The 54,683-nt window shown below is 56.4% G+C and carries 62 protein-coding genes, 2 tRNA genes and 1 pseudogene (2 of these 65 running past the window's edge); 32 read left to right on the forward strand and 33 right to left on the reverse strand.

Features of this window, described 5'->3' with window-relative positions; translation table 11 throughout:
- Window positions 1-312, reverse strand: the 5' end (the start) of a protein-coding gene (locus E3E51_RS02695) for a TldD/PmbA family protein (RefSeq protein ID WP_167911546.1). 1,050 nt of this gene lie to the left of the window's left edge; 312 of the gene's 1,362 nt are visible here — the first part of the coding sequence; the start codon lies at window positions 310-312; its stop codon lies off the left edge, out of view.
- 82 nt (window positions 313-394) lie between these two features.
- Between E3E51_RS02695 and E3E51_RS02700 the strand changes: the two genes are divergently transcribed.
- Window positions 395-904 carry a metalloregulator ArsR/SmtB family transcription factor gene (locus E3E51_RS02700; RefSeq protein WP_167911547.1) on the forward strand — a complete coding sequence of 170 codons (510 nt, stop codon included), beginning with the start codon at window positions 395-397 and terminating at the stop codon, window positions 902-904.
- Window positions 901-1,155: a hypothetical protein gene (locus tag E3E51_RS02705; protein WP_167911548.1), complete on the forward strand. Its 255-nt coding sequence runs from the start codon at window positions 901-903 to the stop codon at window positions 1,153-1,155. The genes E3E51_RS02700 and E3E51_RS02705 overlap by 4 nt, the downstream gene beginning before the upstream one ends.
- Here E3E51_RS02705 and E3E51_RS02710 read toward each other — a convergent pair.
- The 3 genes from E3E51_RS02710 to E3E51_RS02720 are packed head-to-tail and all read right to left on the reverse strand — an operon-like array spanning window position 1,152 to window position 3,452.
- Window positions 1,152-1,601, reverse strand: a complete 450-nt coding sequence (locus tag E3E51_RS02710; protein ID WP_167911549.1) for a universal stress protein — start codon at window positions 1,599-1,601, stop codon at window positions 1,152-1,154. The genes E3E51_RS02705 and E3E51_RS02710 overlap by 4 nt on opposite strands.
- A 3-nt stretch (window positions 1,602-1,604) precedes the next feature.
- Complete coding sequence (locus E3E51_RS02715; protein WP_167911550.1) at window positions 1,605-2,891, reverse strand: ArsB/NhaD family transporter; 1,287 nt, start codon at window positions 2,889-2,891, stop codon at window positions 1,605-1,607.
- A gap of 9 nt (window positions 2,892-2,900) precedes the next feature.
- Window positions 2,901-3,452 (reverse strand): universal stress protein, encoded by a 552-nt coding sequence (locus E3E51_RS02720; protein ID WP_346765931.1) that lies wholly within the window; start codon window positions 3,450-3,452, stop codon window positions 2,901-2,903.
- Between the two features lie 111 nt (window positions 3,453-3,563).
- On the opposite strand from E3E51_RS02720, the gene E3E51_RS02725 reads away from it, so the two are divergent.
- The gene (locus E3E51_RS02725; RefSeq protein WP_167911551.1) at window positions 3,564-5,492 is read left to right on the forward strand and encodes a S16 family serine protease; all 1,929 of its coding nucleotides are present in this window, start codon (window positions 3,564-3,566) and stop codon (window positions 5,490-5,492) included.
- 150 nt (window positions 5,493-5,642) lie between these two features.
- Here the strand turns inward: E3E51_RS02725 and E3E51_RS02730 are convergent.
- Window positions 5,643-5,720, reverse strand: a tRNA-Ala gene (locus tag E3E51_RS02730).
- 139 nt (window positions 5,721-5,859) lie between these two features.
- Here E3E51_RS02730 and E3E51_RS02735 point away from each other — a divergent pair.
- The gene (locus tag E3E51_RS02735) at window positions 5,860-7,152 is read left to right on the forward strand and encodes an NADP-dependent malic enzyme (RefSeq protein ID WP_167911552.1); all 1,293 of its coding nucleotides are present in this window, start codon (window positions 5,860-5,862) and stop codon (window positions 7,150-7,152) included.
- Window positions 7,139-7,597, forward strand: a complete 459-nt coding sequence (locus E3E51_RS02740) for a cupin domain-containing protein (protein ID WP_167911553.1) — start codon at window positions 7,139-7,141, stop codon at window positions 7,595-7,597. Before E3E51_RS02735 ends, E3E51_RS02740 begins: the two co-directional genes overlap by 14 nt.
- On the opposite strand, the gene E3E51_RS02745 is transcribed toward E3E51_RS02740, so the two are convergent.
- The 6 genes and pseudogenes from E3E51_RS02745 to E3E51_RS02770 all read right to left on the reverse strand — a co-directional run.
- On the reverse strand, window positions 7,581-8,114 hold the full coding sequence (locus E3E51_RS02745; RefSeq protein ID WP_167911554.1) for a FumA C-terminus/TtdB family hydratase beta subunit: 534 nt from the start codon (window positions 8,112-8,114) through the stop codon (window positions 7,581-7,583). The genes E3E51_RS02740 and E3E51_RS02745 overlap by 17 nt on opposite strands.
- A complete protein-coding gene (locus E3E51_RS02750; protein ID WP_167911555.1) occupies window positions 8,105-8,959 on the reverse strand; it encodes a fumarate hydratase in 855 nt (284 codons plus the stop codon). The genes E3E51_RS02745 and E3E51_RS02750 overlap by 10 nt, the downstream gene beginning before the upstream one ends.
- A 15-nt stretch (window positions 8,960-8,974) precedes the next feature.
- Window positions 8,975-10,267: an ATP-binding protein gene (locus E3E51_RS02755; RefSeq protein ID WP_167911556.1), complete on the reverse strand. Its 1,293-nt coding sequence runs from the start codon at window positions 10,265-10,267 to the stop codon at window positions 8,975-8,977.
- A gap of 160 nt (window positions 10,268-10,427) precedes the next feature.
- The gene (locus tag E3E51_RS02760) at window positions 10,428-11,351 is read right to left on the reverse strand and encodes a hydroxyacid dehydrogenase (protein ID WP_206204445.1); all 924 of its coding nucleotides are present in this window, start codon (window positions 11,349-11,351) and stop codon (window positions 10,428-10,430) included.
- Between the two features lie 4 nt (window positions 11,352-11,355).
- Window positions 11,356-12,003, reverse strand: coding sequence for a TIGR00153 family protein (locus E3E51_RS02765; protein ID WP_167911706.1), 648 nt, complete (start codon window positions 12,001-12,003; stop codon window positions 11,356-11,358).
- A gap of 30 nt (window positions 12,004-12,033) precedes the next feature.
- Window positions 12,034-12,936: pseudogene (locus E3E51_RS02770) on the reverse strand (2-dehydropantoate 2-reductase); the annotation flags it as partial.
- Window positions 12,937-12,981: 45 nt separating this feature from the next.
- Here E3E51_RS02770 and E3E51_RS02775 point away from each other — a divergent pair.
- Genes E3E51_RS02775 through E3E51_RS02785 form a run of 3 tightly spaced genes read left to right on the forward strand, consistent with a single transcriptional unit; the run spans window position 12,982 to window position 15,231 of the window.
- Complete coding sequence (locus E3E51_RS02775; RefSeq protein WP_167911557.1) at window positions 12,982-13,707, forward strand: RNA methyltransferase; 726 nt, start codon at window positions 12,982-12,984, stop codon at window positions 13,705-13,707.
- The gene (gene otg / locus E3E51_RS02780) at window positions 13,685-14,221 is read left to right on the forward strand and encodes a methylated-DNA--protein-cysteine methyltransferase (RefSeq protein WP_167911558.1); all 537 of its coding nucleotides are present in this window, start codon (window positions 13,685-13,687) and stop codon (window positions 14,219-14,221) included. Before E3E51_RS02775 ends, otg begins: the two co-directional genes overlap by 23 nt.
- Window positions 14,197-15,231 carry a tetratricopeptide repeat protein gene (locus tag E3E51_RS02785; RefSeq protein ID WP_167911559.1) on the forward strand — a complete coding sequence of 345 codons (1,035 nt, stop codon included), beginning with the start codon at window positions 14,197-14,199 and terminating at the stop codon, window positions 15,229-15,231. Before otg ends, E3E51_RS02785 begins: the two co-directional genes overlap by 25 nt.
- Before the next feature lie 2 nt (window positions 15,232-15,233).
- Here E3E51_RS02785 and E3E51_RS13240 read toward each other — a convergent pair whose 3' ends face one another.
- Window positions 15,234-15,368, reverse strand: a complete 135-nt coding sequence (locus E3E51_RS13240; protein ID WP_167911560.1) for a PIN domain-containing protein — start codon at window positions 15,366-15,368, stop codon at window positions 15,234-15,236.
- Between the two features lie 91 nt (window positions 15,369-15,459).
- Between E3E51_RS13240 and E3E51_RS02795 the strand changes: the two genes are divergently transcribed.
- Entirely contained in the window at window positions 15,460-15,792 is a 333-nt protein-coding gene (locus E3E51_RS02795; protein WP_167911707.1) for a nascent polypeptide-associated complex protein, read from the forward strand.
- Window positions 15,793-15,805: 13 nt separating this feature from the next.
- On the opposite strand, the gene E3E51_RS02800 is transcribed toward E3E51_RS02795, so the two are convergent.
- Window positions 15,806-16,162, reverse strand: coding sequence for a carboxymuconolactone decarboxylase family protein (locus E3E51_RS02800; RefSeq protein ID WP_167911708.1), 357 nt, complete (start codon window positions 16,160-16,162; stop codon window positions 15,806-15,808).
- Between the two features lie 64 nt (window positions 16,163-16,226).
- Window positions 16,227-17,765: a hypothetical protein gene (locus tag E3E51_RS02805; RefSeq protein ID WP_240924219.1), complete on the reverse strand. Its 1,539-nt coding sequence runs from the start codon at window positions 17,763-17,765 to the stop codon at window positions 16,227-16,229.
- Between the two features lie 177 nt (window positions 17,766-17,942).
- Between E3E51_RS02805 and hflX the strand changes: the two genes are divergently transcribed.
- Window positions 17,943-19,229: a GTPase HflX gene (gene hflX, locus E3E51_RS02810; protein WP_167911561.1), complete on the forward strand. Its 1,287-nt coding sequence runs from the start codon at window positions 17,943-17,945 to the stop codon at window positions 19,227-19,229.
- Between the two features lie 42 nt (window positions 19,230-19,271).
- A complete protein-coding gene (locus tag E3E51_RS02815) occupies window positions 19,272-20,081 on the forward strand; it encodes a hypothetical protein (RefSeq protein WP_167911562.1) in 810 nt (269 codons plus the stop codon).
- On the opposite strand, the gene E3E51_RS02820 is transcribed toward E3E51_RS02815, so the two are convergent.
- On the reverse strand, window positions 20,078-21,040 hold the full coding sequence (locus tag E3E51_RS02820) for an inorganic phosphate transporter (protein WP_167911710.1): 963 nt from the start codon (window positions 21,038-21,040) through the stop codon (window positions 20,078-20,080). The two genes, E3E51_RS02815 and E3E51_RS02820, sit on opposite strands and share 4 nt — an antisense overlap.
- Before the next feature lie 226 nt (window positions 21,041-21,266).
- On the opposite strand from E3E51_RS02820, the gene E3E51_RS02825 reads away from it, so the two are divergent.
- The 9 genes from E3E51_RS02825 (at window position 21,267) to E3E51_RS02865 (ending at window position 29,387) form a co-directional block, all read left to right on the forward strand.
- On the forward strand, window positions 21,267-21,824 hold the full coding sequence (locus E3E51_RS02825) for a pyruvate/ketoisovalerate ferredoxin oxidoreductase subunit gamma (protein WP_167911563.1): 558 nt from the start codon (window positions 21,267-21,269) through the stop codon (window positions 21,822-21,824).
- A 39-nt stretch (window positions 21,825-21,863) separates the two neighbouring features.
- On the forward strand, window positions 21,864-22,181 hold the full coding sequence (locus tag E3E51_RS02830; protein ID WP_167911564.1) for a 3-methyl-2-oxobutanoate dehydrogenase subunit delta: 318 nt from the start codon (window positions 21,864-21,866) through the stop codon (window positions 22,179-22,181).
- A gap of 1 nt (window position 22,182) precedes the next feature.
- Window positions 22,183-23,373: a pyruvate ferredoxin oxidoreductase gene (porA, locus tag E3E51_RS02835; protein ID WP_167911565.1), complete on the forward strand. Its 1,191-nt coding sequence runs from the start codon at window positions 22,183-22,185 to the stop codon at window positions 23,371-23,373.
- A 5-nt stretch (window positions 23,374-23,378) separates the two neighbouring features.
- On the forward strand, window positions 23,379-24,314 hold the full coding sequence (locus tag E3E51_RS02840) for a 3-methyl-2-oxobutanoate dehydrogenase subunit beta (protein ID WP_167911566.1): 936 nt from the start codon (window positions 23,379-23,381) through the stop codon (window positions 24,312-24,314).
- Between the two features lie 69 nt (window positions 24,315-24,383).
- Window positions 24,384-24,701, forward strand: a complete 318-nt coding sequence (gene porD, locus E3E51_RS02845; protein WP_167911567.1) for a pyruvate synthase subunit PorD — start codon at window positions 24,384-24,386, stop codon at window positions 24,699-24,701.
- Between the two features lie 11 nt (window positions 24,702-24,712).
- Window positions 24,713-25,897 carry a pyruvate synthase subunit PorA gene (porA, locus tag E3E51_RS02850; RefSeq protein WP_167911568.1) on the forward strand — a complete coding sequence of 395 codons (1,185 nt, stop codon included), beginning with the start codon at window positions 24,713-24,715 and terminating at the stop codon, window positions 25,895-25,897.
- A 10-nt stretch (window positions 25,898-25,907) separates the two neighbouring features.
- Window positions 25,908-26,903 (forward strand): pyruvate synthase subunit PorB, encoded by a 996-nt coding sequence (gene porB / locus E3E51_RS02855; protein WP_167911711.1) that lies wholly within the window; start codon window positions 25,908-25,910, stop codon window positions 26,901-26,903.
- Between the two features lie 128 nt (window positions 26,904-27,031).
- Window positions 27,032-27,937, forward strand: a complete 906-nt coding sequence (locus tag E3E51_RS02860; RefSeq protein WP_167911569.1) for an Mrp/NBP35 family ATP-binding protein — start codon at window positions 27,032-27,034, stop codon at window positions 27,935-27,937.
- Window positions 27,938-28,019: 82 nt separating this feature from the next.
- Window positions 28,020-29,387 (forward strand): hypothetical protein, encoded by a 1,368-nt coding sequence (locus E3E51_RS02865; RefSeq protein WP_167911570.1) that lies wholly within the window; start codon window positions 28,020-28,022, stop codon window positions 29,385-29,387.
- Here the strand turns inward: E3E51_RS02865 and E3E51_RS02870 are convergent.
- From E3E51_RS02870 to E3E51_RS02885, 4 genes are all read right to left on the reverse strand, one after another.
- Window positions 29,371-30,105 carry a DUF2110 family protein gene (locus E3E51_RS02870; protein WP_167911571.1) on the reverse strand — a complete coding sequence of 245 codons (735 nt, stop codon included), beginning with the start codon at window positions 30,103-30,105 and terminating at the stop codon, window positions 29,371-29,373. The genes E3E51_RS02865 and E3E51_RS02870 overlap by 17 nt on opposite strands.
- Before the next feature lie 37 nt (window positions 30,106-30,142).
- A complete protein-coding gene (gene tfe, locus E3E51_RS02875; RefSeq protein ID WP_167911572.1) occupies window positions 30,143-30,682 on the reverse strand; it encodes a transcription factor E in 540 nt (179 codons plus the stop codon).
- A gap of 141 nt (window positions 30,683-30,823) precedes the next feature.
- Window positions 30,824-31,108, reverse strand: coding sequence for a hypothetical protein (locus E3E51_RS02880; RefSeq protein ID WP_088180995.1), 285 nt, complete (start codon window positions 31,106-31,108; stop codon window positions 30,824-30,826).
- 149 nt (window positions 31,109-31,257) lie between these two features.
- Window positions 31,258-32,148 (reverse strand): ADP-dependent ribose-1-phosphate kinase, encoded by an 891-nt coding sequence (locus E3E51_RS02885; RefSeq protein WP_167911712.1) that lies wholly within the window; start codon window positions 32,146-32,148, stop codon window positions 31,258-31,260.
- A 116-nt stretch (window positions 32,149-32,264) separates the two neighbouring features.
- On the opposite strand from E3E51_RS02885, the gene E3E51_RS02890 reads away from it, so the two are divergent.
- On the forward strand, window positions 32,265-32,858 hold the full coding sequence (locus E3E51_RS02890) for a regulator of amino acid metabolism, contains ACT domain protein (protein ID WP_167911573.1): 594 nt from the start codon (window positions 32,265-32,267) through the stop codon (window positions 32,856-32,858).
- Here E3E51_RS02890 and E3E51_RS02895 read toward each other — a convergent pair.
- Window positions 32,848-33,123: an acylphosphatase gene (locus tag E3E51_RS02895; protein ID WP_167911574.1), complete on the reverse strand. Its 276-nt coding sequence runs from the start codon at window positions 33,121-33,123 to the stop codon at window positions 32,848-32,850. The genes E3E51_RS02890 and E3E51_RS02895 overlap by 11 nt on opposite strands.
- Window positions 33,124-33,193: 70 nt before the next feature.
- On the opposite strand from E3E51_RS02895, the gene cutA reads away from it, so the two are divergent.
- Entirely contained in the window at window positions 33,194-33,502 is a 309-nt protein-coding gene (gene cutA / locus E3E51_RS02900) for a divalent-cation tolerance protein CutA (RefSeq protein ID WP_167911713.1), read from the forward strand.
- Between the two features lie 260 nt (window positions 33,503-33,762).
- Window positions 33,763-34,350, forward strand: a complete 588-nt coding sequence (locus tag E3E51_RS02905) for a DUF99 family protein (RefSeq protein ID WP_167911714.1) — start codon at window positions 33,763-33,765, stop codon at window positions 34,348-34,350.
- A gap of 92 nt (window positions 34,351-34,442) precedes the next feature.
- On the opposite strand, the gene E3E51_RS02910 is transcribed toward E3E51_RS02905, so the two are convergent.
- The 13 genes from E3E51_RS02910 to E3E51_RS02970 are packed head-to-tail and all read right to left on the reverse strand — an operon-like array spanning window position 34,443 to window position 45,678.
- Window positions 34,443-35,279 carry a universal stress protein gene (locus E3E51_RS02910; RefSeq protein ID WP_167911575.1) on the reverse strand — a complete coding sequence of 279 codons (837 nt, stop codon included), beginning with the start codon at window positions 35,277-35,279 and terminating at the stop codon, window positions 34,443-34,445.
- Between the two features lie 49 nt (window positions 35,280-35,328).
- Window positions 35,329-35,868 (reverse strand): Lrp/AsnC family transcriptional regulator, encoded by a 540-nt coding sequence (locus tag E3E51_RS02915; protein ID WP_167911576.1) that lies wholly within the window; start codon window positions 35,866-35,868, stop codon window positions 35,329-35,331.
- Window positions 35,869-35,906: 38 nt separating this feature from the next.
- Window positions 35,907-36,209: a DUF6092 family protein gene (locus E3E51_RS02920; protein WP_167911577.1), complete on the reverse strand. Its 303-nt coding sequence runs from the start codon at window positions 36,207-36,209 to the stop codon at window positions 35,907-35,909.
- Entirely contained in the window at window positions 36,181-36,696 is a 516-nt protein-coding gene (locus E3E51_RS02925; protein WP_240924239.1) for a nitroreductase family protein, read from the reverse strand. The genes E3E51_RS02920 and E3E51_RS02925 overlap by 29 nt, the downstream gene beginning before the upstream one ends.
- A gap of 21 nt (window positions 36,697-36,717) precedes the next feature.
- Window positions 36,718-37,758, reverse strand: coding sequence for an aminopeptidase (locus tag E3E51_RS02930; RefSeq protein WP_167911579.1), 1,041 nt, complete (start codon window positions 37,756-37,758; stop codon window positions 36,718-36,720).
- Entirely contained in the window at window positions 37,751-38,413 is a 663-nt protein-coding gene (locus E3E51_RS02935; protein ID WP_167911580.1) for an aspartate/glutamate racemase family protein, read from the reverse strand. Before E3E51_RS02935 ends, E3E51_RS02930 begins: the two co-directional genes overlap by 8 nt.
- A 22-nt stretch (window positions 38,414-38,435) precedes the next feature.
- A complete protein-coding gene (locus E3E51_RS02940) occupies window positions 38,436-39,518 on the reverse strand; it encodes a DUF917 domain-containing protein (RefSeq protein ID WP_167911581.1) in 1,083 nt (360 codons plus the stop codon).
- Window positions 39,519-39,532: 14 nt separating this feature from the next.
- Window positions 39,533-40,219: an aspartate/glutamate racemase family protein gene (locus E3E51_RS02945; protein WP_167911582.1), complete on the reverse strand. Its 687-nt coding sequence runs from the start codon at window positions 40,217-40,219 to the stop codon at window positions 39,533-39,535.
- Window positions 40,219-41,175 (reverse strand): ABC transporter ATP-binding protein, encoded by a 957-nt coding sequence (locus E3E51_RS02950; protein ID WP_167911583.1) that lies wholly within the window; start codon window positions 41,173-41,175, stop codon window positions 40,219-40,221. The genes E3E51_RS02945 and E3E51_RS02950 overlap by 1 nt, the downstream gene beginning before the upstream one ends.
- The gene (locus E3E51_RS02955) at window positions 41,162-42,139 is read right to left on the reverse strand and encodes an ABC transporter ATP-binding protein (RefSeq protein WP_167911584.1); all 978 of its coding nucleotides are present in this window, start codon (window positions 42,137-42,139) and stop codon (window positions 41,162-41,164) included. Before E3E51_RS02955 ends, E3E51_RS02950 begins: the two co-directional genes overlap by 14 nt.
- Entirely contained in the window at window positions 42,136-42,990 is an 855-nt protein-coding gene (gene nikC, locus E3E51_RS02960) for a nickel transporter permease (protein WP_167911585.1), read from the reverse strand. Before nikC ends, E3E51_RS02955 begins: the two co-directional genes overlap by 4 nt.
- A 9-nt stretch (window positions 42,991-42,999) precedes the next feature.
- A complete protein-coding gene (locus E3E51_RS02965; protein WP_167911586.1) occupies window positions 43,000-44,019 on the reverse strand; it encodes an ABC transporter permease in 1,020 nt (339 codons plus the stop codon).
- Between the two features lie 42 nt (window positions 44,020-44,061).
- Entirely contained in the window at window positions 44,062-45,678 is a 1,617-nt protein-coding gene (locus E3E51_RS02970; protein ID WP_346765932.1) for an ABC transporter substrate-binding protein, read from the reverse strand.
- A 247-nt stretch (window positions 45,679-45,925) separates the two neighbouring features.
- Between E3E51_RS02970 and gcvT the strand changes: the two genes are divergently transcribed.
- From gcvT to E3E51_RS03015, 9 genes are all read left to right on the forward strand, one after another.
- A complete protein-coding gene (gcvT, locus tag E3E51_RS02975) occupies window positions 45,926-47,122 on the forward strand; it encodes a glycine cleavage system aminomethyltransferase GcvT (RefSeq protein WP_167911716.1) in 1,197 nt (398 codons plus the stop codon).
- A 67-nt stretch (window positions 47,123-47,189) separates the two neighbouring features.
- Entirely contained in the window at window positions 47,190-48,266 is a 1,077-nt protein-coding gene (locus E3E51_RS02980) for an ATP-binding protein (protein WP_167911587.1), read from the forward strand.
- A gap of 31 nt (window positions 48,267-48,297) precedes the next feature.
- On the forward strand, window positions 48,298-49,137 hold the full coding sequence (locus tag E3E51_RS02985; RefSeq protein ID WP_167911588.1) for a DMT family transporter: 840 nt from the start codon (window positions 48,298-48,300) through the stop codon (window positions 49,135-49,137).
- 27 nt (window positions 49,138-49,164) lie between these two features.
- Window positions 49,165-49,305, forward strand: a tRNA-Trp gene (locus tag E3E51_RS02990).
- 447 nt (window positions 49,306-49,752) lie between these two features.
- Window positions 49,753-49,989 (forward strand): hypothetical protein, encoded by a 237-nt coding sequence (locus E3E51_RS02995; RefSeq protein WP_167911589.1) that lies wholly within the window; start codon window positions 49,753-49,755, stop codon window positions 49,987-49,989.
- A 108-nt stretch (window positions 49,990-50,097) separates the two neighbouring features.
- On the forward strand, window positions 50,098-51,225 hold the full coding sequence (fbp, locus tag E3E51_RS03000; protein ID WP_167911590.1) for a fructose-1,6-bisphosphate aldolase/phosphatase: 1,128 nt from the start codon (window positions 50,098-50,100) through the stop codon (window positions 51,223-51,225).
- Between the two features lie 117 nt (window positions 51,226-51,342).
- Window positions 51,343-52,833, forward strand: coding sequence for a glycerol kinase GlpK (gene glpK / locus E3E51_RS03005; RefSeq protein WP_240924220.1), 1,491 nt, complete (start codon window positions 51,343-51,345; stop codon window positions 52,831-52,833).
- Window positions 52,834-53,098: 265 nt separating this feature from the next.
- Entirely contained in the window at window positions 53,099-54,598 is a 1,500-nt protein-coding gene (locus tag E3E51_RS03010) for an NAD(P)/FAD-dependent oxidoreductase (protein ID WP_167911591.1), read from the forward strand.
- Window positions 54,588-54,683, forward strand: the 5' portion of a protein-coding gene (locus E3E51_RS03015) for an FAD-dependent oxidoreductase (RefSeq protein WP_167911592.1). 1,155 nt of this gene lie beyond the right edge of the window; only the first 96 of its 1,251 coding nucleotides appear in the window; the start codon lies at window positions 54,588-54,590; its stop codon lies off the right edge, out of view. Before E3E51_RS03010 ends, E3E51_RS03015 begins: the two co-directional genes overlap by 11 nt.

Consider the following 54,683-nt stretch of genomic DNA (forward strand, 5'->3'; position numbering starts at 1 on the left):
CGGCCTTATTTCAGCCCTATCCCGGATGGGGTCCCCGAGGTGAATCTTCGAATCGCCCTTCGAGAGCCTCGCTATCTTCATGGCGGTCTCTATGGCCTTCTCTGCACGGCCCATGTCGTTGGCGCTTGAGAAACCCCACGCACCGTTGAAGGCCCTGACCCCGATGCCAATCTCCGTGTTCATGGCCAGCTCCTCAAGCTGACCGTTCTGCATCGTGAGGTGGGAAGCCGTGACGCGGGTTACACGTATTTCATAATAGGATATACCGTAACGCTCCGCAAGCTCCTCGGCCCTCCGTATCAGTGTCTCCATCGTCCCACCGGTGGACATAAAAGGGGTAGCGTTTATATGGCTTCCCATAGATGGATGAACCACAAGGGTTTAAGTGTTGGGTATGGAGAGGCGTAGTGAGATACTCCACCACATCCAGGGCAAACCGGGGATAACCTTCCGGGAGCTGGCGAGGGAGCTTGGAATAGGGATAGGGGACCTCCAGTACCACCTCTACCGACTGGAGAAAGAGGGGAAGGTGTTTTCACGGAAAATCGGAAAGAGGCGCTACATCTTCCCGGCGGGCTTCGAGAGGGACTGCCAGAGGCTGCTGATAGCCATCTCCACCGAGACCCGAAGGAGAATTCTCCTGCTCCTCATGGAGGGTCCCCTCACCCAGAGCGAGATAGCCAAGAGGCTCGGCCTCAGCCAGCCCACCGTGAGCTATCACATGGGGGAGCTCGTGAAGCTCGGCATCGTGGATGCCCAAAAAGAGGGGAAGAGCGTGACGTACACACTTTCCTACGACCCGGCGATAATAGCGCGCGTCATAAAGGAGTACCGACCCAGTCTCTGGGAAAAGCTGGCCGACAATCTGATAGACCTGCTCACCAGCGTGGGTGATGAGGAATGATGGAAACCGTACTGGCGGTCATAGCCCTGATACTGTCGCTGGCCCTTGCGGGGATTTCATTGATCGCCTACAGAAAGAGCCATCTGAGGGCGGCGCTCTATCTGATAGCCGCCTTCCTCCTGCTGGCCATGAAGAAGGTCATAGAAACCCTGCACCTGGCGGAATGGATAGAGAGGGACGTGAGCATAGCCGTGGGGGCCCTTGAGGTCATGGTACTGGTGCTCTTCGTGGTCGCCCTATGGAAGCGCTAACGAATCACCATAACGGGCGGCTCTATTGAACCCACGACCTCCTCAAGGAGGCTCCCTATCCTCGTTTTTCCACTTCTTCCGTAGGCACCCATGACGACTAGGCTGTACCTTCCGGAGTTGGCCTCCTCAAGGATGGTGTCCTTCGCGGAGCCCTCAACGATCCTTATCGAGCAGTTGACTCCCTCATGCTGACAGAGCTCAAGAAGGTTGGTCATTATGTCGCGTATGCTCTTCTTCATCTCCCGCCATATCTCCTCCTCGAACTTCTGGACGTTCGTAAGGTCTTGACTGAGCATGCCCATGTTGAAGGCCAGGGCCTTCGCCTCCCTCCTATCAAGGACGGAGAACAGAATGAGCTTGCCTCCCCTCCTTTTGGCGATGGCTATCGCGTGAAGGGCAGCCTTCTGACTCCATTTAGAGCCGTCAACGAGCACGAGTATCCTCATGACTCACACCCCTACGTACCTTATCCATATCAGCAACATACCCACTCCCACCGTGCTCAGCATTATCACGAGACCCACCTTAAGGAAGTCCATGAAGGTTATGTTGAGCCTCTCCCTTGCGGCTATACCGAGAACGACGATGTTGGCGCTCGCCCCTATGGCGGTTCCGTTTCCACCGAGGCACGCGCCGAGCGAGAGTGCCCACCACAGGGGATAGACGTTCATCGAAGTGCTCATGGATTTTATCAGAGGTATCATCGCCGCCGTCAGGGGGATGTTGTCAACTATGGCGGAGGCCACGGCTGAAAACCATGTAATCATCACTATGGCCTCGGAGGTCGTGTGGACGTAGCTGAGCAGCCAGTTGGCGACGTCGTCTATCACCCCCGTCTCAACGAGGGAGCCAACGACTATGAAAAGCCCCATAAAGAAGAATATCGCCGTCCACTCTATCTTCTCCAGAACCTCCGTCGGCTCCATCCTGCTCCAGAGGAGGAGGAACGACGCACCGCTGAGGGCCACGACCGCGGGGGGAATTCCAAGCTTGTCGTGGACGAAGAACAGCAGCACGACCGCAAGGATAACGATCACGGACTTCCTAAAGAGAGACCAGTCCCTTATGGCCTCGTCCTCTCTCAGCATCTGAATGGTGGACTGAATCCTCTCCATCTTGGTTGGGGTTATTTTCATGGCATCCCTGTAGACGAGGTATATTATGCCGAGGGTCAGGAGAAGGTCAACCGCCGCTATGGGCCCCATGTTCAGTAGGAACTCGGTGAAGCTCAGTCCCGCGGCCGAGCCTATCATTATGTTGGGCGGGTCGCCGATGAGCGTTGCGGTTCCGCCGATGTTGGATGCGAATATCTCCGCCAGAAGGTAGGGAATCGGATTAACGTCCATCAGCCGGGTTATGTATATCAGCATCGGCGTCAGCAGGAGAACGGTCGTAACGTTATCCAGAACGGAGCTAACCAGCGCCGTCACGACGGAGAACAATATGAGGACCTTCATTGGACTCCCTTTGGCAAACTTCGCGGTCTTTATCGCTATGAACTCGAAGAGGCCGCTTTCCTTGGCGGTGTTGACGATCATCATCATACCTATCAGGAGGAACAATGTCCCGAGGTCAAGGTACTCGGGCATCTTTTCCCAGGGAACCACTCCAACGAACAGGACTATGGAAGCGCCAAAGAGGGCGGCAACAGTCCTGTGAACCCTTTCGCTGATTATCAGAGCGTAGATAAAGATGAACACTGTAACCGCGATTGCCACTTGCTCGTTCAGCATCATTTGAACCCCCTAATACACTATGGTTGGCTTATCCACGTGCTGGACTATCTTAAGGACCACGGGGCTGATGGGGGATATCTTCGTTATCTCGGAACCGTAGCCCCTGGATATGACCAGGAGGTCAAACTCGCCGGCCAGTTTTATGACCTCATCACTCTTGCTTCCGAAGAGGTGTCTACCCTTTGCCCTGAGGCCAATATCCCTCAGCCCGGAGACTATCTCAAAGAGGGCTCTTTCACCAAGTTCGGTTTCGGCCATCTTGAGCTTCTCGGCCTCAAGTTTTCCGAGGGTCTGCTCTATCATCCTGAACGCCATTCTATCGGTTATGTAAACAACCGTAACCGACGCCCCAGTGTAGGCTTCAAGGGTTTCGTAAAGCTCCTTCGGAATCTCGTGGGCAAACCTGTCAACGGGTACAAGGATGGACGATATCTCAGGGAGGACAAACTCCTCAGGAAGGAGAAGGAATTCTTTGTAGCGCTTCGCTATCTCCTCGTACCTGCCACCCGCGATGTTCCTGAACTTCCTAGCGATGAGCTTATTGAAGATGTCCATTGCCATCCCCTGAATAGAAAGATGAGGAGATGATTTAAGCTTTTTGTCGCCCGGTTTTAGAGGGTTGAACCACAAACGCTTTATTAAGGCGCGGTGAGCTAAAAACGGGGTGAGAAAATGAAAAGGGCGCTTGTACCACTGCTGATAATCATGCTTCTGCTCCCGTTTGCATCCTTTGCCGCCGCTGAATGCCCCGGCGAAGGCCACACGGTAGTGCTGAAGGCACCGGCAGTCTCAAAGACAGCCAGCGGAGAGCTGATAGGCGTTGCCACGGATTTCGTCATCACAGTCGCACCGGGAACCGGTCACGTTTACGTCGAGACGTGGCCCCTCGCGGAGGTAGACATGCAGGCGAGTGCCAGATTAGCCGCCCAAATAGCGGGTAAGGTTCTCGGCGTGGATATGAGCAAGTACGATGTTTTTATCCATATCAAGGCAGATTCCCCGATAATAGGCGGTCCCTCCGCGGGAGGAACCATGACCGTCGGCATCATCGCGGCCCTTGAGGGATGGAACGTCAACCCCAAAGTTATGATGACCGGAATGATAAACCCGGACGGCACCATAGGGCCAGTTGGTGGAATCCTGGAGAAGGCCTCGGCGGCCCACGACGTCGGGGCGCAGCTCTTTCTGATTCCCCAGGGACAGCGCATCCAGTACGTCCAGGAGACCCAGAAAAAGGAAATCGGCGGCATAGTCGAGATAAACACCCGGACGAAGAAGGTCGACGTCGTTGACTACGCCAAGGAGCGCTGGGGACTGACGGTCATCGAAATCAAAGACATCTACGATGCCGTCTACTACTTCACCGGCCACAAGATACCCCGGCCAGAGGCGCCCGCGTACATAAAGATAGACACCTCATTCCTCAAGGACGATGCGCTCAGGGACTACGACAACACAACGGCCTACTACAAAGCCACCCTTGAGAAGCTCAAGAGGAGCGATGTCAACTACGCCACCTACACGACCCTCATGGAGGCCCTCAACGAGGCCCACGCGGTGCTCAACCAGTCAAAGCAGAGCCTCGACAACGGGAGGTACTACACGACGATGAGCAAGGACTTCCAGGCGAGGATAATAATAAGGCACGTGGACTGGTACCTGAGCGTGAAGTCGGGGGAGGACGTCCAGAGAATCCTGAGAACAACGGGCTCGGAGATAAACGCCTCGGAGAAGAGGGTATCCAACCTCAAGATAAGGGGCACGACGATGCTCCAGGCCGTCGCGGCCGCCGAGGAGAGAGTGGAGGAGGCCAAGGGGCTGCTGGACGACGCCTGGAAGTACTACTACAACGGTGACTACTGGGACGCCGTTGGCGATGCCGCATACGCCTATGAGAGGGCAAAGACAGCGGTCTTCTGGGCGAGCCTCGGTGAAAGGTTCGCGACCGGCGATGTGATAGGCAGGGACGTGATTAAGGCAACCGCCCGGGACTACATAGACGAGTCCAACCTCATAGTAACGTACATAGAGTCGATGTACGGGAACGTTGGGGGCGACCTCAGCGGGAGTATCCAGCAGGCGGAGCAGTACTACGAAGACGGCAAGTACTCGGCGGCGCTCTTCACGGCAATGGAGGCGCGCGTGAGGGCACAGGTCTTCCTAGACACACTGGGAATAGACAACGGGACGGTTCTCAAGGACAAACTGGCAGGAATGAAGAAGGGCGCCAGGGTGGCAATTGCAGTGGCCCAGAGCCAGGGCATAACCCCCGTGCTGGCAATAGCATACTACGAATTTGCGGAGAGCTACGAGGGGAGCGCCGAGGAGAACGGGAGCATGCAGGACCTTCAGACTGCCATGATATTCTACCAGTACGCCAGGGAAACCGCCAACCTGTTCCTCAGCAAACCAGCCCAATCCGTAACGGCGGCCAACACAACGGCAACGAATGTCCCCCAAATAGTCATCCCCACGTCATCACCCGGCGAGACCTCTACGAGCACCCCCGATGATTCCTCGAAGAGGATCCCCGAGACGGCGATAATCCTGATAGCCGTCGGCGCGTTTCTCATTGGTGCGGCAGTGGGCAAGAAGCTGTGAACCTTTCCTTTTCCATCTTCGTCCGTCTTCAGGAGCGCCAGCCCTCACACAGGTGGTGTTTGCCGCCGATGATGAAAACTCCCTGCCCCGACAGGTGAGGAGAACCGGCTCCCTGAGGCTACGCCAAACTTTTGGTGTTAAGAAACGCTGTGGTGGACCGGGCGGGATTTGAACCCGCGGCCTCCGCCTTGCGAGGGCGGCGCTCATACCAGGCTGAGCTACCGGCCCACATCCCGTTATATGGGAACCGCCTCGCCTTTAAAAAGTTTTGGTATGCTCCCGGGGATTGATAACCATTTCTGAGTTTAATTTCCACTGGAAAGGAAGGACTTTTAACTTCAACGTGCCAATAAACTCCGGTGGTCTGATGAACGCGTCGAACTTTCACCGCGATAACTTTCCAGGCAACGGAAAGATAGAGGTCATCCCGAAGGTTCCCCTCACGAGGGAAACCCTTCCCCTGGCTTACACGCCCGGCGTCGCCGAGGCCTCACGCGCGATAGCGGAAGAGCCAGAGAAGGCCTTCGAATACACCAACAGGGGCAACATGATAGCCGTAATCAGCGACGGGACGAGGGTTTTGGGTCTCGGCGACATAGGTCCCCTCGCGGCCCTGCCAGTGATGGAAGGGAAAGCGCTGCTCTTCAAGGCCTTCGGCGGCGTTGATGCGTTTCCGCTCGTCCTGGCCGAAAAGGCTCCCGAGCGGTTCATCGAGGTCGTTAAGGCCGTCTCGCCCTCTTTCGGCGGGATAAACCTTGAGGACATCGCCTCTCCCAAGTGCTTCTACATCCTTGAGCGGTTGAGGGAGGAACTCGATATCCCCGTCTTCCACGACGACCAGCAGGGCACCGCGAGCGTCGTTTTAGCTGGCTTAATCAACGCCCTCAAAGTCGTCGGCAAGAGGCTCGATGAGGTAGGCATCGCGCTCTTTGGGGCCGGAGCCGCTGGCTTCGCGACACTCAGGCTCCTCATCAAAGCGGGGGTTAAGCCGAAAAACGTCCGCGTCGTCGAACTGGTGAACGGGGAGCCAAGGGTTCTAACGCCGGATTTGCCTCTTGAGGAGCTGTTCCCGTACAGGGGCGAACTGCTCTCCAAGACGAACGGTGAGGGAATCGAGGGCGGCCCGGCGGAGGCACTCAAGGGGGCGGACGTTCTCATTTCCTTCACGAGGCCCGGGCCGGGCGTCATAAAGCCGGAGTGGATTGAGGGGATGGCCGACGACGCGGTAGTCTTCCCGCTGGCCAATCCAGTTCCGGAGATACTCCCGGATGAGGCGAGGAAGGCCGGAGCGAGGATAGTCGCCACAGGGAGGAGCGATTATCCGAACCAGATAAACAACCTCCTCGGCTTCCCCGCCATATTCCGGGGGGCGCTCGACGTGAGGGCCAGGACGATAACGGACGACATGATAATAGCGGCATCAAAGGCGATGGCCTCGGTCATAGAGCCGAGCGAGGAGGAGATAATCCCCTCGCCGTTCCATCCGGAGGTTCACCCGGCGGTGGCAAAAGCTGTTGCAGAGGAGGCCATGCAGGAAGGAGTCGCGAGGGTTCGCGTTAATCCCGAGGACATCGAAGGAAAGCTACGGGAATGGAGGGAGTTCTACGAGAAGAACATCGTCCCACTGAACGAGAGGAGGAAAGCCTATGGGGCGCATTGAAGAGCTTATCGAGCTCCTGGGTATGAGGAGGCATCCAGAGGGCGGATACTACGCAGAGGTCTACCGCTCTCCCGTGGAGGTCGCTCACAGTGGGAAGACTCGAAAGGCTGTGAGTGCGATATACTTCCTCCTGCCGCGCGGGGAGGTCAGCAGGCCCCACAGGATTCTCTCTGACGAACTCTGGCACGTCTACGAGGGCGAACTTGAACTGGTCTGGGCGGACGAAGGGTTTCATCGAACGAGGCTGGGAAGGGTTCGGGAGGGCGTTAAAGCTTTCGCCGTCGTTCCTGCCGGGGCCTGGCAGGCGGCAAGGCCCCTCTCCGAATATGCCCTCGCCGGATGCACGGTTTCACCGGCCTTTGAGTGGGATGAGTTCGAACTCGCCGAGGGCGAAGTTTTGGAGGGGCTCCTAGAGAGGTTCCCGGAGTTCAAGGAGTTCGTCTAAGGTAGAGGCTCCCTCCACGGGCATCTATCGCCACCAGCAGCGGGAAATCCTCGACTTCAAGAACCCACACCGCCTCCGGAACCCCCAGTTCCTCCAGCCAGAGGACGTCAACGACGCGCTTTATGCTCTTCGCCGCGAGGGAGCCAGCCCCACCGGTGAAGGCGAAGTAAACGGCGCGGCCTTTAAACGGCGTCGGATTCATCCCTCCCTTCCCGATTATCCCGCGGACGCCGAGGGAGAGAATCCCGCCGAGGTAGCGGTTCATCCTCGCGCTGGTCGTGGGGCCGGCAGAGACGACCTCATAGCCCCCGCCGTCTTTCCTCACCACGGGCCCGCAGTGGTATATCACCGCGCCCACAAGGTCGAGGGGAAGTTCCCCTCTCTCAGCCAGCTCAAGGATTTTCCTGTGCGCCAAATCCCTGGCGGTGTAAACCGTCCCGGAGAGGTGAACCACATCGCCGGCCCTGAGATTCAGGACGTCCTCCTCCGTCAGGGGAGTTCTCAGCTTCACTGCCAAACCTCAATCCCCCCATCCGGCTTTATCCTGAGGAAAGCCCTCCTGTTGGCCCAGCACTGGACCACCAAACCGACCGGAAAGCTCGCGGGGTGCCTGTGGGCGACCTCGATTTTGACGTCCAGCGCGGTGGTTCTGCCCCCCATGCCCATCGGACCTATCCCGAGGGAGTTGACCTCCTCCAGGAGCTCAGCCTCGATTTCCGCTATTCTACCGTCGGGATTCCTCTCCCCAACCCTCCTGAGCAGGGCCCTCTTGGCCAGACTCAGCGAGAGGTCAGCGCCTCCGCCCACACCTATCCCCAGTATTACCGGCGGACACGGCTTGCCGCCGCATTCCCTGACCCGTTCGAGGACGAAGCGCCTCACCCCATCCCATCCCTCGCCAGGGGTCAGCATGGCAAGGGCGGAGCAGTTCTCGCTGCCGCCACCCTTGGGGAGAACTGCCATCTCGATTTCGCTCCCCTCAACGAGCTCCCAGTGGACCACAGGGACAAACCGACCGGTGTTGTCCCCGGAGTTCTTCCCGTTCAGAACATCGACGGCGTTGGGCCTGAGCGGAACCTCCCGCGTCGCCCTCCTCGCCGCCTCGACTATCGCCCCCTCCAGCCCGCGAAGGTAAGGACTCTCAACCCCCGCCCTCACGAAGAACGTGAGCGTTCCCGTGTCCTGGCAGACGGGGATTGAGCCATCCCTCCCAATTTTCACCGCCTTCAGAATGTTTGCGAGGTTGAAGCGCGCTATCTCGCTCTTCTCAAACCCGTAGGCCTTTCTGAGAGCCAAAACAACGTCGTCAGGAATCCTCGTAACGGCCAGTCTTATCGCCTCGACGATGGCATCGACAAGCAATTGGCACTCACCTGTCTAAAGGTTGGGGTTTTGATTAAAAAGTTTGACGTGGGAATTTAAAAGCCATCTCCACAGCGGGACGGCCTTAACCGTTAGGTTGTCCCGCCTTATTTCCCCCGAGTAGTCCCACGTCACCAGCGTCCCCCTCTTCACACCAAACAGTTCCATAACCCTGAAAAGGTTCTCCACCTCCCTTGAAGCTACTTCATCCTCACTTGAGGCATACGTAACCTGTATGAGTTCGGTCTCTCCTTTATCCCTCACGACAAAGTCCACCTCGCCTTTGGTGTCCCGATAATGGTAGAGTTCAACACTGGGTCTCTTGTAATATTTGAACCGCAGGAGTTCAATGAAAACTGCGTTCTCCATGAGTCTGCCGATGTTTTCCGAAACCTTTGGTAGGACAGCGTTGAGCATTCCAGTGTCAACTGCGTAGACCTTCTTATCGCTCCTCACAACTTCTTTGGGCTTGAAGGAGAACTTGGGAAGCTCAAAAATCAGGTAGGCCGACTGCAGGTACTCAACGTAGTTCTTGACCGTCTCGACGTTCCCTATCCCGAGGGCGTTTTTTGTCTTGCGATATGTAAATCGTCCGGCGAAGTTCGAGAAGAGGTAAAAGGCGACCTCCTTCAGCTCACGGACGTTTCTAAGGCCGTAGCGAACTATGACGTCCCTCGTGATGATATCGTTGTAGAGATTTATGAGGTACTCCCTGCCGAAGCGCAGGGCCTCCGGGAAGCCACCGCGTTCGATATATTCAAGCAAAGCCCTCTTTATCTGCGCCTCGTCCTTTGTCGTCCTAACCTCCGGCTCAACTCCACTGTAGGTCAGAAACTCCCTGAATGAGAAGGGCAGAAGGGCGTAGCTCAGATACCTCCCGGTCAAATAAGTAGAAAACTCCCTCGAAAGCAGGCGGGCGTTGCTTCCGGTAACGACTGTAGGATAGCTCTCCCTTAAAGCTGAGACCATTCTCTCCCAGCCCTCGACCTCCTGAACCTCATCGAGGACTATGTAATCGAAGTCTCCAAAAAGCTCGTAGCCTGCCTGAACGAGTTTTTTGTAGTCCCCAATCGAAAAGCCCGCCATCGCGGGGTCTTCAAAGTTGATGTAGAGTACCTTTCCAGGGAGGGTCGCCGAGAGAACGGATTTTCCGGAGCGCCTCGGCCCCGTTATTATGTGGGCCGTTGGGCTGAAGTTTTCCAGAATCTTTCCCCTCAGCTCCCGCTCGACGATGTTCTCCCTTTCGAGCTTCTCGCTCAGGGTCTCCCACTGGTCGGCCAAAACCCTCTTGAGTTCTTCAACGTTCATGGGCTAAACTGATACGAACTTCCTATAAAGTTTACCATTATAGCGGTAAACTTTCTATCAAAATTGTACCACCATACTGGTAAACTTTTCCTGTGAACTTTACCGGTATGCTGGTAAAGATTTGCGAGAACCCAATGATGAACTAAAGGAAAGAAGGGCATCAGCCCTTTAGAGCCTCGACTATCTGCTCCGCGACCTGGACTCCAGCGCGCATCTGGGCCTCGACGGTAGAGGCACCGATGTGCGGGGTCAGAACCACGTTGTCGAGCTTGGTGAGCGGGTGGTCGGCCGGGAGCGGCTCCTCCTCGAAGACGTCCAGGCCGGCACCGGCGATCCAGCCTTCCTGGAGGGCCTTAACGAGGGCGTTTGTGTCGACAACCGCTCCCCTCGCCGCGTTTATGAGTATCGCCGTCGGCTTCATGAGCTTGAGGCGCTCCTCATTTATGAGGTGGTATGTTTGCTCTATTAACGGAACGTGGAGCGTGACGACGTCGCTCTCCTTCAGAAGGGTTTCGAGGTCAACGAACTTTCCTCCAACCTCCTTGGCCCTTTCATCATTCGGGTAGGGGTCATAGAGGAGAACCTTCATGCCGAGGGCGTGGGCTATCCTGGCGACCTCGTAGCCTATCCTTCCGAAGCCGACGACTCCAAGGGTCTTGCCCTCAAGCTCGATTCCCATGGCCTGCTTCTTGGCCCAGGTTCCCTCGCGCATCTTCCTGTCGGCGAAGGCTATCTTCCTGGCCACGTTGAAGGTGAGCGCTATGGCCAGCTCGGCGACGCTCCTTGAGCTTGCACCGGGGCTGTTGACGACCTTAATGCCCCTCTCCTTGGCGGCCTCAAGGTCGATGTTGTCCAGCCCGACGCCGGCCCTTCCGATGACCTTGAGCTTCGGAGCGGCCTCGATGACCTTCCGGGTCACCTTCGGTTTGCTCCTGACGATTATAGCCTCAACGTCCCCGACGAGCTCCAGAAGGCGGGCCTCATCGGGATACTCCTCGTAAAGAACCTCAAAACCGGCGTTCTTCAAAACTTCCAGAGCCTTCTCGTGCAGCGGCGCCGCAACCAAAACCTTTGCCATCTCCATCACCTCATCCCCTTCTTTTTATAGCCATGAGCATGACCTGATCCGAGGCGTCCTCCGCCCTGTCGGCGATATCGCCGATCTTCGTCAGTATCTGGTTCCACACCAGCTTTGCATAGGTCGTAACGGTCTCGCTCTCAAAAACTTTGCCCTTGACGTCGTACTCAACTTCATCGGCCTTTTCTTCGGCGTCCTCAACGGCTTTGGCCAGCTCTATCGCCCTGTCAACGTCGGAGTTGAGAGCATTGACGGCCTTCTCAAGGAGGGCATAGCCCTCTATCGCCGACTCAACGAGTTCCATAATCTCTCCCTTGAGCTCCATCGGCGCCTTCGGCTTCGCCAGAATCAGTGTATGAGCCGCACTCTCGGCCGCATCGGCAACCTGGTCAATTAGCTCGCTCAGCCTCACGTAGTCCCCCCTGTTGGCGGGCAGAAATGCACCCTCGTAGAGCATCGTCTCTATGCTCCTCCTGAGCGTGTCGGCCTTGCTCTCAAGCTGGTCAACCTCCCTCTCGAAGGCCCTGGCCCTCTCAAAATCTCCGTCGAGGTAAGCGTTCATGAGCTCCCTGAAGGCGACCAGAGACTCCTTAACGACCTCAAGGTGCCTCTCGATGGCCTCAAAGACGCTGCTCTCCTTACCACCGAATATGGGCATTTTCCCTCCCCCGCGATAACTTCCAACCGGGGGTTTATCTACTTTGCCCTCCTTTGCCTTGATGAGTGCCCAGAGGAGCTCGTTCCTGGGAGCCTCAAGACCAACGGAACCGGCGTACTCCACGATTTTGCCGTGGATGTAGTCAACCTCCGTCCTCTTGCCCCGCCTTATGTCCTGAAGGGTGGAGTTGTAGTTCTCCCCAGTGCGCTCTATCGTATCCCACAGGAGCTCAAGCGGGTGTATCTCGAACTCGATGCCGAGCCGCTGGGCAACGGTGCAGCCTTCGCGGGCTATCTCTATGGAGATGGCCTCAAGATATGGGTCGTCCTTTAGAAATCCGTTTTTGACCTCAAGAACCGTGCCGAGGCCGTTTATCACTGAGTTGACTATGGTCTTCGCCCACTTCCAGCCGTTCACACTCTCCGTGACGTGGGTCTCCAAACCGGAGGCGTTGAAAACCTCTGCGACCTTTCCGACGAAGGGGTCGCTTCCGGTGGGGTACTTTCCGATGACGGTGATGCCCCTTCCAGTCCACCTCACGTGCCCCCACTCGACCAGCATCGCCCCGTTGGTGGTTATCCCCCCCATGACGTTGGGGGTGACCTTCAAAGCCAGCTCCTCGTTGCCCAGACCGTTCTGGATGCTGAGTATCCATGTTTCCGGCCCGATGCAGTTGCGCGCGCACTCAAGGGCGGTCTTGGTCGAATAGGACTTGGTCGAGAGTATCAGGAGCTCGGGGGGCTCGCTCGGGGCGTGGCGGCTCGCCTTCGGATGAACCGTGAACTCTTCAAATCCAGAAACGTGCAGTCCGTTCTCGTTTATAGCCCTCACCTGCTCTTCCCTTCCTATGAGAAGGACGTCGTTGCCCGCTCTGGAGAGCAAAGCTCCGAAGAGCGAGCCTATGCTCCCCGCGCCGAGTACGTAAATCCTCATGACACCACCAAAACCGTTTAAAGAGCCGCCCTTAAATGCCTACCGATGATTTCGATAGTGCTCGTTGAGCCGGAGGGGCCGGCGAACATCGGAATGGTGGCAAGGACGATGAAGAACTTCGGGTTCTCCAGCCTAGTCCTTGTCAACCCGAACATTACGGAGGAGAGCTACAGCTACGCAGTCCACGCGGTGGAGGTTCTCGAAAACGCAATGATAGTTGAGAGCTTTGAGGAGGCACTGGGGCTCTTCGACGTTGCCGTTGGAACCACGGGCAAGCCCGGAAAAACCTACATCCCCGAAAGGGCGCCCCTGATGCCCTGGGAGCTGAGGGAAACTCTACGGGGATATTCCGGAAGGGTCGGCATCTTCTTCGGCAGGGAAAGCATCGGGCTGAAAAACGATGAGCTGAATAGGCTCGACTTCACGGTAACGATTCCGACTAGCGAGGCCTATCCCGTTATGAATTTAGCTCAGGCCGCTGCGGTTATACTCTACGAGCTTTCGAAAGCCAAACCGGAGCCGGTTGTCGATGCCCTGGAGCCAGCAACGGAGCGGGAGAAGGAAGAGCTCGTTAAAATCTGGGCGAAACTCCTTGAGGTTCTCAACTACCCGAAGGACGCCGAGAGAAGGGAGGTCTTCGTCAAGGTCTTTAGAAAAGCCGTCGGAAAGGCCTTCCTCTACGGAAGGGAGGTTCACACGCTCATCGGGCCGATAAGGAGGGCGGCCCTCAGACTGGGGGAATGCGGAGATGCTGAGCGTCGAGAGGTTTGAGGTAGCCGGCAGAGGGGTGTGGATAGGAGTAATCCACGCCGAAAAAATCCAGGGTATAACATTCTCCCTGGAGAGGGAACAGTTCGAGAGGAACATAAAGCGCCTCACGGGCTTTCTGGAGAGGCGGGGCGTTGAGGTAAACACAGAACCAGCGAAGAGCGGGTATCCCTCCCTCGTGAGGGACGTTATCCTGGGCGGGATGGAGAACTCGGAGGTTCTTGGGGAGCTGTCCTTTGAGGGCATTACACCCTTCGAGAGGCGGGTTTACGAATGGCTCACGAAAAACGTTAAAAGAGGGAGCGTTATAACCTACGGTAGCCTTGCAAAGGCCGTTGGTACCTCGCCAAGGGCGGTCGGCGGGGCCATGAAGAGGAACCCGTATCCGATAGTCGTCCCCTGTCACAGGGTGGTCGCCCACGATGGCATCGGTTACTACACTCCGAGGCTGGAGGAAAAGATGTTCCTGCTCGAAATTGAGGGGGTGAAAGAATGGACAAACTCAAGGCGTACCTGATAGCGTTCGTTCTCATCGTTCTCGGAATAGCCGCGGGGATAGTCTACGAATGGGGCCCGACAATGCTGCTCAGGGTTATCCTGACCCTCGGCTTCCTGGGAGTCACTCTAATGCTGCTCTTCTTCACAGGGCTTACGCTCTACGCGGAGAGCTGGAAGTACGGAGCGATACTCGCGATATTCACGGCGATAAGCGGCTACGGCCTCTACCTGAGCGCCACATGGCAGGGACTCCGCGTGATCGCAGGCATAATCGTCTTCTTCATTGCCATAGTCGTCTTCGGCATCTGGTACATCAGCGAACCCGATTTAAGCCTGGCCGACCGCTTCCGCTCGGCCGAAAAGCTGGAAAGGATGGGCAAGTACAAAGCGGCAGCGAGGAAGTACGAGAAGGCTGGAAACTACCTGAAGGCAGCAGAAATGTACGAGAAGCTGGGCTGGATGGAGAGCGCCGCCTGGGCCTACGAGAAGGCCGAGAAGTATGAGAGGGCCGCTGAAATATACGAGGGGCTGTACGAGAAGGAGAAGGACACCTACTACCTCAAGGAGGCCCACGAGTACTGGAAGAAGGCAGGAAACATGGAGCGGGCCGCCAGAGCACTTGAGCGCTACGCCGAAGAGGAACCCTGGTTCTGGGAGGACGTGGCGAAGCTCTACGAGGAGCTTGGAAACGAGGAAAAGGCAAGAGAAGCGTGGGAAAAGGCCCTGGAGTACTACACCAAGGAGGCCGAGGAGGAGGGAGTGTTTTACGAGGACGTCGGCAACATAGCGCGCAAACTTGGCAGGGAGGAGCTCGCGAGGGAAGCTTACCAGAAGTTCCTGGAGTACTGCCTCAAGGAGGCCGAAGAGGACCCGATGTGGTGGAAGCACGTCGCCGAGGCATACGAGTACCTCGGCGAGAGGGAGAAGGCAGAGGAGGCGAGGAAGAAGTACGAGGAATACAGGCAGAGGATTATGAAGGCCAACGATGAGACCTCGAAGTTCCCGAGAAATGAGGATAAAGGGAGCTGAGGCTAAAAGATCCTTTCTATTTCCCCGATTTTATCGAAGTCCCTATCGTTTGAGAGGATAACCCGTATCCCGTGATTATTCATCGTGGCGTAGTGAATGGCATCGTCGTCCACCCCATTTCTCCCTTTTCTCCTCATATCAACCAGTGGAAGAGGAGCCAAGCTGAAGTCTGAAGGAACTTCGCCAACCTTTTTAAAATCCGGGTGGAACTCTCCTCAGGTGATAGCGATGATGGGAATGAACCCCAGGCAGATGAAGAAGCTCATGCGCCAGATGGGCATCAAGATGGAGGAACTCGACGGCGTCAAGGAAGTAATAATCAGACTTGAGAACAGGGAGATAATCATAAGGAACCCCGCGGTCACGGTCATCACTGCGCAGGGCGAGAAGAGCTACCAGATAATCGGGCCCGAGGAGGTAAGGGCAGTAGTCAGCATCCCTGAGGAGGACATAAAGCTCGTGATGGAACAGACCGGCGTTGACTACGATACCGCAAAGAAGGCCCTGGAGGAGGCGGAGGGAGACCTCGCCGAGGCCATACTCAAACTGAGCGGGGAATGAAAAAGAAAAGGCATCACGCCTTTTGTCCTTTCTCGAAGTTTTCTATTGCCTTCATGAGAGGGATGAGATGCATCAGTGCCGGGCCACCGGCCATGAGAACCGCCACAAGGCCCGCTTCGATAAGCTCCTCGGGCTTTGCGCCGGCGGCAAGGGCTTTCTGGGTGTGGAGGTATATGCACCACTCGCAGCCCTGGGCGATGCCGAGGGCAAGGGCTATGAGCTCCTTCTCACGGGTTGTCAGCGCTTTGTTGTCAAGGGTCTCACGCAGGAAGCGGGAGAAGGCCGATATCTCCTTCGGGTGCTCCTTTCCAAGCCTGTCGAGGAGCTCTTCTATTTCCTCAAGTTTGACGTTAACCTCGTCGTAATCCATAGGAACCACCGTATATGGTTATGCACAGACTGTTAAAGGAATTTCCGAAACAAAAAGTTAGAAACTAAGTGTGAATCACAACCCCCCGCTGGCGAAGTCTCAGTATGTCCTCAATGACGTCGATGAGAGAGGCTATTATCTCGTCGTGTTTACCGCCGTCAGTTCCGTAGAGGCCCTTCAAGACGTCCAACAGGTTGAGGAGTGTTTCAGTGTTCATATCAACGAGTCTCTGTGCCTCCCTGGCCAGAAACCTCAGCACCGCCCCGCGGGATGAATCCCTCTTCAACAACTTAAAGACCAGCCGCATGGACGAGCCCTCGAACTCCTCGCCGCCGACCCTATCGGCGAGGCGGGTAAGGAGTTCCAGAGCCGTCTCGGTATCCTGGGAATCTCCGGACTTCAGCAGAACGTCCACCAGTGACGCAAAGAACTTTGATGTTCCGGGGTAGAGGGTGTATATATCCGCCATTATCTTCATGGCAGTCTCCCTGGCCCAAGGATTCTTGCTCTTCAAGTATTCCCCCAGTATCGGGAGTATCCTGTATGCATCAGAGGGAGTTAGGTGTTCCGTTGTGTGAGAGACCACCCACAATGCATCCATCCTGCGGGTGTAGTCCTGATCCTCAAGCATCTCAAGAACCCGTTCAAAGACCAGAGGGTCGAGCTTTGCCATCTCGGCAACTATCTCGGGCTTCCCCGCGTCAAGAAGCCTATCAATATCTTCTAGGCTGTATCTAGTGACCTCCAGGGTTTTCTTCAGCACCTCGGGACTGGAAGAAACTTCTTCCAGCTTCGATGCCTTTTCGAGCTTTTCGAGGAGGAGGGAAGCTTTCATACCAAGCTGCACGTCTCCCCTGAGCCTCTTTATGTTGTTTATGGCCTTGAGCTTGTTCCGAGTCGTTATCTCATCCGCCCTTGAGAGGAGCCGATCTATCGACATCACGGCCCTTTCAAGTATGTACGGGTCGGGATGCATTAGAAGGTCAGCCATCTTGTCGAAAACCTCGTTTAAAACCTTTGGATCCTCGGTTTTACTCGCCATCTCAGTTAAAGCCGTCACTGCAGCGCTTTGGACATCTCGTTTTCCGCTAGAACCCACAAGGGAGAAGAGCCAGTTTATTAACTTATAGGCTATCCTGGCCACCTTGGCACCGATTTTACCAAGTCCCTCAGCGGCGTATTCGCTGAGGATCGGGAGCCCGGACTTCAGTACGTCCATGAGGGCAGAGGTAACGGTCTCGTACTCATCCTCGCTTAGTTCCCCCGCCTCAAGGAGAAGGTTGAGAACCTCAAGGGCCTTGAGGGCAACCCTCTCATCGTCGTCCTTAGTCAGCTCTATTATCCTTCCGAGGGATATGTTGAGGTACTCCCGCCCAAACTTTCCTTCTTTGATTAAATCCTCGATCACCTGAAGGGCGTTCGCCCGCACGTGGGGGTTATCATCTGACAAGAGGTCAATCAGAACCCTGAAGGCGTTCTCATGCTCCGCGGCAAGCTGGGTGACATCCTTCAGATGCCAGGCCAGCAGGTCTTTTCTCACGCCCTCCCGGTTTATGATAACCTCCCCCCCTCCCAGGATCAGCCACATGAGGAGCCATATCATAATCCCACCCAACTGGTACTCTGTGTTAAACCTAACTTTAATGTTTTCCCCCGAATTCCGGGCAGAAACGAGTCAAAATATGCCAAAATCGAACCCTTTCCATAACATACCAGCATCTCCATGAGACATTCCCCCGGGCGCAAGGATTATTAACGCCCCCGGTTACTCCATCCCGTCATGAGGGTGATAGGTGTTATACGGAAATCGCGGCGGGATAAGATAAGCCGCGAGGAGTTCGAGGAGCTTTTGAAAAGCGCGGGCTACGAGGTAGTGGCGATTCTGGAGCAGAACAGGGAGGAACATCCCAAATACAACATCGGAAAGGGCAAACTGGAGGAGCTGAAGGAGCTCGTGAGGGAGCTCGGACCGGACAGGGTGATATTCGCCAACAAGCTCACGCCGAGCCAGGCATACAACCTCTGGAAGGAGCTCAGGGTTGAAATCATGGACAGATGGCAGCTCGTCCTGGAGATATTCGAGAGGCGGGCGCATTCCAAGGAGGCCAAACTCCAGGTTGAACTCGCCTCGCTCCAGTACGAGGTTCCCCTAGTGAAGGAAGCCATAAGGAGAATAAAGCTCGGAGACAGGGCAGGTTTCAAGGGAATGGGTGAATACCAGACCCGACAGTACCTAAAGCACATCAGGTACCGCATGGGGAGGATCAGAAAGGAGCTGGAGAAGGTCAAGGCAGACAGAGAGGTGAAGAGGAAGCGCCGCGAGGAGGTCGGCTTCATACTCCTGGCTCTGGCAGGCTACACGAACGCCGGAAAATCAACGCTCCTCAACACCCTGGCCGGGGAGGAGATAGAGGCCAGAGACCAGATGTTCACGACGCTCGATACAACCACGCGGCGCTTCAAGCTAGGTGGAAAGAGGGTTCTCGTCACGGATACGGTCGGCTTCATAGACGGCCTTCCGCCCTTCATAGTCGAAGCATTCCACTCGACGCTTGAGGAGATAGTGAAGGCGGACATAATACTCCTCGTCCTCGACGTCAGCGAGCCCTGGGGGGAGATACGGAGGAAGTTCCTGGCCTCACTCGACGTTCTCAGGGAGCTGAAGACCCTCGACAGGCCGATGATAGTCGTGCTCAACAAGATAGACCTGACCACCGAGGAGGACGTGAGGGACAAGGGCGAGAGGATAAGGGAGATAATCGAGGAGCGCGGGGTAAACGTCTCCCGAGTTGCGGCGATATCGGCCAAGCTCGGTCAACTGGACGAGCTTTACGGCGCCCTTGAGGAGGCCATACTTACACTGCCCAAGTACGGTGCCTTCGAGATAACCGTGAGTGAGCCCGAGAAGGTGCCGGGGGTTATGGCCCTGATAAACGCCATCGGCGAGGTTCTATCGGTTGAATACGGCGAGGAAACGCGTATAGAGGCCTACATCCAGACGGGGATGATAAAGGAACTCACCAGGCTCGGGGTCGGGATAAGAAGACTCTCCGTGGAGAACGAGTGAGAAAAGTTTTTTAGGAAAGACCCCCTATAGTAAGGGGGGCGTATGAGGGGCCGAGTGATTCTCGGGGTTATCCTGGCGGCAATGGTTGTGGTGAGTGCCTGCATCACCGCGGAAGAAAAACGCCCTGTGGAGGTCCACGTCGCCAGAAACTCAACGTCCGTGGAATTCACCCTCAAAGTCGATGGGGATTCAATGACGTACATCCTTCCCGGTGACCGGGGCAACTTCTCAGAGTACCCGGAGGGTTTCCTTCTCTATGCGTTTGAGCCGATGAAAGGCCGGAGCTTGTACCTATTCACTGACAGAACCGGCAGGAAGCTCTGGGAAAGGACGTTTGAGAACATCACGCGGGTGGTAGGCTACTCGAACGGAAGCCTGATACTTGCGGAGGAGCCCCTAGAGCGATCTGAAGAGACCAGGGTCTACGTTATCAGGCTCCCCTCCGGAAAAGAACGTGAATACCCCATCAGGGAGAGAGCCTTCCACGTCTCGAATGCATTAACAGTGGGTGGAAAGGCGTACGTTGCCGGCGCCAGCCTCTTTTCGGGGGATGCCGTTGTCTACGTTCTCGACGAGGATACATCCAGGAGGGTTTTCATTGATTCCATGGGGGACCGCCTGGTGGGTGCAAGGCTCATCATGGACTCGGACGGGAGGAAACTGGCCGTGGCATACAGCCTCGACTCATGGAGCGGGGAGTACCAGGGCGGCATCTGTGTTTTCGGCCTCTCGGGCATGGATGTGAAAGCACGCTTTGATCTGCCTCCGGGCGTACTCAGGGAGATTAAAGTGGATGGGAACCAATTAACGGTCAAAACGGATGGAGAAACCCGAACGTACATCCTGAACTAGAGCATTCCAGCGAGGGAGAAAGCCTTGAATATCACAAGGGAAATGACTATGGCCGTCAGCGGCGTGGCGACCCAGCCGAAGATTATGTCCCTGATGACCGACCTCTCAACGCCCTCCCCAGCGAGAAGGCCAACGCCAACGACGCCGCCGACTATGGACTGGCTTGAGCTCACGGGGAGGCCGAAGAAGTTCGCCAGGCTGACGGCTATGGCAGAGCCAAACTGGGCCGCAAAGGCCGAAACCGGGCCGAGGGCGGTTATCCTCTTCCCGACGGTGTGCATAACCGCATAGCTGAAGGTGAGGGCGCCGATTGAAAGCGCTATCGCCCCGAAGATTCCGGCAACCTTGGGCTCCATGAAGCCCGCACCGACGAGGGGGCCGGAGGCGTTGGCCACCTCGTTCGTTCCGAAGTTGAAGGCCATGTACGAGCCCCCGAGTACGGCGAGGGCCTTGTAGAGGGTTTCAATCGTCGAGACGCTTTTGATTCTGGAGATAACCCATGAATAGAACCGGAAAAGGATTATCGCCAGCAAACCCGAGAGTATCGGCGAAAGAACCCAGGCAGAGGCTATCTTAACGAGCGTGTACCAGTTGACGGGCGCGCTCGCCGCGAGGCCAACCCCGATGACACCGCCCACTATCGCCTGGGTCGTGGAAACGGGAAGCCCCTTAACCGTTGCTACCGTCACCCAGACGCCCGCGGCCAGGAGGGCTATGACCGCCATCTCCATCGTCAAAAAGCCGGCAGGGACTATCCCCTCCCCGACCGTCTTCATGACCTTGTAGCCCTTCAGGTAAGCGCCCATGAGGACGAATATCGCTATCGTGAGCGTGGCCTGACGAAAGCTGAGTATCCCGGCGCCGACGGCGGTGCCCATGGCGTTGGCCGAATCGTTGGAGCCTATGTTCCACGCTATGTAGAACGCCACTGCAATCGCCGCCAGGGCCAGACCGTCCATTGACATCACCTATATAGTCTATATATCTCCCATCGAGGGAGGCTTAAAAAATTTTGCCAAATGGGGGTGAACTTTTTTCGGGAAACGATGCCTTAATTAAGCCATTGACGACTGACAACGTTCATGCCTACCCAAAGACAGCTGCCGAAGGTCAGTTAAGCCAATACCGAAACTTAAATAAATGCATTGGATGATTAAAGTTTGACAAACTTAAGGAGGCAGGAAGATGATAGAGATTCGTTTTCACGGTAGGGGTGGACAGGGCGCAGTTACCGCTGCCAACATACTAGCCTCAGCTGCTTTCCTTGAGGGCAAATACGTCCAGGCGTTCCCGTTCTTCGGTGTTGAGAGGCGTGGAGCGCCGGTTACGGCATTCACCAGGATCGACGAGAAGCCGATAAGGATAAAGACCCAGATTTACGAGCCCGACATCGTCGTCGTTCTCGACCCGAGCCTTCTCGACACCGTTGACGTCACCGCGGGTCTCAAGGACGACGGCATAGTCATCGTCAACACCGAGAAGAGCAAGGATGAGGTTCTCGCCAAGCTCAAGAAGAAGCCGGCGAAGCTCGCACTGGTCGATGCCACCACCATAGCCCTCGACGTTCTTGGCCTTCCGATCACCAACACCGCAATCCTCGGTGCGGTGTCAAAGGCCACAGGCGTCGTTACCCTTGAGCACGTCCAGAAGGCTATCCAGGAAGTCTTCTCAGGAGCCCTTGGCGAGAAGAACGCCAAGGCCGCAGAGGAAGCCTTCAACAAGACCGTCCTTTACGAACTCTGATTCTCTTTCCTTCATAATCCTTGACAAGGGGTGAAAAGCGTGAACACGTTGTTTGGTGAAAAGAAGGAAGGGGCAACCAAAATCGTCCTCAAATCTGTGGACGAGTATCCGGAAGCCCCTGTAACTTTGGGAACGACCCTCATCAACTTCACCGGCGACTGGAGGACTTTCATACCGGTCGTTGACGACAGCAAGTGCGTCAAGTGCTACATCTGCTGGAAGTTCTGTCCCGAGCCGGCCATATTCATCCGCGAGGACGGCTACGTCGGCGTGGACTATGACTACTGTAAGGGTTGCGGAATCTGTGCGAACGAATGCCCGACCAAGGCCATAACAATGGAGAAGGAGGAGAAGTGAGATGGCGGAGTACAAGCCCATTAGGAAGGTTGTGAGCGGCAACTACGCCGCCGCCTACGCCGCCAAGCACGCCCGCGTCGATGTCGTGGCAGCTTACCCGATCACTCCACAGACGAGCATCATCGAGAAGATAGCCGAGTTCATAGCCAACGGCGAGGTTGAGAACCTTGAGTACGTCGCCGTTGAGAGCGAGCACTCCGCTATGGCCGCATGTATCGGAGCGAGCGCGGCAGGAGCGAGGACCTTCACAGCCACATCCGCTCAAGGTCTGGCCCTGATGCACGAGATGCTCCACTGGGCCAGCGGCGCTAGGCTTCCGGTGGTCATGGTCGACGTCAACCGTGCCATGGCGCCCCCCTGGAGCGTCTGGGACGACCAGACCGACAGCCTGGCCCAGAGGGACACCGGATGGATGCAGTTCTACGCCGAGAACAACCAGGAGGTTTACGACGGCGTTCTCATGGCATTCAAGATAGCCGAGACCGTCAACCTGCCCGCCATGATCATCGAGAGCGCCTTCATACTGAGCCACACCTACGACGTCGTCGAGATGATCCCGCAGGAGCTGGTTGACGAGTTCCTTCCGCCGAGGAAGCCGCTCTACGACCTCACCGACTTCGAGAAGCCCTTCTCCGTCGGTGCACTTGGAACTCCTGCCGACTACTACGAGTTCCGCTACAAGATACAGAAGGCCATGGAGGAGGCCAAGAAGGTCATCCACGAGGTCGGAAAGGAGTTCGGCGAGCGCTTTGGAAGGGACTACAGCCAGATGATAGAGCTTTACAGGACCGACGACGCTGACTTCGTCTTCATGGGCATGGGTTCACTCATGGGAACCGTCAAGCAGGCGGTCGATGTCCTCCGCGAGGAGGGCTACAAGGTCGGCGCTGCGAAGGTGCGCTGGTTCAGGCCCTTCCCGAAGGAGGAGCTCTACGAGCTGGCAAAGAGCGTTGACGGCATAGCCGTCCTCGACAGGAACTACTCCTTCGGTCAGGAGGGAATACTCTTCAACGAGGCCAAGGGCTCGCTCTACAACACCGACGCAAAGCCGCTCATCAAGAACTACATAGTCGGCCTCGGAGGCAGGGACTTCACGGTCGCCGACGTCAGGAAGATAGCCGAGAACATGAAGGCAATCATCGAGAAGGGAGAGCTTGATGTAGAGGTGGACTGGTACCACCTTAAGAGGTGAGAACGATGGAGATTCCCGAGAACGTTAAGAAAAGGTTGAGCATCCCGGCCGAGGAGCACTTTTACGCTGGCCACACCGCCTGCCAGGGCTGTGGCGCTTCCCTCGGACTTCGCTACGTCCTTAAGGCTTACGGAAGGAAAACCATCTTCGCCATCCCGGCGTGCTGTTCAACCATCATCGCCGGCCCCTGGCCGTACACGGCCTTCGAGGCCAACCTGTTCCACACCGCCTTTGAGACCACCGGTGCGGTCATAGGCGGTATCGAGGCGGCCCTCAAGGCGAGGGGCTTTAAGGTCAAGGGCGAGGATGGAATAATGGTCGTCGGCTGGGCCGGTGACGGTGGTACGGCGGACATAGGTCTCCAGGCACTGTCGGGCTTCCTTGAGAGGGGCCACGACGCGGTCTACATAATGTACGACAACGAGGCCTACATGAACACCGGAATCCAGAGGTCGGGTTCCACCCCCTACGGAGCCTGGACCACCAACACCCCGGGCGGAAAGAAGCACTTCCTGGAGAGGAGGCACAAGAAGAAGGTCATAGACATCGTCATCGCCCACGAGATACCCTACGCAGCGACGGCGAGCATTGCCTTCCCGGAGGACTTCATGAGGAAGCTCAAGAAGGCCCAGAAGACACCGGGACCGAGCTTCATCCAGCTCTTCGCACCGTGCCCGACCGGCTGGCGCTCACCGACAGACAAGAGCATCGAGCTTGCAAAGCTCGCAGTCCAGACCGCATACTTCCCGCTCTTCGAGTACGAGAACGGAAAGTACAAAATCAACATGCCCAGCACCAAGAAGGAGCCGAAGCCGCTCGCCGACTTCCTCAAGCTCCAGGGCAGGTTTAAGTACATGACCCAGGAGGACATCGACGTCCTTCAGCAGTGGGTCCTCCACGAGTGGGAGAAGCTCAAGAAGCTCGCCGAGGTCTTCGGCTGAGCTTTCCATATTTAATTCCCCGCAGCAAGATTTAAGTTCCAATCTGATAATTCACCTGAGGTGATACACATGGCCGAGACCCCGTTTAAGGCCGAGATTGAGAGGGTTCAGAAGGAGTATAGCGAAAAAATGACCCCCGGAGCGGTCGTCTACCTGCCGGGGAGCAGCGTTGTGAACAAGACGGGTTCCTGGCGTGTTTTCATGCCGGAATTCAACAGGGACAAGTGCGTTAGGTGCTACCTCTGCTACATCTACTGCCCAGAGCCGGCTATCTACCTCGACGAGGAGAACTACCCGGTCTTCGACTACGACTACTGTAAGGGTTGCGGAATCTGTGCGAACGAATGCCCGACCAAGGCCATAACAATGGTTAGGGAGACCAAGTGAGGTGGTGAAAGATGCCGATTAAGAAGGTTATGAAGGCCAACGAGGCTGCCGCCTGGGCGGCCAAGCTCGCCAAGCCGAAGGTCATAGCGGCGTTTCCGATTACCCCGTCAACGCTCGTTCCAGAGAAGATAAGCGAGTTCGTCGCCGACGGAGAACTCGACGCCGAGTTCATTAAGGTCGAAAGCGAGCACTCCGCTATTTCGGCCTGTGTCGGTGCTTCAGCGGCCGGCGTTAGAACCTTCACCGCGACCGCTTCCCAGGGTCTCGCCCTCATGCACGAGATACTCTTCATCGCCGCCGGAATGCGCCTCCCGATAGTCATCGCCGTTGGAAACCGCTCCCTGAGCGCTCCCATCAACATCTGGAACGACTGGCAGGACACCATCAGCGAGCGCGACACCGGCTGGCTCCAGTTCTACGCCGAGAACAACCAGGAGGCTCTCGACCTCATTCTGATAGCCTACAAGGTCGCCGAGAACGAGAAGGTTCTCCTTCCGGCCATGGTTGGATTCGACGCCTTCATTCTGACCCACACCGTCGAGCCGGTTGAGATACCCGACCAGGAGCTCGTTGACGAGTTCCTCGGCGAGTACGAACCGAAGCACGCGTACCTTGACCCTGCCAAGCCGATAACCCAGGGTGCCCTCGGATTCCCGGCCCACTACATGGAAGCCAGGTACACGGTCTGGGAGGCCAACGAGAACGCCAAGGATGTCATAGACGAGGCATTCGCCGAGTTCGAAAAGAAGTTCGGCAGAAAGTACCAGAAGATAGAGGAGTACAGAACAGAGGATGCGGAGATCATCTTCGTCACCATGGGCTCGCTCGCAGGCACCGTGAAGGAGTACGTCGACAGCCTCCGCGAGAAGGGCCTCAAGGTCGGAGCCGCGAAGATAACCGTTTACAGGCCGTTCCCGGTTGAGGAGGTTCGCGAGCTGGCGAAGAAGGCGAAGGTTCTCGCACTGCTTGAGAAGAACGTCACCTTCAGCGTCGGCGGAGCCCTCTTCCAGGACTTCAGCAGGGCGCTCATCAACGAGAGCGAGAAGCCGAAGATAGTTGACTTCATCCTCGGCCTCGGAGGCAGGGACGTCACATTCAAGGACCTCGACGAGGCCCTCGCGATTGCCCAGAAGGCCCTCAACGGAGAGGCCGTTGATGAGGTCAACTGGATCGGCCTGAGGAAGGAGATACTGTGAGGTGATGAAGATGGCCGTTAGAAAACCCCCCGTTACCACTCGCGAGTACTGGGCACCCGGTCACGCCGCCTGTGCCGGCTGTGGCTGTGCCACCGCTCTCAGGCTTGCAACCAAGGCCTTCAGTGAGGCCATGGAAGAGAAGTACGGCGACCCCGATGCCTTCGCCGTAGCCCAGGCCACCGGATGTATGGAGGTCGTTTCAGCCGTCTTCCCGTACACCGCCTGGAAGGCCCCGTGGATCCACGTCGCATTCGAGAACGCGGCCGCTGCTGCAAGCGGTGTTGAGGCCGCCTGGAAGAAGCTCGGAAGGAAGGGCAAGATTCTCGCCATAGGCGGTGACGGTGGTACCGCCGACATCGGTATGCAGGCCCTCAGCGGTATGCTTGAGCGCTGGCACAACGTCGTTTACCTCATGTACGACAACGAGGCCTACATGAACACAGGAATCCAGAGGTCAAGCTCCACCCCGTACGGTGCCTGGACCACCACCAGCCCGCCGGGCAAGTACTCCATCGGTGAGGACAAGCCCAAGAAGTGGGTCGCCCTCATCGCCGCAGCCCACCAGGTTCCGTACGTCGCAACCGCCAGCATAGGCAACCCGTTCGACTTCATCAGAAAGATGAAGATCGCCGCGAAGGTTGACGGCCCTGCCTTCGTCCAGGTCCAGTGTACCTGCCCGACCGGATGGAAGAGCCCGCTTGAGAAGGGCGTCGAGATAGCCAAGCTTGCCATCGAGACCGGCGTCTGGCCGCTCTTTGAGATCGAGAACGGCGACCTTTGGAACATCAAGATACAGGCTCCGGGAGGAGGCGCCAAGGTCAAGCGCGAGGGCGGTCGCGTAGTCGCCATCGAGTTCAAGAAGCCCATCGAGGAGTACCTCAAGCTCCAGGGCAGGTTCAAGCACCTCTTCAAGCAGCCAGAGGCGATAGACACCCTCCGCGAGCAGATAAAAGCCATGTGGAAGGTCCTCGGCGTCGAGGTCACCCTCCCGAAGCCGGAGGAGTGAACTCCTCCACCTTTTTCTATTGTGTTTCTTTGAACCGACCGGGCATTACACAGATCTGTCCAAGATTGCCGTATTTTGGGACAAAACTTTTAAGCTCCTTATGGCAACCTAATCTGGAGGTGAATTAGATGACCATCAAAGCTCCCACGCTCAACATAGGTGGACTGGGCGCTGATCCCCTCACCCAGAGAATAAACGAAAAGCAGGAGAAGTGGACGTATAAGATAGCCGTCCTGAGCGGTAAGGGCGGCGTCGGAAAGAGCACCGTTGCCGTCAACCTGGCGGCGGCACTGGCCAAGAAGGGCTACTTCGTTGGAATACTCGACGCGGACATACACGGGCCGAACGTTGCCAAGATGCTCGGCGTCGACAGGGCGGAGGTTCTGGCCGAAAAGCTCGAAGACGGCAGGTTCGAGATGATACCGCCGATGAACGACTTCCTCGGCCAGACGACCCCGATCAAGGTCATGAGCATGGGCTTCCTCGTCCCAGAGGATCAGCCGATAATCTGGCGCGGCGCTCTGGTCACGAAAGCCATCAAGCAGCTCCTCGGTGACGTCAAGTGGGGTTCGCTGGACTTCATGATAGTCGACTTCCCGCCCGGAACCGGCGACGAGATACTGACCGTCACCCAGACCCTCAAGCTCGATGCGGCGGTTGTAGTAACCACGCCCCAGGAGGTAGCGCTCCTCGACACGGGTAAGGCAGTCAACATGATGAAGAAGATGGAAGTGCCCTACGTTGCGGTCGTCGAGAACATGAGCTACCTCATCTGCCCGCACTGCGGCAACGAGATAGACCTCTTCGGAAAGGGCGGAGGCCGGAAGCTTGCGGAGAAGGAGGGCGTCGACTTCCTCGGCGAGATTCCGATAGACCTTAAGGCCAGGGAGGCGAGCGATGCGGGCATACCGATAGTTCTATACGAGGACACCGTTGCTGCCAAGTCATTTATGGAAATCGTGGACAGGCTCGTGGAGAGGCTCGGAAAGATAAAGGGTGAACAGGAAGCCTCGGACGAGCCCCAGACCCGCTGACTCCAACTACCTTTCCTTCTTCACCAAGTTCCACTGCATTAACTTTTTAACCACTTCTGGGTATCTCACTGGGAGGGATACGATGAAACGGGCCCTCGTTCTGGTAACTCTAATCCTCCTGATCGCCCTTCCCCTAGCCTCCGCGGAGAGGCTGAGCTACTACCCTAGCCAGGAGGCGTTTCAGACGTTTCTGAACTCAAGCTCATCCTACACGGTCCTTGCAGGTAAAGACGAGTGGGCCAGGGGATGGGCGTACTACGTGGACGAGAAGCTCTACACGATAAAGCCCCACGGCAACGGAACGCTCGTTCTGGTAGGAAACGTCTACAACAACCCCGCGATGGCCCACGTCTGGAATCTTACGGGGCTTCCCGCTAATGCCTCCCTCCTCCCCTCCATCGTCGTCCTCAACGGCACCGTTCTCATAACCGGTTCCGAAAACAACATCTATATGACGGAGAAGGCCTTCGAAAGACTTTGGAATCCCCCCAGGGGCTCAAAGGTGGCGTTTCTGGTCATAACCTCCGCGGTAATCCTTGCGTTTCTGCTCGCCCTGAGGCGCGACAGGAGCCACGCCGGCAGCTTCTACATCCTAACCGCGTCGCTGTTTATCCTCTGGTACCTCATCGCCCAAAGACCCGTCTTAACAAGGGAGTTCCTGCGCTACTTCCTCCAGGCCGTAACATTTGCCGTAGGCGGTTCTCCGGAGTCTCCCCTCAGCGTGATAATGGGGGCGGTCTTCATGTTCGTGCCGCCCATCGAGGAGAACATAATACTTGTCCACTGGGTTCTAATCCTCCTGATAGCATCGTTTTCCTTCTATCTGGCACCCAAAAGGGCCCGTGAGCTTGGCTTCCTGATATTCGGGCTTATCTTCGTTTCACCCATGTTCAGGGAGAACCTGTACCACATCAACGGTAGCGCCCTCGGTCTGGCGGGGCTGGTTATAACACTCGCCATCGTGAGCAACGTGACGTTCTCCCCGGAGAAATGGAAGGCCTTGCTCCAGACCTTCGTCCTTTCGGCGTTCACACTGCTCACGATAGCCATAAACCCGTATCTGGTCTTCATACCAATAGCATTTGTCATCACGTTCCCGAAGAGACACCTGAGAAACTACGCCTACCTGCTGATAACCGGTGCCGGAGTGCTCCTCATGTACCTCCAGTTCGGGATTCCAGTCGGGATTCCGAGGGGAATGGACCCGCACGGGTGGAGGTACCTGGAGAGGTTCCTGTTCAACAGCGCCTTGGCGCTGGTGACGATGGTCTACGCGATGGCCGCGGGAGAAAGGGGAATAAAGATGAAGGGCCAGACGGCGTTTCTGCTCCTGATGACGATTCTGTACCTTCCGGCGTCGTTGTTCGTGCCCTCACTGTTCCCCTACTGCTTCGTCCTTCTGGCTGCACTGACCGTGAGACTGGTGCACGGGCTCACTCCCGGAACTTGATCGCACCGATGAGGGTTCCCCTGAGATGGGGACCGATTTCCTTTATGATTCCGGGGGCCTGGGTTCCCTTCTTGAGTATCAACAGGGTCTCCATGAGGCCCAGTTCCTCTATGCGCTTCACGTCCCTTCCGTGGCCCGTTTTGATGAGGGCCTTCTCAACGTTCTCGCTCACGGTGCCGGCTATGAAGAGCTTGTCGTGGCCGTCGCTTGTCCAGCCCTTTATGCGCTTCAGCTGTTTCTCGCTGAAGGCCAGCTCCACCTCCCTGGCACCGAATTCCACATTGGACACGGTGACCTCAACCGGAAGGTTGTCAACCCATCCGAAGTCCCGTATCATCTGCCTCACGGGCATTTCGCCGAAGGTCTCTTTGAGGTAGTACAGGGGGAGAAGCGCGTCCTTGGGCCGGGGGGTGAAGATTCCGATGTCCACGTAGGCCCCGTAGCCGACCCTGCCGAGGTCGATGAACCGACCGCGGTATGTCCCACCCTCTTTAATCGCGCTCAGCTTGTAGGGAACCTCGCCGAATTCCTCGCGGACGAGGTTTGCGCTTATCTCCTCGTCTTCCCCGTTCAGAGAAACTTTAATCCAGTTCTTCTTGACCGCCGAAAGCTTCCATTCGACTTCCAAATCCCCAAGGAGGGCCTTCAGCTTCTTATCAAGCTTGAGAAAACCACTCCTATCTCCGTAAACCTTCTCAAGAATAACTACTTCCCTCATATTCATCATCCCCGAAGTTCATTCACCGGCCGTTCAGTCAGTTGGACTTCTTTTTCCTGGGCTTCTTCCTGAGGCCGAGCTCTATCTCAAGCTCCTCTATGCGCCTCCGGAGCTCCTCAACGACGGCGGTGTTGTCGTACTGCATGAGCATCTGCCCGCATATCGGGCACTGGAACTCGTACTCCATGGCTTCGTCGAAGGTCAGCTTTGGATGACCCGGTGTGCCGCAGTGGTAGTATATCTCACTGGTCTCCTCATCAAGCATCTCCCTGAGCTTCTTGAGCTCCGCCATTTTTTTGGAGCGGATTATCTCTGGGAGGCGCTTGGTCTCAAGGTGCCAGTAGTAGTAATACCAGCCGGTTTCTTTGTCCCTTATGCGCTTAAACTCGGCCAGTCCCTGGTCGTAGAGCATGTAGAGGACTTTTCTAACGGTGTTAACTCTGATGCCGGTTATCTCGGCGAGCTCCTCGTCGGTGGATTCCTTCTTCTTTTCGAGAGCCTTAATTACCTCAACGGCCTCTTCACCGCCCATGTCCAGTGCAAGCTCAAGGAGCTCCTTGTTTTTCCTCCTCGCCACTACGCCGACCTCCAGAGAACATTTAAACACGCTGAATTTTAGCGCATAAATACCGTCCAATAACAAACTATATGGGCTGGAGTATATATAGGTTTTTGTCATATTTACAACGCCAGTGAACAGAAAAGAACGTTGAGTGGGCTAATCGGTGAAGTACTCGTTAAGCAGTTCCTTCGCGGAGGGCTTGTAGAGTTCCATGACTTCTATGTCCTCGATGACGTTACCCTCCCTGAGCTTGAGTTTGACCTTGCCTCCGTAGACCTGAAGGTCGTCGAGCATGCCGTAGATGGCATCCTCCGCCTCAAGGGGGGTTTTGAACTTCATTATGTACTCCCCATCCTGAGTGATGAGCTTGACCCAATACTCGTTCTTCCTCTTGAAGGGACGGGTAATCTTCGGCTTGAAGTTGTCAATTATAATTTCCAAGTGCTCCACCTCCAGCCCAAAGACTTTTTGGTCTCTCTAAGGCTTTTAGGGTGCGGATTTTTAAGGGTTTCCTACGACCCCTTGAATAAAATGATACCAACCATTATTTAAACGTTATGAGGAGGGTTTCCGGAATTTTGAGAGCCGCATCATGACCTCCCGAAGGGCAGTTCGATTCCCGTCTCCCTCGCCGCCTCTGCGACTTTCTCCAGCGGAACCACTGCGCTCCTCGCACCAACCTTCTGTACCGTGAGATAGGCCAGCAGCATGCCGAGTCTGGCGGCCTCTTCAAGCGTCCAGCCGCTGAGAACGCCGTATATGACCCCGGCGTCGAAGGCGTCCCCCGCACCGGTAGAGTCAACAACCTCCGCGCTCAGCCCGCGAACCTCACGGACGTTCCCCTTGTCATCCCTCACCAGAGCGCCGCCGCCGTTGAGGGTGACCACGAGATTCCTGGCGCTTGAGAGCGAGAGGTCCAGCGAACCGAACTTCCTCCGGTATTCGTCCTCGTTCATCATGAGGTAGTCCACCTTCGCCTCCACATCCCTTGGGAGCGCAGCCTCGCCTATGTCCAGGGAAACCGTTATCCCCCTTTCACCGGCGAAGTTCACGACCTCGACTATCGTCTCCGGCGGGTTTGAGGAGAGGTGCACGTGCCTTGCCCCGGAAAGGTAATCGAAATCTATCTCCTTCAAAAGGTTGGCACCGGGGTACTTCACTATCCTCTTGTCTTCACCGTGTATTATGGCAACGGCAACTCCCGAGGGCGCGTCCACCGTTTTGATGCCCCCGGTGTCAACGCCCAGCCTTCTGAAATACGAGATGTGCGCCTCTCCAATCTCGTCCCTTCCAATGGCCCCTATATAGCCGGTTCTTAGCCCAAACGTGGCGAGCCAGCTTATCGTGTTGGCAGCGGCACCGCCCAGGCCGAAGAACGCGTTTTCGGCGCTGACCTTCTCATGGAACTCCGGAAAACGCTCAACAAGCATTATGATGTCGTAGTTGAGGTTGCCCACACCCACAACGTCGAACCTTGCCATGACCCTCACCTCTGAATAAAGAGATGGAGTCGGCATTGTTAATAACCTTGCGGAGGAATCCGGGGAAAGATTTAAATATCCATTCCTACTCATATATGGGTAAGAGGTGAACAAAAATGATGCTCATACTGGAGGCGTACTTCAAGAATTATCCAGCCCGGAGGAAGGTGGCAGAGTTCCTCTTTGAGAACGGCCTCAGCGTGAAGAGCGGAAAGATATACCTCCGAAACGTGGAGGTTCCGATAAGCGAACTTGCGAGGGTGATTGGGGTCAACAGAAAGATAGTGTACCACACGATAGAATACATCGAGAAGACCTACCCCCTCAGGCTCATCTTCGAGAGGCTCAACCCGCTGCCGAGTTTGATAGACGTCGCCCCCCTGATGGGATGGGAAGTTCTGGAGATAGAACTGGAGAAGGGAGGCTACCTCAACGGTTTCTCGGAGGTCCTCGCCCTGCTCGCAGAGAACGGAGTTTCCGTCATGGAGGTCTTCAGCAGGAACCTCCACGAAGAACCCACAAAGCTCTACATAGTCATAGACGGTACGCTGCCGGTCGAGGTCTTCATGAGGGTCAAGGAGATGGAGGGATTCAGAAAGCTAATCCTCCACACTCCCGAGAAGGACAAGGAGAGGTTCGTCTGCAACTACTGCGAGGTCAAATACTGCCCGAAGAGGGTCCTAATTGAAAGGCTTGAGTCTACCCCGTGACCCTGAACCCCTCAAGCCCCTCCGGTTCTTCCCATTTTACGTCAACCCTCGTGACCCTCGCCAGGAGCGGGCCCTGGTGCGCCCAGCCGATGAGCGCCTCAACCCTTTCCGGGTCACCCTCTATGACCGCCTCGACGGTTCCGTCGGGCAGATTCCTCACCCAGCCGTCAACTCCGAGTTTTCTGGCCTCCCTCTGCATGCTCCACCTGAATCCAACGCCCTGAACGCGCCCGTAGATTTTAAGGTGAGCCCTTACCCTCCTCATACACCATCCCGTTGATGATATCCCCACAACCGATTTAAGCTTATCCGTCTACCTTACACCGGTGGGGAAGATGGAGATGATACTGGTCTACACGACCTTCCCCGACTGGGAGAGCGCGGAGAGAACGGTAAAAGCCCTCCTTGAGAGGAAGCTCATCGCCTGCGCCAACCTCAGGGAGCACAAAGCGCTCTACTGGTGGGAGGGGAAGATCGAGGAAGAGGTAGAAGTCGGCGCCATACTCAAGACGGAGGTCGAGAAGTGGAAGGAACTGCGGGAGACCATCGAGGAGATGCATCCGTACGAGGTTCCAGTGATAGCCAGGATAGAGGTGGACAAGGTCAACAGGGAGTACGCTGAGTGGCTTGAGAAGGTGCTCTGACCTCCTCCCCGCCGGTGGGCGGTTCGGTTTGCGGGCCCATAACCTACTCCCGTCGCCGGTTTCGGTTCAGCCCTCAGGCCGGGTCTTCGGCCCGTTACCCCTACCGCAGAGCGGATTGGGGTTATCGTTCCAAGCCACTCCACAACTTCGGCTACAAGGGGGAGGAGTTTAAAAGGTTTCCGGTGAGCTGAATGGTAGACTCAAAAATACTACAACTATCCATCCTCAATGGAAGAGGCTCGAAAAAGAAAAATGTCATCATGATAAGGAAGGTCAAGCCCCAGATCAGGGTTGTGGGTTTTGACGATGGGACGTTCTCTTTTTCTTCCAAACTCAGCGGGGAGAAGACCATTCTAGTGGGAGTCGTCATGAAAGGCTCCCAGGAGGTCGTTGGCGTTCTCTCGCGCTGGATAACAGTCGACGGAAACGACGCCACCGATGCGATGATAGAGGCCATCAACTCCTCCAGGTTCAAGGATTTGAGGCTGATTCTCCTCAAGGGTATTACCTACGCCGGCTTCAACGTCGTTGACCTGGAGAGGCTTCACTCCGAGACCGGCCTGCCGGTGATAGTCGTCATCAGGAAACGGCCGGATATGGAGGGAATGGAGAGGGCGCTGAGAAAGCACTTCAGCGATGCAGAGGAGAGGATAGACCTCCTGAGGAAAGCCCCATCGCTGGTGGAGCTCATCCCGGAGAAGCTCTACATCCAGACGGTGGGCCTCAAAGCCGATACCGCCGCGGAGATAGTCCGGGTAACGACCAAAACCGGCCTGGTTCCAGAGCCCCTGAGGCTCGCCCACATGATAGCCAGCGGCGTGATGAGGGGAGAGAGCACCCGGGAGTAGGTTTATAAGAGGCCCAGGGAAAGAAAGAAACGGCCGATGATGGCAACAGGGTAGCTACCGAATCTTGATGTGGAAGCCGTTCCAGTCTGAGGCTAATCACACGGCACAAGCAGCACCGGGACTTTTGAGTCCCTCATGACCCTCTCCGCGGTGCTTCCGAGGAGCAGGTCCTTCAGGAAGTTTCTGCCCTTCTTGCCGATGACTATGAGCGTGGCGTTTTTTGCCAAGGAGGTTCCTATTATCGCCTGACTTGCACTGCCCACGAGAACCTCAAACTCAAACTCCGCCCTAACTCCCTTGGCGGATTTCCGCAGGTTGAGCTTCGCCACCTCTATGTTGTGCTCAAGCTCGTCCATCCCCCCGTAGTCCACGGAGTGGACGAGGATTCCCCGCTCTATGAGCTCCTCGAACTCCCTCACGGTCTTTACTATCTTTATCGAGCACTTCGAGAAGTCCAGCGTAACCAGCGGGCGCTTGAACACCGTCGAGCAGTCCACGGAGGGCTCAAAGCCGTCGTCCTTCTTCTGGTACTTCAGGAGGAGAACCGGCCTCCGGGTTGCCCTGGCGAGGTTGGAGGCTGTGCTTCCCAGGAACATCGTCCTCCAGATGTTCTCGCCAACGCTCGGGATGACGACGAGGTCTATGTCCCTCTCCTCCGCCACCTCCGCTATCTCTATCGAGGGTATGCCTATCCTGACTATCGCGTTCACCTCTACCCCGTCGGTTCTGAGCTCCCCGGCGAGCTTCTCAAGCTTCTCACGGTAGATATCCTCAAGCTCAAAGGCCTCGAACTCGGCTATGGTTATGTCAACGACGTGGATGAGGTAAAGCTCCCTAACCCCCATTGAGATTAGCCTCGGGATGCAGGTGCGCAGGGCGTGCAGGGAAACGTCCGAAAAGTCGGTCGGGTACAGAACTTTCTCAAACATCTTGGACACCTCAGTATTAATTTGGGCGTTGATGCTTATTATCGTTGCTCTAGACGTGCTTGTATTTCATGCGGGTCGTGAACAGCTTCGGACTGGAGACCGCCGGCAGTATCAGGGTTTTCTGGATTATATCCCTACCCTGGAGGAACTCATCTATCGTCTTTTTGAGCTCCTTAAAGTCCTTGTCAAAGAACTTAATTACCACATTGTACTCCCCCATGTACTCGTCTATTTCGAAGACCTTTCTGTGGGATATCGCCTCCTCCATGAAGCCGGCGACTTTTTCCTTCGGTGCATCTTCCTTGAATTTGACAAGAACATCCGCCGAGGCCAGACCGAACTCCTCAAAGATAAACAGGGCCATTATCCGCACGTAGCCCCTTTCCTGAAGGCTTATCCTGTGCCTCCTGGCGGTCGGGACTGAAACGCCCGTTATCCTCGCGAGTTCCGTATCGGGAAGTCTGCCGTTCTCCCTCAGCGCCAGGAAAATCTTAACGTCAAGGTCGCTCAGCTCGCCCTTGCTCATCTCCCTCCAGAACTTGATATCATCGGGATTCCAGGAGTAGGATTTTTTCTTTTTGTTCACCATAACGTGTCACCTAAATAATGAATTTGGAAAAAATAGACTTAAGTTTTTTGACTCCTGATAATTCTTGCAAGCTCCCGTGACAGTTCATCGGTCAGCCTCACGAATTCCTCCTGGTCGTACATCAGGACGTCGATGGCCTCCTCGACGAGCTCCCTGAGCCCGAGCACCTCTTCGCCTGCCCTGCCTTCCTCCCCCATAATCTCTATCAGCCTCGAAGCCGCGTCGAGCAGCCTCAAAGGCCCGTAGAGCTTTGGCTCGTCTACGCATCCCCTCGCGCTCGTTATCAAAAACGCCAGGAGCTGAAAGTGCCTGTCACTCAAAAGGCCGTCCGTACTCCTCAACGTGCGCCACCTCCCTCAGCGGTTTCCTCCTCGGCGGCTTCGGCCAAACCTTGGGATAGCCAAAGATAAGGATAAGGACCGGCTCCACGTGCCCGGGTATGTTTAGGAGTTCCCTGAGGGCGGCTTTGTTGAAGGAAAGCACGGGGCAGGAGCCTATGCCCAGTGAGTATGCCATCAGCATCATGTTCTGGGCCGCCATGGAGACGTCCATGAGGGCGCTTTCCTCCCCGAGCTTCCCGCCCTTTTCAGCCAGTTTGCGGTTTACGCAGAGCACCACCAGGGCCGCAGGATTTCCAAACAGGCCGGGGGAGAGCAGTTTCACCTTTCGAACGTTGTCCCTCTCCATGACAACGACGAACTCCCACGGCTGAACGTTGCTCCCGCTCGGAGCCCATATCCCGGCCTCAAGAATTTTTCTCATGTCCCCCAAGGGGATATCCCTATCCTGGAATCTCCTAACGGCCCTTCTGCCCTTTATCGCTTCCATTACCTCCAATTTGGCTCACCCTCACTCCTTAAGGAGACGCTTCTCCAGCCTCTTCAGCTCGGGATGAACGTACTCCCCGTCCTTTATGATGTACCCTCCATCGCCTCTGACGGTCGGGGCCAGGCATATGCCGTCGGTGTGGCTCTTCGCGGGGCCGAACTTGCCCTTAAAGCTCTCGGCCTGATTGCCGAGGCCCCACTCCACCGCCCCCCAGACGCGCTCGTCCTCCAGGATGTTTCCGGTGAGCTTTGCGCCGGGGTTGCAGCCGTAGGAGAGGTGGGCTATATTGAACATTCCCGGGTCGTTGAAGCTCCGGAGCCATCTCTCGAAGAACCTGGCCTCCCAGCCACCGTCTATCCCCACGACCTTTCCTTCCTCGACCTCAAGGGCGATGGGTTCCTTCAGTATTCCGAGCTCCTGCGGGGGCCACACGGAGCCATCGAAGACTATGGTTCCGTTTATGGTCTCCTCCACCGGTGCCCAGTCCACCTGCCCGAAGAGCATGTAGTCGCCGGGGCCGTTAACGTCCCCCTCCGTGAACACGGGTCTCTCCGGGTCATTTTCGAATTTAACGTCCATACCCGCGGGGCTGGTTATCTCCATCTTCCTGCTCTTCCTGGTCAGCTTTGCCAGAACCCTCTGGAATTCAAGAAGAACCGGAACGTTTATCCTCCCGATGTTCCGCACCATCATATCGCCGGTCATTCCAACGAGACAGATGTAGCGCACACTCCCCTCGGCCATAACCCTGTCCCAGGGGGTCGAGTAGAGGAGCCAGCTTTTGTTGAACTCTATCCAGACGTCCGCGTTCTTCAGAGCGGCCTCAAGGGGGCCCATCGGCAGGTACGGGTCGGCGGCCTTTCCGACGTGGGGCGGCATCGAATACCACAGGACGAGGGGCTTCGCCCCCATGAGCTTCGCCGCCTTGGCGGTTGCCTCCACAACGTTCCAATCGCTCCCGGTGTCGGCGGTTATGACAACCGTCTCCCCCGGCTGAACCTTCATAACGTCCCTAACCAGCGTGTAGGCCCCTTCCTGTACCTCTATCGAAAGCTCATTCATCCTTCATCCCCCCAAGCTCCACCATATCCTCAACAATCTTAACCGCCGAGGCGACGGGGTCGAGGATGGGGACGTCGAAGAACGGCTGAACCTTCTCCGCGAACCCGGCCAGACCGGTGCAGCCAAGGAGAACAACATCGGCGCCGTCCGATATGGCCAGGGATATTTCCTCCCTGAGCAGGCGCACAGTTCGGTCCTCATCGGCTGTTATTTCCGGAACCGAGATGTTTATTCCCCTTATGCTCGTTACCCGCTTGTCCATCCTGTACTTCAGTACCAGCTCCTCGAAGAGGGGCACCGCGGTCTTTGAAACCGTGACTATCCCAGTTTTCCTTCCAAGGACTGAGGCCAGGGCAAGGGAGGCCTGGCAGGGGCCGACTGCCGGGGTGGGGATCAGGGAGCGGATGACGTCGACCGCTGGGTCGAGGCAGCAGTTGACGATTATCCCGTCGTACCCCCCATGAAGCTCCAGGGCCTTCCTGACTATGAGCGGGAGAACCTCGGTTTCGGCGGCCCTGTTCTCTATTGACCTGGGCCCGGTTTCCAGACTCACAACGTCTATGTGCGTGTCCTTCGATGCAAACATTTCGTAGATTCTCCTGTCGGATTCGTTCCATTCATCCGTTCCAACGGGATTTATGACGAGTATCCTCATGGAAACACCCCAAAAAATGAATTCAGCGGAGACGCTCCTCTATTGGAACGTACTCCCTCTCAAGTCCCAGATACTTAGGCCCGAATATCTCCAGACCCTTCGGTGTTCTCCACAGCTCGGGGGCGGGAAAGCCAACGACGACGTACTCCTTTCCCGCCTCCACGTGGGGGTTCGTCACGGGGTGGCCGTCCGGTGTAAGCACTGAGATTAGATCAGGTATCGTGACGTCAACCTCCCCGTTCCTCCAGGAGATTAGGTTCTCGTTCTTGTACCAGACCCTGTAAGTCTCTCCCTTGAACTCACCCGTTCCCTCAAGCTCAAATTCCCCGACGGTGAATCCCGATTCCTCCCGCCATTCTGCCTTCGTGGCGACGCCCTCGAACAGCAGGAAGCCGTTCCCCGCTTTAAGCAAGGCCTCTATCGGGTCCCCCCCGTTTTCCCTGGCGGTTCTCAGCGCCCTGCCCATGTTCAGCGCGTGGCTTATGGCGTCCTTCACAACCGCGTTCCTCAGTTCCCTCCCCCTGACCGGGTGCGACGTGACACCAACGTTGGTTTTTATCGAAGACGCTATGGCCCTGACGAGCTTTTCGGCCTGGAAATCGTCCTTGACGCGGCCCACCACTATTTCGTCACCGTACGGGGTAACAACGGCAAACGGGGCCATCTCAACGCCGACGATGTAATACGTGGTATGCTGCAGCTCCGGAACCGACCTTCCTGCCGGGTCGCCGTCGACTATCGGCCTCCCCAGCCTGGCCGCCGTCGCCAGCGCCGCCGCCGTGTTCGCCCCGCCGAGTTCGGTTGAGATGACGGCGGTGAATTCCTCCCCCATGAAATCCTCCAAAACCCGATAGGAGCGAACGGCTTCACCCTCCTCGTAGGAAGACTCGACCTTTTCGCCGGCGAGGGAGCCGACGAAATACGGCATCGGCACCACGCCGTCGTCGGGAATCTCCTCCAAACTTGCCAAGCGGAACTCCCGCCCGGCGTCAAGCTCCTTCTTTACCATCTCCCAGCCCTCTGCGGGGTCGCCGCCCCCACCGGTACCAAGGACGGTGCAACCCTCCAAGAGGTCCCTCAAATCCTGCTCGTTCAACACCCTCATACTTCCACCTCCAGTCATTTTCCTGAAAACAATCCCCGTTTCCCGTGACGTATGAACGGATACAGGGAGCGCGCGGTTCCGTAAGTCGTCAGCAGGGGTTCAAGAACTGGCACTCCGAACCTCTCCCAGACCTCCTCCCTCAATCTATCGGCGATGCTGACGAACCCGGTGCAGCCGAGAACCACCACATCGGCTCCGTCCTCAACCGCCTTTTTGCAGGCACCCAGGGCCTCCCCGTAGAGACCCTCCTCGTTTTTCAGTATGCCCTCCAGGGGAAGCGCTATACCCCTGACCGAGACGAGCTTATCGAGCAAACCGTACTCCCTGGCCTGAATCCGCGTCCAGGATGCCAGGTTCTGGCCTGGCCCAACCACAGAGAACTCACCCAGCATGGCGGCGATGTGAAGGGTCGTTTCCCCGGCCCCGAAAACCGGGACGTTGAGGTTCTCCCTCAGCTCAAAGAGGCACGGGTCGGCGAAGCAGTTCACGATGACCGCCGACGCATCCCTGAACTCGTCCAAGTGCCTCAAAATCGAAGCACATGCCAGCGTCTTCTGGGTGAAGTTCCCTATCTCCTCCGGCCCGTCTTCCAGCGTTACTATCCTGAAGCGATCCCCCGGGTAGTGCCTGGAGAGATACGCCTCCGTTTCCCGTCGGAAATCGCCCCCCTCATCCCTTATCGGGTCAAGAATCACGAGCATCATAGCTCACCCGCAAAATGGCATCTTACGAAGTGGCCGTTTTCCACCTCAATCATCCTCGGCTCCTCCCGCCTGCAGACATCCTTTGCGTAGGGACACCTCGTGTGGAACCTGCACCCGCTCGGCGGGTTTACTGGGCTGGGAATTTCCCCGATTACCGTCTCCTTCTCGATGTTCCGGGCCTTTGGATCCGGCACAGGTATGGAACTCAGCAGCATTCTCGTGTAGGGGTGCATCGGATTGTCGAAAACCTGCTCGATGGTGCCGACCTCAACGAGCTTTCCGAGGTACATGACGCCGACGCGGCTGGCGAGGTACCTCACCACGCCGAGGTCGTGGGAGATGAAGAGATACGTGAGTCCCCTTTCCTTCTGGAGCCTCTCCAGGAGGTTGAGAACCTGGGCCTGAACTGAGACATCCAGCGCGGAGGTAGGCTCGTCGAGAACCAGAAACTCGGGGTTCAGGGCGAGGGCCCTCGCTATGGCAACGCGCTGGCACTGACCGCCGCTTATCTCATCCGGGTACTTCCTCGCATGCTCTTCGCTGAGTCCGACGGACTCAAGGAGGCCGATTACCGTGTCTTCAATGTCCTCATGCCCGTACTCCCTCAGGGGTTCCGCGATGATGTCAAATATGGTCAACCTGGGATTGAGGGAGGAGTACGGGTCCTGGTATATTATCTGCATCTTGGACCGAAGCTCCCGGAGCTCCTCCCCCGAGAGGGCCGTTACCTCGACGTCGTTGAAGTACACCTTCCCATCGGTGGGTTCGTAGAGCCGCAGGATGGTTCTTCCGGTGGTGGACTTCCCGCTCCCGCTCTCACCCACCAGTCCAAACGTCTCACCGTCGTGTATTTCGAAGGAAACTCCATCGACGGCCTTCAGCCACGTCGTTTTCTTTCTGATGAAGCCCTGGGTTATCGGGAAGTACTTCTTGAGGTTTTCAACCCTCAACATCCGCCTCACCTCCGTAGAGATGGCAGGCCACGAAGTGCCCGGGGGAGCGCTCGATGAGCTCAGGCTTTACCCTGCTGCAGACGTCCTTCGCGTAATCGCACCTCGGATGGAATCTGCATCCGCTCGGCGGGTTCAAAAGGCTCGGAACGCTGCCTCTGAGGGGTTTGAGGGGCTTCTTTGTCCTCGGATCCGGAACGACGGATAGCAGTCCCTGGGTGTACGGGTGAAGGGGGTTCTCAAAGAGTTCCTCCGTTGGGGCTATCTCCACTATGTTGCCCGCGTACATCACCCCAACGCGGTCGCAGACTTCGGCAACGACTCCCAGATCGTGGGTGATGAGGAGAACCGAGAAGCTGTACCTGTCCCTGAGGTCGAGTATCAGCCTGAGTATCTGCTTCTGAATCGTGACGTCCAGGGCGGTTGTGGGTTCATCCGCTATCAGAAGGGACGGGTTCGAGGAGAGGGCCATGGCTATCATTATCCTCTGCCTCATGCCGCCGCTGAGCTCGTGAGGGTACGAGTTGAGTATCCTCCCTGGGTCGGAGAGTCCAACGGACTTTAGGAGGTTCCTGGCGTGTTCCAGAGCCTCCTCCTTGCTCAGGCCCTCATGGAGTGTTATTATGTCAACCATCTGATCCCCAATCTTGAAAAGGGGGTTCAGGGAGGTCATGGGGTCCTGGAATATTATTGAAATCTCCTTGCCCCGGAGCTTTCTCATCTCCTCCTCCGACTTCTCCAGCAGGTTCTCCCCCTTGAAGATGATTTCCCCGGAAATCTGGGCGTTCGACGGGAGCAGGCGGAGCACGCTCAGGGCGGTTACACTCTTCCCGCAGCCGGTTTCGCCGACGAGGCCGAATATCTCGCCATCGTTTATCTCAAAGCTGACGCCGTTGAGAACCTTTGCAACGCCCCACATGGTTCTGAAGTTGATGTAGAGGTCGCGTATTTCGAGTACCTTGCTCATAGCAACCTCCTCCTCAGCCTGGGGTCAATTACCTCCCTCACGGCGTCCCCGAGCAGGTTGAACGCCATGACTGTGATGAATATCGCCAGTCCCGGGAAGACGGGATACCACCAGTAGTTTAGGAAGTAATCCTTCCCCTCGCTGACCATCAAGCCCCAATCCGGTGTGGGCGGCTGGACGCCGAGTCCAAGAAAGCTCAGGGCCGCGGCCTCAAGGATGGCGGAGCCCATGTCCATGGTGGCCTGCACTATTATCGGAGACAGCGAGTTCGGAAGAACGTGGCGCAGCATAATCTTCCAGTCAGAGATTCCCATCGCCTTCGAGGCCTCAACGTAGGGCCGCTCCTTCACGGAGATCGCCATTCCCCTGGCGAGTCTCGTGTACCACGGCCACCAGCTTATGGCGAGGGCAACGATGGCATTCGTCATTCCCCTACCGAGGCTCGTTGCTATGAGCAGTGCCAGAAGCAGGGGCGGGAAGGCGAGGAAGATGTCGGTTATCCTCATGATCACGAGGTCTGTCTTGCCGCTGAAGTAGCCGGCCATCAGGCCCAGGGGCACGCCTATGAGCAGTGCCAGCGCAACCACAGAGAAGCCCATCAGCAGGGACGTTCTCGCACCGTATATCACCCTGCTGAGGATGTCCCTTCCCATGTGGTCCGTTCCAAAGAGGTGCGTTCTGCTCGGCGGCTGCAGCCTCTCCTGCAGGTTGGGCTCCCCGAGGGCCTGGTCGGGGTACGGGGCGAGTACGGGGGCAAGAATCGCCATGAGTATCAAGCCGGCTATTATCGCCAGACCTATCAGGGAAAGTTTGTTCCTTAGAAGGATTTTAACTGTCTCTTCTTTCCTCATTTTCCTCCCTCACAGCCTTATCCTAGGGTCAAGTTTGACCTGAATGAGGTCAACTATCAGGTTGATGAACACGTAGGCCGTGGCGGTGATTATCGTGACACCGAGAACCGCTGGATAGTCCATGCTCAGGATTGCATAGGCCGCGTACCTGCCGAGACCCGGCCAGTTGAATATCAGCTCGACCAGGAAGGCCCCAACGAGGGTGTAGGCAAACGAGAGGCCCACTGTTATCAGCGCCGGGGCTATGGCGTTCTTCAGGGCGTACTTGAAGTATATCTTCCTGGAGGGAAGGCCGTATGCCCACGCGGTGCGGATGTAGTTCTCGTTCAGGACTTCTATCATCATGGAGCGTACCTGCCTCGTTATCAGGCCTATCGGGTACATTGCCAGGGTCAAGGCGGGCAGTATCAGGTGTTTGAGCGCATCGACGAAGACTGGAATGTTCCCGGTCAGCAGGGAGTCGAGGAGGTAGAACCCGGTTATCACGTGAAGTGGATGCTCCAGCATGACCACCGTGTCAACCCTGCCGGCCAGCGGGAGTATTCCAAGATGCTTGAAGAATATAAGCTGGAGCACGATTCCAAACCAGAAAGCGGGCAGCGAAACGCCGCTTATTGCGAAGACCCTGCCAAAATTGTCGACCCATGAATCCTTTTTGACGGCTGAATAAACGCCCAGCGGAATGGCGATAACTATCGCTATGAACTCCGCAGCCAGTATGAGTTCAAAGGTGGCAGTAAAGGCGGATTTTAAATCCGTCGCAACGGGGTTGTGGGTTCTTATTGAGACCCCAAGGTCGCCGTGAAGGAGAGACCACAGGTAGTACGCAAACTGCTTGACCACGGGGTCGTTGAGATGAAGCTGCTCCCTCGCCTTTTCAATGGCCTCCGGGGTTGGATGGGCACCGACCCACAGGGCCGCGGGATCAGACGGGATTACCCGCGATACAAAAAACACAACGGTTACGACACCAATAATGACAAACACTGCCAGCACAAGTCTGTATACGATGTACTCTCTGAACCTCATAGCCCATCCCCTCGTCCACCGAATGGATAAAAGAAAAAGAAATCACACCTTGTGCAGGTCATAGAAGAAAACCACCTGCGGGTAGCCAGGGTTGTCCTTGAAGCCGGTGATGCTCTTGTGATAGACGTAAACGTCGTCCGGGTTGTAGAAGAATATCGCAGGAGCGTCTTCCATCAGTATCTCTTCGGCCTTCCTGTAGAGCTGGGCGGCCTTATCCTGGTTGATACCCTCCAGTGTGGCAGCCTCGTCAATGGCCTTGTCGAACTCGTCGTTGCAGTAGTAGCAGAGGTTAAAGTTGACCTCCGGCTCGCAGTGGAACATGTTGAACAGGAAGTCGTATGGCGTCGGGTATGTCGGCCACCAGTACATCATGAGGATATCCTGGGCCTTGGAGGGGTCGCTCTTTGCGAGGGCCCACTGCTGCTCCCAGTTCATGGGTCTTATCTCAACGTCAACCCCGAGCTTCTTCCATTCGGCCTTTATTATCTCGGCAACCTTCGCCTCCGCCTGGTCGCCCTGGGTGTACGTCAGCACGAGCTTGAACCCGCCGTCGGGGTACCCCGCCTGGGCCAGCAGCTGCTTCGCCTTGTCGATGTCGTAGGTGTAGGTGTCCATGTCCTCAAAGTGGCCCAGCATGCCCTTGGGAATCGGGCCTTTGGCGACCTCGCCGTAGCCGTGGAGGACGTAGTCAACTATGTCCTTATAAGGGACGGCGTAGCTGAGAGCCTGCCTTACAAGTTTGTTGTTCAGAGGCTCCTTCTTGGTGTTGAAGAAGGCGTAGAGTTCCTGATACGATGCAGTCTGGTCAACCTTGACGCTCGGGTTCTCCTGGAGCTTCGGAAGGTCATCGAGCGGCAGGTCCCTCGTTATCTGGATTTCCCCGCTCGTCACCATCTGCTCCCTCAGGGAGGCATCCGGAACTATCTTTATCACCGCGATATCGAACTGGTCACCGCTCCAGCCACTCCAGTAGTCGTCGAACTTCTTGAGGACTATCTCGGTCTTTGGATCGTACTTGTCCTTCACCATAATGTACGGGCCGGTTCCGGCGTCCTGGCCCTGGTTGAGCCAGTCGGCTATCGCGTTATCGTCCCCGATGGTCGAGAGGTACTTGCTGTCCATTATGTAGGCACCGTAGGCCGAGGAGGCTGTCAATGGAAGGTTGGCCGGATACTTCAGGTAGAACTTTATGGTGTAGTCATCCACAACTTCCATCTTGTCAATGGGGTCCCATATGAACGCGGGCCCCAGGCCCATTCTGAGGGTTCGCTCAATGGACCATTTAACGTCCTCCGCGGTCATCGTGTTGCCGGTGTGGAATTTAACCCCCTTCCTCAGGTGGAAGGTCCAGACGGTTCCGTTCTCGTTGCTCTCCCACGAAGTCGCGAGCCACGGCTCCAGCCCGTTGGGGGTGTACTTAACGAGACACTCGTAAACGTTCGCAAGAACCACTATAGAATTGGAAAACTCCGTACTCGGGTCGAGGGTTATCATCTCACTCCCGTATCCGTAGATTACGACGTTTGTTGTCTTCTCCGGCGTGGAGGTCTCACCGGAAGCGGTGCTCGTAGGAGTGCTCTCCTGCCCGCTCAGGCATCCACTGGCCACCACACCCATAACGGTGATGACCAGCATAAACAGGGCAAGTTCCTTTTTCACAATACCACCCCTGGATTATGTTAATGATTTTATCACATTAGTTTTAGTGTTTTTATATTATTTAACTGTACCTGTTCAAAATCTTCACACTGTTATGACCAATTTTGTCAACCATGCAGTTAACAATATTAACGGACATTAACGTTATAATTTTATCATCAGTGTTTTGAGATGTTCTTCAGCGAACTCACGAGGTTTGCACAAAAGGATTATATGCTAAAGAGGGGATTTCTGAGTGGTGATCGCCATGGTCAAAAGGGTGCACCTCTTCGACTGGCATAGGGAACACGCCAAGAAGGTTGAAGAATTCGCGGGCTGGGAGATGCCAATCTGGTACTCCAGCATAAAGGAGGAACACCTCGCCGTTAGGAACGCGGTCGGCATTTTCGACACATCCCACATGGGCGAGATACTCTTCCGCGGAAAGGACGCCCTCAAGTTCCTCCAGTACGTCACGACCAACGACGTGAGCAAGCCTCCAGCAATAAGCGGAACCTACACGCTCGTCCTCAACGAGAGGGGGGCTATTAAAGACGAGACGCTGATATTCAACATGGGGAACGACGAGTACCTGATGATATGCGACAGCGACGCCTTCGAGAAGCTCTACGCCTGGTTCACCTACCTCAAGGGCACGGTTGAGCAGTTCTCCAAGCTCGACCTTGAGATTGAGCTGAAGACCTACGATATAGCCATGTTCGCCGTCCAGGGGCCGAAGGCGAGAGACCTCGCCAAAGACCTCTTTGGCATAGACATCAACGAGATGTGGTGGTTCCAGGCCAGGTGGGTCGAACTCGACGGGATAAAGATGCTCCTCTCAAGGAGCGGCTACACCGGCGAGAACGGCTTCGAGGTCTACATCGAGGACGCGAACCCCTACCACCCGGACGAGAGCAAGCGCGGAAAGCCGGAGAAGGCCCTGCATGTATGGGAGAGAATCCTTGAGGCGGGCGAGAAGTACGGCATAAGGCCGGCCGGACTCGGCGCTCGCGACACTCTCAGGCTTGAAGCCGGCTACACGCTCTACGGCAACGAGACGAAAGAGTTACAGCTCCTCAGCACGGACATCGACGAGGTTACCCCGCTCCAGGCCAACCTCGACTTCGCGATATTCTGGGACAAGGAGTTCATCGGCAAGGACGCCCTCCTCAAGCAGAGGGAGCGCGGTTTGGGAAGGAAGCTCGTCCACTTCAAGATGACCGACAGGGGAATCCCGAGGGAGGGCTACAAGGTCTACGCGGACGGAGAGGTCATCGGCGAGGTAACGAGCGGAACCAGCTCCCCGCTCCTCGGAATCGGCATCGGAATAGCCTTCGTGAAGGAGGAGTACGCCAAGCCGGGCCTCGAAATCGAGGTGGAAATCAGGGGCAAGCCCAAGAAGGCCGTAACCGTCGCCCCGCCGTTCTACGACCCCAAGAAGTACGGCCTGTTTAGGGAGGAGTGATTCTTTTTCTTTTCTCCAAAAACCTTTTAGGTAATGGGGGCGTTACCTGGTAACGGGGGCATTACCTATGCTGTTCGATCCGAGACCGAAGAAAAGAAGGGAGGAGCTTTTTGACCGAGAAAAGGAAATAGAGCAGCTTATCGATACCAAAGAGCCATTAACACTTCTTCTCGGCATACGCAGGGTCGGGAAGAGCTCCCTGCTCCGGGTAACGCTGAACGAGCTCGAAAACGGCGTTTATATAGATGCACGGAAGATGTACTTTGACTCAGGGGGATGGATAACCTCCGAATCGCTCATCAGAGAGTTTGAAAGCGCTCTGAATGCCCTCCGGGGAACCGTTCGAGGAAAGGTTTTTGAAACCCTTGGACACGTTAGGGGCGTTTCTATTTCAGGAGTCAGGATTGAGCTGACCCGGGAGGTTCGTGTATCCACGGTTCTGGAGGCTTTGAATGACGTTGGCGCGGTCATTGGTATTGATGAGGCCCAGTACCTAAGGTTTTACGGGTCAAGGGGCGGAAAGGAGTTCCTGGCGCTCTTAGCTTACTCCTACGACAACCTTGATAATCTGCGGTTCATACTGAGCGGTTCCGAGGTCGGACTCCTCCACGACTTTCTTGGGATAGACAACTACGAAAGCCCCCTCTACGGCAGGTCCCACAGGGAAGTGGTTCTCAAACCGTTCTCAAAGGAGCTTTCCATGGAGTTCCTCAGAAGAGGATTCTCGGAGATCGGAATGGAAGTTCCCAGCGAGGTCATTGAAGGGGCCGTTGGTTTTCTCGATGGTGTGCCCGGATGGCTCGTGGAGTTTGGGAGAAAATACGCCGAAACCCAGGACCTCAAGGGCTCACTGGAGTACGTGTTCCAGCGGGCCAAAGGGTTTCTCAACGGAGAACTGAAAGAGCTCGAAAGGAGGAGCCCCCGCTACGTGCTGATCCTTGAGGCCATCGCTAGGGGACACAACCGGTGGGAGCTCATAAGGGACTACATGGCTTCCAGGGGACACAACGTCCCAAAATCCCGCCTCGCGAAGTTGATTAAGAACCTCGAAAAGATGAGCTGGATTGAGGCGGACTTCAGCTCGGACAGGAAGAGGTACAGGATAATCGACCCAGTAATCGAGCGCGTTCTGATGGAGCGATAGCCTTTTATCTCAATTCGGCTTTTTTAACCTCATGTCCCGCAAGCACGCTATCGGTGCAGTTCTCCTGTGGTCAACCGTTGCGAGCGCCTTCAAGCTCTCCCTGCGCTACATGAGTCCGCTCCAGCTCCTGGTCTATGCGTCCCTGACCTCGCTCATCCTCTTTGGAATTCTGTACGCGAGGGAATTCGCCCCCAGAAGGGAGAACCTCCGGTCGGCCTACCTCGGCCTGATAAACCCTCTCCTCTACTACATCGTGCTATTCTCGGCCTACGACCGCCTGCCCGCCCAGGAGGCGCAGGCGCTCAACTACACCTGGCCGCTGATGCTCGTCCTCCTCTCGATTCCCCTCCTGGGAAAGAGGCCCGGAGCGAGAACCGTATTCGGCCTGCTCTTCGGCTTCTTCGGAGCCATCATCGTTGCGACGAAGGGGAACGTTACCGGCCTGAACTTTACCGATCCCATCGGCGTTGCCCTCGGCCTGGGAAGCGCGGTTATCTGGGCGAGCTACTGGCTGCTGAACCTGCGCGATGAGAGACCCCTCGCCGAAAAGATGTTCTGGAACTTCCTCTTCGGCTTCGCCTATATCTCCGTGGCCGCAGCTGCGACGGGTGAGCTCGCCGTTCCCCCCGCGGAAGGCCTCGTCGGAGCGGTCTACGTCGGCCTCTTCGAGATGGGGGTTACTTTCCTCCTCTGGTACCGTGCGGTTGAAGGGGACATGGCATTTGCATCCAACCTGGCCTACCTGGTGCCGTTCCTCAGCCTGTTCTTCATATCGGTAGTCGTTGGGGAGAGCATCGCCCCCGCAACCGTCCTGGGGCTGGCGATGATAGTGGTAGGCATAATCCTCGGAAAGGGAGGGCAAAACTTATAAACTCAGCCCGGGTAGGTTAAGCCGGATGGGGGCGTGGTGTAGCCTGGTCCATCATCGCGGGCTCCAGAGGTATGAGGACTTGCGGGTTTGCTGATTTGGGGATGAGCCTTTGGAGCTCTGACCCGGAGAAACCCGCGGACCGGGGTTCAAATCCCCGCGCCCCCACCACAGCAAACTTTTCTGGCGAAAAGTTTCATCAAAGTTGATAGCTCCTTTTTGACGGGGTAGCTTCCTGCGCGACGTCGGGCTCTACTTGACGTGAGGGACGAGAGTCCAGTAGAGTTTGACCAAAGTTCGTGATTCCTTTATGAGTGGCGTTTTTAGGGTGTTGCCTTATCCATGTGGGGGTTTAAAGACTGGAATTCCCTTTTATTGGGCTGTTATTTGGGATTTGCATTTTTCCGCGCTCCGAAGGAGCGCTTTTGAAGTCAAAGTTGCGTTTTTGGACTTTTGGAGTGTGAATTCCCAATTAAACGGTCTTTTGAAGATGCAACCTTTCCCAAAATCGCAGTTGAAGAGGAATCACGAACTTTGATGAAACTTTGCCCCGCAAAGTTTCAGCGCTGGCGGAAGTTTTATTAACTTTGACTTACAAAAAGTTTACGAGGTGGTACTATGGAGGAGCCCATAGTTATTGGAAAAGACAAATTCAAGATAAGTGAGGACGAGACCGCCAAAAGGGAGCTCCGCATAGTTAAGGTCAGCGACGATGTGATTCAGGTTCAGGAGGAGGTTCACGGCATCATCGCCCTCGTCGGCGCAAGCTCAAGCGTCAACATCAAGAAGGAGGAACTTAAGAACCTCATAAAAGTCGCCAAAGAGGAGTTCGGCTGGACCGACATCTGCGAATGAACCCTCATTTCTCTTTCTGTGAAAATTTGCCGCCAGCCTGGTATCATCGGCGGTGATATTAACGTTTTATAAGCATAAAAGTGCTTAAAAGCCATCGAGGTGGTTGCTATGGCAGTTGGAGAGAAGATAACGATCAGTGTTATAAAGGCTGACATCGGCGGCTGGCCGGGCCATTCAAGGGTTCATCCCCAGCTCGTTGAGACCGCCGAGGAGGTTCTCGCCAAGGCCCGGGAAGAGGGCACGATAATTGACTTCTACGTCGCCACCTGCGGCGATGACCTTCAGCTCATCATGACTCACAAGAAAGGCGTTGACAGTTCGGAGATACACGGTCTTGCATGGAAAGCCTTTGAGGAGGCCACCAAGGTCGCCAAGGAGCTCGGCCTCTACGGAGCGGGTCAGGACCTCCTCAAGGACGCCTTCAGTGGAAACGTCCGCGGAATGGGGCCAGGAGTTGCGGAGATGGAGATAACCCTCAGGAAGAGCGAGCCGATAGTGACCTTCCACATGGACAAGACCGAACCTGGAGCCTTCAACCTGCCGATATTCAGGATGTTCGCCGACCCGTTCAACACTGCCGGCCTCGTGATAGACCCCAACATGCACATGGGCTTCCGCTTCGAGGTCTGGGACATAAAGGAGCACAAGCGCGTGATCCTCAACACGCCTGAGGAAGTCTACGATCTCCTCGCCCTCATCGGAGCCAAGAGCCGCTACGTCATCAAGCGTGTTTACCCGAAGAAGGGCCACAAGATATCCGAGGACGAGCCGGTTGCCGTCATCAGCACGGAGAAGCTCTACGAGATAGCCGGAGAGTACGTCGGAAAGGACGACCCAGTCGCGATAGTCCGCGCCCAGAGCGGCCTCCCTGCCCTCGGGGAGGTTCTTGAGCCATTCGCATTCCCGCACCTGGTCAGCGGCTGGATGAGGGGTTCCCACAACGGCCCGGTCATGCCCGTCGCGATGCACCAGGCCAACCCGACGAGGTTCGACGGCCCGCCGCGCGTCGTCGCCCTCGGCTGGCAGATAAGCCCAGAAGGAAAGCTCGTGGGTCCGGTTGACCTCTTCGACGACCCGGCCTTCGACGGCGCCAGGCAGAAGGCCGTCGAGATCGCCGAGTACATGCGCAGGCACGGCCCGTTCGAGCCTCACAGGCTCCCGATGGAGGACATGGAGTACACCACCCTCCCGGGTGTTCTGGAGAAGCTCAAGGACAGGTTCGAGCCCGTCGAATGATTCCATTTTCCTTTCTTACCGCCACTCTTCTCCCATAAACTCTTATAACCCCAAGCACATAGCCGTCAATATACACCCTTCGGCCAGGAAGGATAGTAATGTACACCGGTGATTGAAATGGACGAAGATATGTTCATTCTCTCCCTCGATGAGGGAACCACCAGCGCCAGAGCGATAATCTTCGACGGAGAAAGCAACGTTCTGGGCATCGGGCAGTACGAGTTCCCGCAACACTACCCACGACCCGGTTGGGTCGAGCACAGGCCGGACGAGATATGGGATGCCCAGTTCAAGGCGATAAAGAAGGCGCTGGAGAGGGCAAAGATAGGGCCGGAGCGGATAGCGGCCATAGGCGTCACCAACCAGAGAGAAACGACCATAGTGTGGGACAGGGAAACCGGAAGGCCGGTCTACAACGCCATCGTCTGGCAATGCCGGAGAACCGCCGAGATAGTGGAGGAGATAAAGAGAGAATACGGAGATATGATAAAGCAGAAGACCGGCCTCGTGCCCGATGCCTACTTCTCGGCGAGCAAGCTCAAGTGGCTGCTCGACAACGTTCCGGGGCTTATGGAAAAGGCAGAGCGGGGGGAGATTCTCTTCGGGACTGTGGATACCTTCCTCATCTACCTCCTCACGGGGGAGCACGTAACCGATTACTCCAACGCTTCCAGGACGATGCTCTTCAACATCAAGAGGCTCGACTGGGACGACGAACTGCTGGAAATCTTCGGGATTCCAGAAGGAATCCTCCCAGAGGTCAAGGAGTCGAGCGAGGTATACGGATACACAAAAAGGGAACTCCTGGGGGCCGAGATACCCGTGAGCGGAGACGCGGGCGACCAGCAGGCGGCCCTGTTCGGCCAGGCTGCTTTTGAAGCTGGAATGGTGAAGGCCACCTATGGGACGGGGAGCTTCATTTTAGCGAACACGGGGAAGACCGTCCGCTATTCCGACAACCTGCTCACAACGATAGCCTGGGGACTCAACGGAAAGGTCACCTACGCTCTTGAGGGGAGCGTCTTCATAACCGGGGCGGCCGTCCAGTGGCTCCGCGATGGAATTGGAATCATAGGGAGGGCCGAAGAGACAGAGGAACTTGCAAGGGAGCTCAAAAGCAACGAGGGCGTTTACTTCGTCCCGGCCTTTGTGGGCCTCGGCGCCCCATACTGGGATCAGTTCGCTAGGGGCGTGATAATCGGAATAACGCGCGGAACCGGAAGGGAGCACCTAGCAAGGGCGACTCTGGAGGCGATAGCCTACCTGACCCGCGACGTGATCGATGAGATGGAAAGGCTCGTTGGCATAAAGGAACTGCGCGTTGACGGGGGAGCAACGGCGAACGATTTCCTGATGGAGTTTCAGGCCGACATACTAGGAAAGCCCGTCATAAGGCCGGTAGTTAAGGAAACCACAGCCCTCGGAGCGGCTTACCTGGCGGGACTGGCCGTGGACTACTGGGAGGGCATGGAGGAGATTAGGGCCCTCTGGAAGGCCGAGAGAATCTTTGAACCAAAAATGGACTCAGAGACTAGGGAGAAGCTCTACCGCGGCTGGAAGGAGGCGGTAAAGAGGGCACTGGGGTGGGCAAAGGTTACCGGAACATGAAAGAAGGACCGTTCAATCCTTCATATTGGACATGGCCACCCCCTATGCCCTGAATGGCGGGGTTTTCACGAGGCAACCTCAACTGGGGGAGTCCAGTTCCTGAAGCCGGAAGAGGGACACTTCAGTACATTCCCACAACGTTCACCAATGTGCTGTCTCCTTACGCCCAAATCTGTTCTCTACGCGCCGTTGTCTGGAACTTAAGGTTGAAGAAAGCTTTAAAACGAGAAAAACCCTTTCTTAAGTTAATTAGGAGGGAGAAGGAATGAAGACACGGATCGCCATAATCGGTGCCGGCGTCGTTGGAGCGTCGATAGCGCGCGTTCTCAGCCAGTACAACGGACTTGAAGTCCATCTAATCGAGAGAAACGTTGACGCAGGAATGGGTGTCAGCAAGGCCAACACTGGCATAATCCACCCCGGACACGAAGACGACCCGGAAAAGTACCCGCTGAGGGCAAAGCTCTGCGTCGAGGGAAACAAGCTCTGGTACCAGTGGACCAAGGAGCTTGGAATCCCCGCAAAGTGGCCGGGTGAACTGATGGTCGCCCTTGAAGAGGAGGACATGAAGGTCGCCGAGTACTATCTGGAGCTTGCACAGAAAAATGGCGTTCCAGGTGTCAGGCTCGTTGACCGGGAGGAGCTTTTGAGGCTTGAACCCAACGCAAACCCAAATGCTGCGGGAGCGCTGTGGGCACCGACCGCCGGAGTCATGTCCTCCCCGATGGCGGCTGTAGCCCTCACCGAGAACGCCGTCGACAACGGGGTTAAGTTCCACCCGGAGACCGAAGTGCGCGGGATAAAGGTGAAGAACGGGGAGGTAAAGGGCGTTGAAACGAACCAGGGATTCATCGAAACGGACATCGTCATAAACGCCGCCGGCCTCTACGCGGACAGAATCTCAGCCATGGCAGGCATAGACCACTTCACCATACGCCCCCGAAAGGGTGAGTACTACATCTTCGACGACGATGCCGGGCCGAAGGTCAGGAGGATAGTCCACCAGACGCCCACTCCCACGACGAAAGGCGTCTACGTCATCACCGAGATGAACGATGGGGTGATGATAGGGCCCACCGCCGAAGACCTTCCCGAAGATGCGAAGGACGATACCTCCACGACCAAAGAGGGACTGGAGTTCGTCTGGGAGATGGCGAAGAAGCTCGTCAATGGGCTGCCGCCCAAGAGCCGGGTCATAAGAACCTTCGCGGGCCTGAGACCAGAACCACCGGACGGCAGGTGGATAATAGAGGCCTACGACGATCCGTGGGGCTTTGTAAACGTTGCGGGAATAAGGTCACCCGGACTGACAGCCGCGCCGGCAATAGCGTACTACGTGGTTGAGGAGCTGATTATGGACAAACTGGACGTAAAGCTGACCAAAAAATCCCACTGGAACCCCTACAGGGACGCCTTCTGGTTCAAGGCCCTGCCGCGGGAGAAACAGGCGGAGCTGATAAAGAGGAACCCCGCCTACGGAAGGATCATCTGCATGTGCCGCACGATAACCGAGGGCGACATAGTGGACATAATACACCGCATGAAGCGGATGGGCGTTAAAACCATCAGCCTCGACGGCGTTAAACTGAGGAGCGGCGTCATGTCAGGGACCTGCCAGGGCTCGTACTGCAGGGTGAGGATAGCCAACATCATCGCCAGGGAAACCGGAATTCCGCTCTGGAAGGTCAGCATCAAGGGGGAGGGCACGGAATACGGCATAGGCGACATAAAGGTCCTCCTGAGGGGTGAGAAGAATGCGGAGTGAGTACGACACCGTTGTCATCGGCGGAGGACCCGCCGGCCTGGCCGCCGCGATAAAGGCGAAAGAACTGGGGATGAGCGTCCTCCTC

It is taken from the genome of Thermococcus sp. 21S7 (genome assembly GCF_012027615.1).
Lineage (GTDB): Archaea > Methanobacteriota_B > Thermococci > Thermococcales > Thermococcaceae > Thermococcus.

Bases quoted from the DNA above. Each gene is read 5' to 3' on its own strand.
- E3E51_RS02700 (WP_167911547.1), top strand. From the start codon at position 395: ATGGAGAGGCGTAGTGAGATACTCCACCACATCCAGGGCAAACCGGGG.
- E3E51_RS02705 (WP_167911548.1), top strand. From the start codon at position 901: ATGATGGAAACCGTACTGGCGGTCATAGCCCTGATACTGTCGCTGGCC.
- E3E51_RS02710 (WP_167911549.1), bottom strand. From the start codon at position 1,601: ATGAGGATACTCGTGCTCGTTGACGGCTCTAAATGGAGTCAGAAGGCT.
- E3E51_RS02715 (WP_167911550.1), bottom strand. From the start codon at position 2,891: ATGATGCTGAACGAGCAAGTGGCAATCGCGGTTACAGTGTTCATCTTT.
- E3E51_RS02720 (WP_346765931.1), bottom strand. From the start codon at position 3,452: ATGGCAATGGACATCTTCAATAAGCTCATCGCTAGGAAGTTCAGGAAC.
- E3E51_RS02725 (WP_167911551.1), top strand. From the start codon at position 3,564: ATGAAAAGGGCGCTTGTACCACTGCTGATAATCATGCTTCTGCTCCCG.
- E3E51_RS02735 (WP_167911552.1), top strand. From the start codon at position 5,860: ATGAACGCGTCGAACTTTCACCGCGATAACTTTCCAGGCAACGGAAAG.
- E3E51_RS02740 (WP_167911553.1), top strand. From the start codon at position 7,139: ATGGGGCGCATTGAAGAGCTTATCGAGCTCCTGGGTATGAGGAGGCAT.
- E3E51_RS02755 (WP_167911556.1), bottom strand. From the start codon at position 10,267: ATGAACGTTGAAGAACTCAAGAGGGTTTTGGCCGACCAGTGGGAGACC.
- E3E51_RS02760 (WP_206204445.1), bottom strand. From the start codon at position 11,351: ATGGAGATGGCAAAGGTTTTGGTTGCGGCGCCGCTGCACGAGAAGGCT.
- E3E51_RS02765 (WP_167911706.1), bottom strand. From the start codon at position 12,003: ATGCCCATATTCGGTGGTAAGGAGAGCAGCGTCTTTGAGGCCATCGAG.
- E3E51_RS02775 (WP_167911557.1), top strand. From the start codon at position 12,982: ATGATTTCGATAGTGCTCGTTGAGCCGGAGGGGCCGGCGAACATCGGA.
- otg (WP_167911558.1), top strand. From the start codon at position 13,685: ATGCTGAGCGTCGAGAGGTTTGAGGTAGCCGGCAGAGGGGTGTGGATA.
- E3E51_RS02785 (WP_167911559.1), top strand. From the start codon at position 14,197: ATGGACAAACTCAAGGCGTACCTGATAGCGTTCGTTCTCATCGTTCTC.
- E3E51_RS13240 (WP_167911560.1), bottom strand. From the start codon at position 15,368: ATGAGGAGAAAAGGGAGAAATGGGGTGGACGACGATGCCATTCACTAC.
- E3E51_RS02795 (WP_167911707.1), top strand. From the start codon at position 15,460: ATGATGGGAATGAACCCCAGGCAGATGAAGAAGCTCATGCGCCAGATG.
- E3E51_RS02800 (WP_167911708.1), bottom strand. From the start codon at position 16,162: ATGGATTACGACGAGGTTAACGTCAAACTTGAGGAAATAGAAGAGCTC.
- E3E51_RS02805 (WP_240924219.1), bottom strand. From the start codon at position 17,765: ATGATATGGCTCCTCATGTGGCTGATCCTGGGAGGGGGGGAGGTTATC.
- hflX (WP_167911561.1), top strand. From the start codon at position 17,943: ATGAGGGTGATAGGTGTTATACGGAAATCGCGGCGGGATAAGATAAGC.
- E3E51_RS02815 (WP_167911562.1), top strand. From the start codon at position 19,272: ATGAGGGGCCGAGTGATTCTCGGGGTTATCCTGGCGGCAATGGTTGTG.
- E3E51_RS02820 (WP_167911710.1), bottom strand. From the start codon at position 21,040: ATGGACGGTCTGGCCCTGGCGGCGATTGCAGTGGCGTTCTACATAGCG.
- E3E51_RS02825 (WP_167911563.1), top strand. From the start codon at position 21,267: ATGATAGAGATTCGTTTTCACGGTAGGGGTGGACAGGGCGCAGTTACC.
- porA (WP_167911565.1), top strand. From the start codon at position 22,183: ATGGCGGAGTACAAGCCCATTAGGAAGGTTGTGAGCGGCAACTACGCC.
- E3E51_RS02840 (WP_167911566.1), top strand. From the start codon at position 23,379: ATGGAGATTCCCGAGAACGTTAAGAAAAGGTTGAGCATCCCGGCCGAG.
- porD (WP_167911567.1), top strand. From the start codon at position 24,384: ATGGCCGAGACCCCGTTTAAGGCCGAGATTGAGAGGGTTCAGAAGGAG.
- porA (WP_167911568.1), top strand. From the start codon at position 24,713: ATGCCGATTAAGAAGGTTATGAAGGCCAACGAGGCTGCCGCCTGGGCG.
- porB (WP_167911711.1), top strand. From the start codon at position 25,908: ATGGCCGTTAGAAAACCCCCCGTTACCACTCGCGAGTACTGGGCACCC.
- E3E51_RS02860 (WP_167911569.1), top strand. From the start codon at position 27,032: ATGACCATCAAAGCTCCCACGCTCAACATAGGTGGACTGGGCGCTGAT.
- E3E51_RS02865 (WP_167911570.1), top strand. From the start codon at position 28,020: ATGAAACGGGCCCTCGTTCTGGTAACTCTAATCCTCCTGATCGCCCTT.
- E3E51_RS02870 (WP_167911571.1), bottom strand. From the start codon at position 30,105: ATGAGGGAAGTAGTTATTCTTGAGAAGGTTTACGGAGATAGGAGTGGT.
- E3E51_RS02885 (WP_167911712.1), bottom strand. From the start codon at position 32,148: ATGGCAAGGTTCGACGTTGTGGGTGTGGGCAACCTCAACTACGACATC.
- E3E51_RS02890 (WP_167911573.1), top strand. From the start codon at position 32,265: ATGATGCTCATACTGGAGGCGTACTTCAAGAATTATCCAGCCCGGAGG.
- E3E51_RS02895 (WP_167911574.1), bottom strand. From the start codon at position 33,123: ATGAGGAGGGTAAGGGCTCACCTTAAAATCTACGGGCGCGTTCAGGGC.
- cutA (WP_167911713.1), top strand. From the start codon at position 33,194: ATGGAGATGATACTGGTCTACACGACCTTCCCCGACTGGGAGAGCGCG.
- E3E51_RS02905 (WP_167911714.1), top strand. From the start codon at position 33,763: ATGATAAGGAAGGTCAAGCCCCAGATCAGGGTTGTGGGTTTTGACGAT.
- E3E51_RS02910 (WP_167911575.1), bottom strand. From the start codon at position 35,279: ATGTTTGAGAAAGTTCTGTACCCGACCGACTTTTCGGACGTTTCCCTG.
- E3E51_RS02915 (WP_167911576.1), bottom strand. From the start codon at position 35,868: ATGGTGAACAAAAAGAAAAAATCCTACTCCTGGAATCCCGATGATATC.
- E3E51_RS02925 (WP_240924239.1), bottom strand. From the start codon at position 36,696: ATGGAAGCGATAAAGGGCAGAAGGGCCGTTAGGAGATTCCAGGATAGG.
- E3E51_RS02930 (WP_167911579.1), bottom strand. From the start codon at position 37,758: ATGAATGAGCTTTCGATAGAGGTACAGGAAGGGGCCTACACGCTGGTT.
- E3E51_RS02935 (WP_167911580.1), bottom strand. From the start codon at position 38,413: ATGAGGATACTCGTCATAAATCCCGTTGGAACGGATGAATGGAACGAA.
- E3E51_RS02940 (WP_167911581.1), bottom strand. From the start codon at position 39,518: ATGAGGGTGTTGAACGAGCAGGATTTGAGGGACCTCTTGGAGGGTTGC.
- E3E51_RS02945 (WP_167911582.1), bottom strand. From the start codon at position 40,219: ATGCTCGTGATTCTTGACCCGATAAGGGATGAGGGGGGCGATTTCCGA.
- E3E51_RS02950 (WP_167911583.1), bottom strand. From the start codon at position 41,175: ATGTTGAGGGTTGAAAACCTCAAGAAGTACTTCCCGATAACCCAGGGC.
- E3E51_RS02955 (WP_167911584.1), bottom strand. From the start codon at position 42,139: ATGAGCAAGGTACTCGAAATACGCGACCTCTACATCAACTTCAGAACC.
- nikC (WP_167911585.1), bottom strand. From the start codon at position 42,990: ATGAGGAAAGAAGAGACAGTTAAAATCCTTCTAAGGAACAAACTTTCC.
- E3E51_RS02965 (WP_167911586.1), bottom strand. From the start codon at position 44,019: ATGAGGTTCAGAGAGTACATCGTATACAGACTTGTGCTGGCAGTGTTT.
- gcvT (WP_167911716.1), top strand. From the start codon at position 45,926: ATGGTCAAAAGGGTGCACCTCTTCGACTGGCATAGGGAACACGCCAAG.
- E3E51_RS02980 (WP_167911587.1), top strand. From the start codon at position 47,190: ATGCTGTTCGATCCGAGACCGAAGAAAAGAAGGGAGGAGCTTTTTGAC.
- E3E51_RS02985 (WP_167911588.1), top strand. From the start codon at position 48,298: ATGTCCCGCAAGCACGCTATCGGTGCAGTTCTCCTGTGGTCAACCGTT.
- E3E51_RS02995 (WP_167911589.1), top strand. From the start codon at position 49,753: ATGGAGGAGCCCATAGTTATTGGAAAAGACAAATTCAAGATAAGTGAG.
- fbp (WP_167911590.1), top strand. From the start codon at position 50,098: ATGGCAGTTGGAGAGAAGATAACGATCAGTGTTATAAAGGCTGACATC.
- glpK (WP_240924220.1), top strand. From the start codon at position 51,343: ATGGACGAAGATATGTTCATTCTCTCCCTCGATGAGGGAACCACCAGC.
- E3E51_RS03010 (WP_167911591.1), top strand. From the start codon at position 53,099: ATGAAGACACGGATCGCCATAATCGGTGCCGGCGTCGTTGGAGCGTCG.